Annotated in this window: 52 protein-coding genes and 1 pseudogene (1 of these 53 cut by a window edge); 32 read left to right on the top strand and 21 right to left on the bottom strand. The window is 62.1% G+C overall.

The annotated features are described in order from the left end of the window. A protein-coding gene (locus ACQ4WO_RS24230) for a phage tail protein (protein ID WP_436483564.1) crosses the window boundary here: on the bottom strand, positions 1-391 show its 5' portion. It extends 218 nt beyond the left edge of the window; 391 of the gene's 609 nt are visible here — the first part of the coding sequence; its start codon is at positions 389-391; its stop codon lies beyond the left edge, outside the window. 15 nt (positions 392-406) lie between these two features. Beyond that, positions 407-1378, bottom strand: a complete 972-nt coding sequence (locus tag ACQ4WO_RS24225; protein WP_436483563.1) for a phage tail protein — start codon at positions 1376-1378, stop codon at positions 407-409. On the opposite strand from ACQ4WO_RS24225, the pseudogene ACQ4WO_RS24220 reads away from it, so the two are divergent. Both ACQ4WO_RS24220 and ACQ4WO_RS24215 read left to right on the top strand, forming a co-directional pair. After that, positions 1332-1997 (top strand): annotated as a pseudogene (locus ACQ4WO_RS24220) (phage portal protein); the annotation flags it as partial. The gene ACQ4WO_RS24225 and the pseudogene ACQ4WO_RS24220 sit on opposite strands and share 47 nt — an antisense overlap. Next, a complete protein-coding gene (locus ACQ4WO_RS24215) occupies positions 1994-2209 on the top strand; it encodes a hypothetical protein (RefSeq protein ID WP_436483562.1) in 216 nt (71 codons plus the stop codon). The pseudogene ACQ4WO_RS24220 and the gene ACQ4WO_RS24215, both read left to right, overlap by 4 nt. 582 nt (positions 2210-2791) lie before the next feature. On the opposite strand, the gene vsr is transcribed toward ACQ4WO_RS24215, so the two are convergent. Together vsr and ACQ4WO_RS24205 are read right to left on the bottom strand one after the other, a co-directional pair. Beyond that, the gene (vsr, locus tag ACQ4WO_RS24210; RefSeq protein WP_436483720.1) at positions 2792-4168 is read right to left on the bottom strand and encodes a DNA mismatch endonuclease Vsr; all 1377 of its coding nucleotides are present in this window, start codon (positions 4166-4168) and stop codon (positions 2792-2794) included. Positions 4169-4191: 23 nt separating this feature from the next. Beyond that, positions 4192-5274, bottom strand: a complete 1083-nt coding sequence (locus ACQ4WO_RS24205; protein WP_436483561.1) for a DNA cytosine methyltransferase — start codon at positions 5272-5274, stop codon at positions 4192-4194. A 701-nt stretch (positions 5275-5975) separates the two neighbouring features. Here ACQ4WO_RS24205 and trmB point away from each other — a divergent pair. Continuing rightward, positions 5976-6656, top strand: a complete 681-nt coding sequence (gene trmB, locus ACQ4WO_RS24200; RefSeq protein ID WP_436483560.1) for a tRNA (guanosine(46)-N7)-methyltransferase TrmB — start codon at positions 5976-5978, stop codon at positions 6654-6656. 154 nt (positions 6657-6810) lie between these two features. After that, positions 6811-7830, top strand: coding sequence for a UDP-glucose 4-epimerase GalE (gene galE, locus ACQ4WO_RS24195; protein WP_436483559.1), 1020 nt, complete (start codon positions 6811-6813; stop codon positions 7828-7830). A gap of 178 nt (positions 7831-8008) precedes the next feature. On the opposite strand, the gene ACQ4WO_RS24190 is transcribed toward galE, so the two are convergent. The 9 genes from ACQ4WO_RS24190 to ACQ4WO_RS24150 form a co-directional block, all read right to left on the bottom strand. After that, positions 8009-9295 (bottom strand): Glu/Leu/Phe/Val family dehydrogenase, encoded by a 1287-nt coding sequence (locus ACQ4WO_RS24190; protein WP_034745922.1) that lies wholly within the window; start codon positions 9293-9295, stop codon positions 8009-8011. A gap of 203 nt (positions 9296-9498) precedes the next feature. Next, positions 9499-10479: a LysR family transcriptional regulator gene (locus tag ACQ4WO_RS24185; protein ID WP_436483558.1), complete on the bottom strand. Its 981-nt coding sequence runs from the start codon at positions 10477-10479 to the stop codon at positions 9499-9501. 44 nt (positions 10480-10523) lie between these two features. Continuing rightward, a complete protein-coding gene (locus ACQ4WO_RS24180; RefSeq protein ID WP_436483557.1) occupies positions 10524-11006 on the bottom strand; it encodes a hypothetical protein in 483 nt (160 codons plus the stop codon). Next, positions 11006-12829, bottom strand: a complete 1824-nt coding sequence (gene recQ, locus ACQ4WO_RS24175) for a DNA helicase RecQ (protein ID WP_436483556.1) — start codon at positions 12827-12829, stop codon at positions 11006-11008. The genes ACQ4WO_RS24180 and recQ overlap by 1 nt, the downstream gene beginning before the upstream one ends. Positions 12830-12835: 6 nt before the next feature. Continuing rightward, on the bottom strand, positions 12836-13681 hold the full coding sequence (locus ACQ4WO_RS24170; protein WP_128141745.1) for an undecaprenyl-diphosphate phosphatase: 846 nt from the start codon (positions 13679-13681) through the stop codon (positions 12836-12838). A 168-nt stretch (positions 13682-13849) separates the two neighbouring features. After that, on the bottom strand, positions 13850-14998 hold the full coding sequence (locus tag ACQ4WO_RS24165) for an MFS transporter (RefSeq protein ID WP_436483555.1): 1149 nt from the start codon (positions 14996-14998) through the stop codon (positions 13850-13852). A gap of 32 nt (positions 14999-15030) precedes the next feature. After that, a complete protein-coding gene (locus tag ACQ4WO_RS24160) occupies positions 15031-15801 on the bottom strand; it encodes a DeoR/GlpR family DNA-binding transcription regulator (protein WP_436483554.1) in 771 nt (256 codons plus the stop codon). A gap of 90 nt (positions 15802-15891) precedes the next feature. Next, positions 15892-16164 (bottom strand): YkgJ family cysteine cluster protein, encoded by a 273-nt coding sequence (locus tag ACQ4WO_RS24155; RefSeq protein WP_436483553.1) that lies wholly within the window; start codon positions 16162-16164, stop codon positions 15892-15894. A gap of 70 nt (positions 16165-16234) precedes the next feature. After that, on the bottom strand, positions 16235-17104 hold the full coding sequence (locus ACQ4WO_RS24150) for a head GIN domain-containing protein (RefSeq protein WP_436483552.1): 870 nt from the start codon (positions 17102-17104) through the stop codon (positions 16235-16237). Positions 17105-17399: 295 nt separating this feature from the next. Here ACQ4WO_RS24150 and ACQ4WO_RS24145 point away from each other — a divergent pair, with 295 nt between their 5' ends. From ACQ4WO_RS24145 to ACQ4WO_RS24130, 4 genes are all read left to right on the top strand, one after another. Then, on the top strand, positions 17400-18050 hold the full coding sequence (locus ACQ4WO_RS24145) for a TetR/AcrR family transcriptional regulator (RefSeq protein WP_034745948.1): 651 nt from the start codon (positions 17400-17402) through the stop codon (positions 18048-18050). 169 nt (positions 18051-18219) lie between these two features. Then, positions 18220-18870, top strand: a complete 651-nt coding sequence (locus ACQ4WO_RS24140) for a protein-L-isoaspartate O-methyltransferase family protein (protein ID WP_139090593.1) — start codon at positions 18220-18222, stop codon at positions 18868-18870. Between the two features lie 13 nt (positions 18871-18883). After that, a complete protein-coding gene (locus ACQ4WO_RS24135) occupies positions 18884-19207 on the top strand; it encodes a rhodanese-like domain-containing protein (RefSeq protein WP_034788759.1) in 324 nt (107 codons plus the stop codon). A gap of 141 nt (positions 19208-19348) precedes the next feature. Next, positions 19349-20689, top strand: coding sequence for a TolC family outer membrane protein (locus ACQ4WO_RS24130; RefSeq protein ID WP_436483551.1), 1341 nt, complete (start codon positions 19349-19351; stop codon positions 20687-20689). 71 nt (positions 20690-20760) lie between these two features. Here ACQ4WO_RS24130 and ACQ4WO_RS24125 read toward each other — a convergent pair whose 3' ends face one another. Further along, positions 20761-21228 (bottom strand): DMT family transporter, encoded by a 468-nt coding sequence (locus ACQ4WO_RS24125; protein WP_436483550.1) that lies wholly within the window; start codon positions 21226-21228, stop codon positions 20761-20763. A 92-nt stretch (positions 21229-21320) separates the two neighbouring features. Between ACQ4WO_RS24125 and ACQ4WO_RS24120 the strand changes: the two genes are divergently transcribed. After that, entirely contained in the window at positions 21321-22226 is a 906-nt protein-coding gene (locus ACQ4WO_RS24120) for a LysR substrate-binding domain-containing protein (RefSeq protein ID WP_436483549.1), read from the top strand. 4 nt (positions 22227-22230) lie between these two features. Here ACQ4WO_RS24120 and gloA read toward each other — a convergent pair whose 3' ends face one another. The 4 genes from gloA to ACQ4WO_RS24100 form a co-directional block, all read right to left on the bottom strand. Further along, complete coding sequence (gene gloA / locus ACQ4WO_RS24115) at positions 22231-22638, bottom strand: lactoylglutathione lyase (RefSeq protein ID WP_071653386.1); 408 nt, start codon at positions 22636-22638, stop codon at positions 22231-22233. Between the two features lie 111 nt (positions 22639-22749). Further along, entirely contained in the window at positions 22750-23172 is a 423-nt protein-coding gene (locus tag ACQ4WO_RS24110) for an OsmC family protein (RefSeq protein ID WP_436483548.1), read from the bottom strand. Between the two features lie 105 nt (positions 23173-23277). After that, the gene (locus ACQ4WO_RS24105; RefSeq protein WP_436483547.1) at positions 23278-24588 is read right to left on the bottom strand and encodes a PQQ-dependent sugar dehydrogenase; all 1311 of its coding nucleotides are present in this window, start codon (positions 24586-24588) and stop codon (positions 23278-23280) included. Between the two features lie 39 nt (positions 24589-24627). After that, positions 24628-24894 (bottom strand): hypothetical protein, encoded by a 267-nt coding sequence (locus tag ACQ4WO_RS24100; RefSeq protein WP_035822593.1) that lies wholly within the window; start codon positions 24892-24894, stop codon positions 24628-24630. A gap of 261 nt (positions 24895-25155) precedes the next feature. Here ACQ4WO_RS24100 and ACQ4WO_RS24095 point away from each other — a divergent pair, with 261 nt between their 5' ends. The 7 genes from ACQ4WO_RS24095 to can all read left to right on the top strand — a co-directional run bounded on the left by ACQ4WO_RS24095 (position 25156) and on the right by can (position 34120). Next, positions 25156-26127, top strand: coding sequence for an NAD kinase (locus ACQ4WO_RS24095; protein WP_223278865.1), 972 nt, complete (start codon positions 25156-25158; stop codon positions 26125-26127). A 47-nt stretch (positions 26128-26174) separates the two neighbouring features. Then, positions 26175-27842: a DNA repair protein RecN gene (gene recN, locus ACQ4WO_RS24090; RefSeq protein WP_436483546.1), complete on the top strand. Its 1668-nt coding sequence runs from the start codon at positions 26175-26177 to the stop codon at positions 27840-27842. Between the two features lie 149 nt (positions 27843-27991). Then, on the top strand, positions 27992-29101 hold the full coding sequence (hemH, locus tag ACQ4WO_RS24085; protein ID WP_436483545.1) for a ferrochelatase: 1110 nt from the start codon (positions 27992-27994) through the stop codon (positions 29099-29101). Positions 29102-29445: 344 nt separating this feature from the next. Further along, the gene (gene grpE, locus ACQ4WO_RS24080) at positions 29446-29982 is read left to right on the top strand and encodes a nucleotide exchange factor GrpE (protein WP_034745977.1); all 537 of its coding nucleotides are present in this window, start codon (positions 29446-29448) and stop codon (positions 29980-29982) included. A gap of 91 nt (positions 29983-30073) precedes the next feature. Beyond that, entirely contained in the window at positions 30074-32017 is a 1944-nt protein-coding gene (dnaK, locus tag ACQ4WO_RS24075; RefSeq protein ID WP_034745982.1) for a molecular chaperone DnaK, read from the top strand. Between the two features lie 161 nt (positions 32018-32178). After that, positions 32179-33312, top strand: coding sequence for a molecular chaperone DnaJ (gene dnaJ / locus ACQ4WO_RS24070; RefSeq protein ID WP_034745985.1), 1134 nt, complete (start codon positions 32179-32181; stop codon positions 33310-33312). A 136-nt stretch (positions 33313-33448) separates the two neighbouring features. Further along, complete coding sequence (can, locus tag ACQ4WO_RS24065) at positions 33449-34120, top strand: carbonate dehydratase (protein ID WP_034788731.1); 672 nt, start codon at positions 33449-33451, stop codon at positions 34118-34120. A gap of 18 nt (positions 34121-34138) precedes the next feature. On the opposite strand, the gene ACQ4WO_RS24060 is transcribed toward can, so the two are convergent. Next, positions 34139-34624: a tetratricopeptide repeat protein gene (locus ACQ4WO_RS24060; RefSeq protein WP_436483544.1), complete on the bottom strand. Its 486-nt coding sequence runs from the start codon at positions 34622-34624 to the stop codon at positions 34139-34141. A gap of 210 nt (positions 34625-34834) precedes the next feature. Here ACQ4WO_RS24060 and ACQ4WO_RS24055 point away from each other — a divergent pair, with 210 nt between their 5' ends. Genes ACQ4WO_RS24055 through ACQ4WO_RS24040 form a run of 4 tightly spaced genes read left to right on the top strand, consistent with a single transcriptional unit; the run spans position 34835 to position 38481 of the window. Further along, positions 34835-35719, top strand: coding sequence for a TauD/TfdA dioxygenase family protein (locus tag ACQ4WO_RS24055; protein ID WP_436483543.1), 885 nt, complete (start codon positions 34835-34837; stop codon positions 35717-35719). 32 nt (positions 35720-35751) lie between these two features. Next, positions 35752-36765, top strand: a complete 1014-nt coding sequence (locus tag ACQ4WO_RS24050) for an ABC transporter substrate-binding protein (protein ID WP_436483542.1) — start codon at positions 35752-35754, stop codon at positions 36763-36765. 1 nt (position 36766) lies between these two features. Beyond that, entirely contained in the window at positions 36767-37612 is an 846-nt protein-coding gene (locus ACQ4WO_RS24045; RefSeq protein ID WP_436483541.1) for an ABC transporter ATP-binding protein, read from the top strand. After that, complete coding sequence (locus tag ACQ4WO_RS24040; RefSeq protein ID WP_331777238.1) at positions 37609-38481, top strand: ABC transporter permease; 873 nt, start codon at positions 37609-37611, stop codon at positions 38479-38481. Before ACQ4WO_RS24045 ends, ACQ4WO_RS24040 begins: the two co-directional genes overlap by 4 nt. On the opposite strand, the gene ACQ4WO_RS24035 is transcribed toward ACQ4WO_RS24040, so the two are convergent. Beyond that, a complete protein-coding gene (locus ACQ4WO_RS24035) occupies positions 38482-39375 on the bottom strand; it encodes an HTH-type transcriptional regulator ArgP (RefSeq protein ID WP_436483540.1) in 894 nt (297 codons plus the stop codon). It lies immediately after the preceding gene. Positions 39376-39512: 137 nt separating this feature from the next. On the opposite strand from ACQ4WO_RS24035, the gene ACQ4WO_RS24030 reads away from it, so the two are divergent. The 5 genes from ACQ4WO_RS24030 (at position 39513) to ACQ4WO_RS24010 (ending at position 45993) form a co-directional block, all read left to right on the top strand. After that, a complete protein-coding gene (locus tag ACQ4WO_RS24030) occupies positions 39513-41948 on the top strand; it encodes a penicillin-binding protein 1A (RefSeq protein ID WP_436483539.1) in 2436 nt (811 codons plus the stop codon). A gap of 4 nt (positions 41949-41952) precedes the next feature. Next, on the top strand, positions 41953-42576 hold the full coding sequence (locus tag ACQ4WO_RS24025; RefSeq protein WP_034746006.1) for a trimeric intracellular cation channel family protein: 624 nt from the start codon (positions 41953-41955) through the stop codon (positions 42574-42576). A gap of 96 nt (positions 42577-42672) precedes the next feature. After that, complete coding sequence (locus tag ACQ4WO_RS24020; RefSeq protein ID WP_436483538.1) at positions 42673-44550, top strand: beta-propeller domain-containing protein; 1878 nt, start codon at positions 42673-42675, stop codon at positions 44548-44550. A gap of 64 nt (positions 44551-44614) precedes the next feature. Further along, positions 44615-45166: a sigma-70 family RNA polymerase sigma factor gene (locus tag ACQ4WO_RS24015; RefSeq protein WP_436483537.1), complete on the top strand. Its 552-nt coding sequence runs from the start codon at positions 44615-44617 to the stop codon at positions 45164-45166. Further along, positions 45163-45993 carry a hypothetical protein gene (locus tag ACQ4WO_RS24010; protein ID WP_436483536.1) on the top strand — a complete coding sequence of 277 codons (831 nt, stop codon included), beginning with the start codon at positions 45163-45165 and terminating at the stop codon, positions 45991-45993. The genes ACQ4WO_RS24015 and ACQ4WO_RS24010 overlap by 4 nt, the downstream gene beginning before the upstream one ends. A gap of 114 nt (positions 45994-46107) precedes the next feature. Here ACQ4WO_RS24010 and ACQ4WO_RS24005 read toward each other — a convergent pair whose 3' ends face one another. Next, positions 46108-47253 (bottom strand): MFS transporter, encoded by a 1146-nt coding sequence (locus tag ACQ4WO_RS24005; RefSeq protein WP_436483535.1) that lies wholly within the window; start codon positions 47251-47253, stop codon positions 46108-46110. Positions 47254-47535: 282 nt separating this feature from the next. On the opposite strand from ACQ4WO_RS24005, the gene ACQ4WO_RS24000 reads away from it, so the two are divergent. The 7 genes from ACQ4WO_RS24000 to ACQ4WO_RS23970 all read left to right on the top strand — a co-directional run bounded on the left by ACQ4WO_RS24000 (position 47536) and on the right by ACQ4WO_RS23970 (position 55811). Beyond that, positions 47536-48303, top strand: a complete 768-nt coding sequence (locus ACQ4WO_RS24000; RefSeq protein ID WP_436483534.1) for a gamma-glutamyl-gamma-aminobutyrate hydrolase family protein — start codon at positions 47536-47538, stop codon at positions 48301-48303. 80 nt (positions 48304-48383) lie between these two features. Then, on the top strand, positions 48384-49754 hold the full coding sequence (locus ACQ4WO_RS23995) for a glutamine synthetase family protein (protein ID WP_092711872.1): 1371 nt from the start codon (positions 48384-48386) through the stop codon (positions 49752-49754). Between the two features lie 10 nt (positions 49755-49764). After that, positions 49765-51225, top strand: coding sequence for an aspartate aminotransferase family protein (locus ACQ4WO_RS23990; protein ID WP_436483533.1), 1461 nt, complete (start codon positions 49765-49767; stop codon positions 51223-51225). A 134-nt stretch (positions 51226-51359) separates the two neighbouring features. Beyond that, complete coding sequence (locus ACQ4WO_RS23985; RefSeq protein WP_436483532.1) at positions 51360-52508, top strand: ABC transporter ATP-binding protein; 1149 nt, start codon at positions 51360-51362, stop codon at positions 52506-52508. Between the two features lie 7 nt (positions 52509-52515). Then, positions 52516-53445 (top strand): ABC transporter permease subunit, encoded by a 930-nt coding sequence (locus tag ACQ4WO_RS23980; protein WP_070301043.1) that lies wholly within the window; start codon positions 52516-52518, stop codon positions 53443-53445. Beyond that, a complete protein-coding gene (locus ACQ4WO_RS23975; protein ID WP_436483531.1) occupies positions 53442-54293 on the top strand; it encodes an ABC transporter permease in 852 nt (283 codons plus the stop codon). The genes ACQ4WO_RS23980 and ACQ4WO_RS23975 overlap by 4 nt, the downstream gene beginning before the upstream one ends. A 30-nt stretch (positions 54294-54323) precedes the next feature. After that, positions 54324-55811, top strand: coding sequence for an aldehyde dehydrogenase (locus tag ACQ4WO_RS23970; RefSeq protein WP_436483530.1), 1488 nt, complete (start codon positions 54324-54326; stop codon positions 55809-55811). Positions 55812-55963 lie beyond the last annotated feature (152 nt).

Genomic DNA, 55963 nt, shown 5'->3' with positions numbered 1-55963 from the left:
CCATGGCCAGCACGCCGCCGTCGTCTCGCTTGAGCGCAATCGAGAACTCGACGCGGCGCGCGCCGCCGCTGCCGTCGAGGATGGTGCGGCCTTCCGTCATGCTGGTGATGCGGTAGGAGCCGAGAATGCGGCCCGTGCCCTGGATCAGTATCCACGATTTGCCCGTGTCGGCCATCATGCGCAGCGCATCGAGCGAGTATAGGGAGCCGGTCAGTTCCGGCGCCACCCAGCCCGACAGGGTAATGGTGTCGTCGCCGGGCCCCACATACTGGTGTGCGTCGCGCAGGCCCACGCGCGCCGTGCTGGCGTGCTTCCATTCTGTTTGCCGCTGCAGCTCGTGATAGGCCAGCGTCGGCAGGCTGAACACGAACATTCCTAAAATCATCATCATGGTGTGCTTCTTTCTTTAATCGTGGTCGCGCAGGGAAGAGCGGATGCGTGCCGCCTTTTCGCGGTCGCGTTGTTCCATGGCCGCATACACGGCGCGGGCGATTGCCTGCGGATCGGAACCGGCTTGCGCCTGGATGGTGATTTCGATCTTGTCGCCTTGAATGCTCAATCCGGCACCAAACCCTCCGTGGGCCAACGGCGCGCGCGTGTCGAAGGCACTTGCCGGCAAGGCCGTGGCCGTGCCGATGGCGATGCCGGCGCCCAATTGCGTCAGGCGCTGCGCCAGGCCGGAAACCTTGGCAATGGGCGCGCCTTCGCTGCGGTCCAGGCCCACGGCCAAGCCTTGCATGGTGTAGTCACCGAGCTGGGCAAACACGCGGCTCGGGCTGTGGATGCCCAGCTTTTCCTTGAACCAGGCAATGGTGCTGGAACCGGCATTGCTGATGGCGTCCTTGACGGCCCCCATGGAACCGGTGATGCCGTTGACCAGGCCGCGCAGGATGTTGGCGCCGAACTCGGTGAACTGCGCCGGCAGCTTGATGCCGAACCAGCTCATGACGCCCGCGAAGGCCTGGTAAAACACGCCGACCGGCGACCAGTTGATAATCAGGGCGCTGATGCTGGCCATGCCGCCGCCGAACGTGGCTTGCATCCGCGACCACAGATCGGCAATGAACCCGGCCAGCGGCGCCAGCCCCGCGACGATGCTGCGGCAAATGTTGGCGGCAAAGTCGGTGAACTTGGCCGGCAGCGCAATGCCGAACCAGCCCAGCACGCCCGCGAAGGCACGATAGAACAGGGCGAGCGGTGTCCAGTTGGCGATCAGGGCGCTGACGCCGCCAATGCCACCGGCAAACGCCGTCTTGACGTGCGACCAGATGCCCGTGAAGAAACCCTTGATCGGCTCCCAGTATTTGTAGATCAGGAAGGCGCTGGCGTACCAGCATGCCCTGGCCAAGTACATGCGGCGCGGTGTCGATTTGGACACGTATTTCTTCGTGAATGGCTACCAGGCCGTGCACCAGTTCGACAAGGGCCGCGTGTTTCACCTGATGGAGCCGGACGTGAACCAGGAGCTGTACGGCGTGCCGCAATACCTGAGCGCCTTGCAATCGGCCTGGCTTAACGAGGCGGCCACCCTGTTCCGCCGCAAGTACTACAAGAACGGCTCGCATGCCGGCTTTGTGTTCTACATGACGGATGCCGCGGCAAACACGCAGGACGTGGACAATCTGCGCCAGGCCATGCGCGACAGCAAGGGACCGGGCAACTTCCGCAACCTGTTTATGTATGCGCCGAACGGCAAGAAAGACGGCATCCAGATTCTGCCGGTGTCGGACGTGGCCGCCAAGGACGAGTTTTTCAACATCAAGAGCGTGACGCGCGATGACCAGCTGGCCGCGCATCGCGTGCCGCCGCAGCTGATGGGCATTCTACCGAACAATGCCGGCGGCTTTGGCGCCGTCGAGCCTGCCGCGCGCGTCTTCGCGCGCAACGAGCTGGTGCCCCTGCAGGCGCAGTTCATGGCGATCAACGAGTGGGCGGGCGTGGAGGTGGTGAAGTTCGCGCCGTATGACCTGGGCCTGGGCAAGGAGACAGCGCAATGAGCGACCATATCGACAACACCGACAAGATCATCTTCGCGGAGGTGGCGCGGGGCTTGGCTGCTGTGCGGCGCCGGCCTGGCTTGGCGCCGCACGGCTGCTGCCACTACTGCGACGAGGCGCTGGCGCCCGCGCTGCTGTTCTGCGATGTGGACTGCCGCGACGACTACGACAAGGAGCAGGCGGCCAAGGTCCGCGCCGGCCGCACAGAATGACCGCCACGCCGCGCTAGCCGGCGGGGCGAGGCCGCGCCAGCCCTGCCGCCCCGGAGCGCCCCAGCCACCGGACAAGCCGCCCATGAGGCGGCTTTTTCACGTCCCGACGACTGACGTTGTACCAGAAGCAAGAAAAAAGCCCATTTCGGCCCGGCGCGCGCAGTTGTCCCCCCTCCACACCTGCCCGCTATATAGGGCTCTTTTGACTCAAATTTGCGCCATGGCCGAAGGCGCATGAGGACTGGCCCGGCGGGGCGAAGAGGGCGCGCGCGTTTTGACGCATTTTGACGCACTTTGAGCGGTTTTTTTCGTGGCCTACTATTTACCGTGGGAATGGTGTGTTTCGCGCTGTGGCGGGCGTTAATCGCGGTTGAAATGTACTTCCGTGGTTGGTTTGGTGTAATGTTCGTGATGATCGGGGGAGCGGATTTCGTCCTGAATTTACCGCAGGACGAAATCGCGTATTGATGGTTTTTTACTGAGGGAAGAACTTCGCTTTAGATGGAGCACAACGCGCGGGTAATCCAGCTTGAACAACGTATCAAATTCCATCAGCGCCTACGCTGATTCAATGCTGGACGACTAATTACCGCTCTTTAAATAATCATCGACTTCGATATCCAGTGCGTGGATTTCGTCATGATGTACATTACAAAGGGTGATGAGATTTTCCGCTGTGTTAGCACCGCCGCTCACGTGGTGCACTCGATGATGCAGTTCCAAAATCTTGCGTGGGTCAGAGGGCGAAACGTCACTGTGCTTCCAAAAACACTTCTGGCAAGCCATCCCGTCTCGCTGAAGTACGACAACACGAACTGCGTCCGGGATTCGGCGATCGTGGGCAGGCAACTGCCGATCCTCCTCCAAGACATAGACGCCAATAGGAAGATCTTGGCGACCTTGCGATCGCGTCACCAAGGGCCATCCTAGCTGTGTCCTCAACTCCCTTGCACGCCGCGCCCATTCGGTTTTGTCACCTGAAACGTACCTAAGTTCCTCACCAGTAACCTGTTTGCCAATATTTTGCCGCAGGAAGGCAAGAATCTTGTCCTGAACGGATGCATTTGACTTCCGAATAGTTTTTGATAGGTTCCAGCGGTAAGCAGCCTCAAGATCTTGAGTGTCCCGCATCAGTAAATACTCCTCTGGCTTCATTGACGACAATGGCCTGCCGTCAATTTCTATCAAAGTATCTTCTTCCTCTGCTTCGGCCAGCTCTTTTGCGGTAAGGCCACTTAAGATCGACCAGCCGAGTTCAACGCGCAATTCTCTTACCCTGCGTGCCCACTCACTGATCCCTGACACGACCATTAGCTCGTCGCCGTGGATGATCTTTTGAGGGTACGACTTCAGATAAAAAATGATGCGATCACGTGCTGCCGGAATGTCTTGATTAATCAACGAACTGCCAAGATCACGGAGTAAATGAAACGCGGGAACCAGAGCCAAGACCTTGTGCCTTAGGTCATCATTTTGCAGATCGACCCCGAAGTTCTTAAGGGCCTCTGCTAACTGAGTTCTAATCAGCTCTGGGGTATTTTTGACTGGTCTGCGCGCCATTTGGATCCGATCTTCTAGGGTTTTAATTAATTCGTTTACACATCGCTCGGCGTCGTCCTTTAACTCATGTTCCCAAAAACGAACCACTGTCCATCCAAGTTCGACAAGTCCGGCATTTACATTTTGATCGCGCAGAGAGTTCTTAGTAAGCTTCTCAGACCAAAAAACGGAGTTGGTCTTCGGTTTCTGACCGTGGATAGGGCAAGCATGCCAGAAACAGCCATCGATGAAAACGGCAATTTTTGCTGAAACGAATACTAAATCGGGCTTGCCGAGTAGTCTTCTTCCGAGACGATATCGTAGGCCCCGCGCCCACAGAGCTTTACGAAAGTTGACTTCCAGACTTGTATCTTTGTTTTTTACTCTGGACATGCAACGACTTCGTTGCTGTGGCGTCATCACGTCTGTCACACGATATCCAGTCAGGCGGCCTTTTTAATTTTCGTCGTGTCCAACATTTCCCTGACCATTTTAGAAATGGCACCAGCAAACGGAGGGCAAACAGCGTTACCAATTTGGCGTGCGACTTCGGTCTTACTTCCGGCAAACTCGAAATCGTCAGGGAATCCCATGAGACGTGCAGCTTCCCGATGGGTAATTGGGCGGTGTTTTACAGGATGGAGGTATCGACCTTTTTCAGGTTTGAAGAACTCGGTCCTGATAGTGACCGATGGCTTGTCCCACCAAAGGCGACCGAACAAATCCGTTCCTCCTGAAGTCTTGCGAACCCAACAGTCAGGTGTCAACTCAGGCGCATTCTTAAAGAGGTCAAATCGGTTACCACCTGGGGGAACAACCTTGTACCGAGCCAAACTTTTTGCCGTTGGATTTCGCCCAAAGTGAAGGTTTAAATGCCCTTCGATATCACGAATTTCAACGCCGACAGGATCAGGAAGATCGCCAATAGCATCCTTCACCGTAACCCAGTCGGGCAGGCCATCTTTGGCGCCTGGCGCAGAGCGCGTTTGCTGAGGGGGAAAAGCCGGACGAGCAACCCCAGCTTTCGCGTGCCACCCAACAATGACTGCGCGGCGCCGCACTTGTGGAGCACCAAAGTCGGCGGCATTCAATATTGCTGCCTCAATCTCGAAGCCCATTTTTTCAGCGCGACGAGCAATATCCTCGAACTCTGACGACTTGAGCAATTCTTTGACGTTCTCCATCACGAATACCTTGGCCCCGCTGGCCTTAACAATATCCATGTACGGTTCCCACAACGCACGGCGAACATCGCCTTCGCGGTTTTTGTTCAACAGACTGAAACCTTGGCACGGGGGGCCGCCGATCACAACGTCTGCCTGAGGAATGGTTGGCTTGCTTTCTAACCAGACTTCAATGTTTCCCGAGACCGATTTGCCACCGAATGCATCCTCATGGGTCTTAATCGCGGCAGAGTCATTGTCAACTGCAAGAACGCACTTGAAGCCGCCACCAAAGCGTTTGTCAACGAAGCCTAGCGTCATGCCGCCAGCTCCGCAAAATAGGTCAATTACTCGATATGTCATTGGTTGTTTCTCTTGCAAGTTGCATCAGTGAATCTGGGGAGCGAAGCCATAATTATGGCTTGCATTGCATGCCACACCCAGCTTTTTTTGCGAGTTCCGCATCAAACAACTGTATAAAACAACAGTTGTTTGATGCGGGGCAAAAAGTCGAACGCGAGGGGATCCTCACTATCGAACTGGGCTACGGCTCGACCGGATGTGGGTACGCAGTGATTCCGTCTTTGTTTTGGTAATGCGTTATTGGCTGAAGATGGCATACGCAAGAAGTTTTGCGCCGATGAGTAGGTGTCATTTTGACATTGTTCGTGATGCCGCATAAAACGAGTTTACTACATCGCTGCGTTCACTGCCCCGCATCTCCGCGCGCTTTGGGCTTGCGTTTGAAGATCCTTTATTAGTTAAATTAGCAATTCAGTCCTTGGATCGGTACTATTTGGATGAATAGTTTGCTCCACAAACGTAAAATGCACCGCATGGCTGCTGGCTTGTGCGGCTGCTATAATGTCACTTTTGCGGAGCAGAAACGGGCCGCAAGCCCGCATGGTTGTTGAGTTGCTTGTCGAGCTTCCCAAGCTTACGACGAGGGTTCGATTCCCTTCACCCGCTCCATTTTTCGCTGGCGCCTGGCTTTGTGTGGCGCGGCTACTTATTTCTTCACTTCCATGTCTTCTGATACCCCAGCAAACGGCCCGGCGCGGCCGATGATGTACGATCCGACCGAACACCGCATCCGTAGTTTCGTGACCCGCGCGGGACGGCTGTCTGTCGCGCAGGCGCGCGCGCTTGAGATCTTGGGGCCGCAGTTCCTGTTGCCTTTCGCCAAGGAGTCCATGGATTTCGAGCAGGTGTTTGGCCGCAAGGCGCCGGTCATCCTGGAAATCGGTTTTGGCATGGGTGCGACGACGTCGCATATCGCCAAGGCCATGCCGGAGAAGGATTTCATCGGTGTGGAAGTGCACACACCTGGCGTCGGCAGCCTGTTGAAGCTGATCGGCGAAGAGTCGCTGACGAATCTGCGCCTGCTGCAGCACGATGCCGTGGAAGTGCTCACGCACATGATTCCAGCCAATTCGCTGGCCGGCATCCACGTGTTTTTCCCCGATCCATGGCATAAGGCGCGCCACAACAAGCGCCGCCTGATCCAGTCGCCGTTCGTCAAGCAATTGACCGATCGCCTGGCGCCGGGTGGCTATCTGCATTGCGCTACCGATTGGGAAGATTACGCGGTGCAAATGCTGGAAGTGCTGGGCGCCGAGCCGCAGTTGCAAAATAGCGCTGAGGGCTATGCGCCGCAACCGGCGTATCGTCCGCTGACCAAATTTGAAAATCGCGGCTTGAAGCTGGGCCATGGCGTGTGGGACTTGGTGTTCATCAAGAAGTAAGCGCCTGGTCACGGCTTGCTTGCCGATACTGATTGCACGAGGATGAGCCTGCTGCGGTGACGCAGCGGGCTTTTTATTGTTCGCGTTTTCGTGTGCAGGCTAGTCAAGGCGCAAAAATTCCGTTAGCCTTATCTTTTTTGCACTGATTGATATTATGACCAAGAAAATACTCGTGACTGGCGCATCCGGCTTTATCGGTTCGCATACCTGCGTCGAATTGCTGGCCGCTGGCTTTGATGTGGTCGCAGTGGACAATCTGTGCAACAGCGCGCGCGAAGCGATGGCGCGGGTCGAGCGTATTGCCGGCAAAAGCGTGCCCTTCTATGAAGCGGACGTGCGCGACCGTGCCGCCATGGCCGCCGTCTTGCGTGAGCACGCCATCGATGCCGTGATCCATTTCGCAGGCTTGAAAGCCGTGGGCGAATCCGTGGCACAGCCACTGATGTATATGGATAACAATGTGTCGGGCACCGTGGCGCTGCTGGAAGTGCTGGCGGCGGCGAACGTGAAGCGATTTGTGTTCAGCTCGTCGGCCACCGTGTATGGCGATCCGGAAGCTTTGCCGATTGTGGAATCGTCACGACTGTCCGTGACCAACCCGTACGGTCGCTCGAAGCTGATGGTGGAGCAGATCCTGGGCGATCTCGTGCATGCTGATGCTCAATGGCAAGTCGGCGTGCTGCGCTACTTTAATCCCGTCGGCGCACATGCCAGCGGCTTGATCGGTGAAGATCCTGCCGGCATCCCGAACAATCTGATGCCCTTCATCGCCCAAGTGGCCGTCGGCCGCCGCGAGCGTCTGGCCGTCTTCGGCAATGACTACGATACGCCGGATGGCACGGGCGTGCGCGATTACATCCATGTGGTCGATTTGGCGCAGGGCCACGTGGCCGCGTTAAACCGCCTGTTCTCCACCGAGGGCGGCTTTACCGTCAATCTGGGCACGGGCCACGGCTACAGCGTGCTCGAGACCGTACGCGCCTTCGAGGCCGCCAGCGGCCGCAAGGTCCCCTACGATATCGTGCCACGCCGCCCCGGCGACATCGCCAGCTGCTACGCCTCGGCCGACAAGGCAAAGCAATTGCTGGGCTGGCAAGCGCAGAAAAACATCGACGACATGTGCCGCGACCACTGGCGCTGGCAGCACCAGAACCCGCAAGGCTACGCAGCTTGAAGCAAAGCTGGCGCCCATAAAAAATCCCGCTCACACGTCAGTGTGGCGGGATTTTTTTTAGAACGCCAGCAACCCAATGGCGCCTGAAAAATGTCTGGGGCTAGGCGCAAAGCCGAAGACCGTACGCTAGTACGGCGAGGCGAAGCAACAACGCCCCAGGCATTTTCTCAGGCAGCCATTAAGGATACAGACCGCGCACTTCGCGAGCTTGCAGCACGCGCGTGCATGCCAGGATGAAGGTCGCGGTACGCATCGACACTTTCTTCTCTTGCGACACTTGCCATACCGAGTCGAACGCTTCGCGCATGATGCGGGTCAGGCGACTGTTGATTTCTTCTTCCGTCCAGAAGAAGCTCGAAAAGTTCTGCGCCCACTCGAAGTAGCTGACGGTCACGCCGCCGGCGTTGGCCAGCACGTCCGGCACGATCAGCACGCCGCGGTCGGTCAGGATGTCGTCCGCTGCCGGCAGGGTCGGGCCGTTGGCGCCTTCCAGGATGATCTTGGCGCGGATGACTTGTGCGCGTTCAGCCGTGATCTGCTGTTCCAGCGCGGCCGGGATCAGGATGTCGCAATCGATGCCCCAGAAATCTTCGCGTGGCACGAATGCCTCTGCGCCCGGGAAGCCTTCGACGCTGCCGACTTCGGCTACGTGTGCCAGCAATTGCGGGATGTTCAAGCCGCCGGAATGCACGACGGTCGTCTTGTGGTCTTGTACCGCGACCACTTTCGAGCCGGCTTCAGCGAACATGCGTGCGGCGACGCCGCCCACGTTGCCGAAACCTTGCACGATGACTTTTGCACCTTCGAGCGACATGCCGACCTTGGCGGCCGCATCGCAACCGACGACGAATACGCCGCGGCCCGTCGCATCGCGGCGACCCAGGCTGCCGCCCAGCGAGATTGGCTTGCCCGTTACCACGCCGGTCGACATATTGCCGCCGATCATGGCGTAGCTGTCCATCATCCACGCCATGACTTGTTCATTCGTGTTGACATCCGGCGCCGGGATATCCTTGTTCGGTCCGATGATCATGCTGATCTCGCTCGTGTAGCGGCGGGTCAGGCGTTGCAGTTCGTTGCGCGACAGGGTCTTTGGATCGACACGGATACCGCCCTTGGCGCCGCCGTATGGCACGTTGACCGCTGCATTCTTGACCGTCATCCAGGCCGACAGGGCCATCACTTCCGACAGGGTCACGTCCTGGTGGAAGCGCACGCCGCCTTTGCCCGGGCCACGCGACAGATTGTGCTGCACGCGGTAGCCTTCGTAGTGGGCAATGGTGCCGTCATCGCGCTCGATAGGCACGTCGACCGTCAGGATGCGCTTTGGACGCTTCAGCGTTTCCACCCAGCGCGACAGGTTGCCCAGGTACGGCGTAACGCGGTCGATCTGCTCGAGGTAGACGCCCCATGGGCCCAGGTCTTCAGGATTGAGGTAGGAAGGAAGTGCGTGCTTGCTGGTCATGCTTGATAAGCTCCTGGACAAAACGGTGGTGTAACGCCGAAAAATCCGCAGAGAATCGCGATGATTTTTTCTGGCGTTCAAAAATGCTGTGGTAGGCGCATCTTGCGGCTGCGCGCAGCGGAACCGCATCGTAGGCGATAGCCTCATGCCCCGGCCAATGCTTTGTGCGCATCCGGTTATGCATTTATTGCATAGTTAGGAGATCAGGAGGGAATTGTGGTGACAGCTGCGCGCCGGCGTTTTTTCCCGCTGCGCGCCTTGCCATCCTGCGCCTGCACCAGGTACTGCCACAGGCTTTCGACGATCTGTTTGCCGGGACGCAGGCTCGATGGGCGTTCGCGGTACAAGCGGATTTCCAGCTCGATTTCCCAGCCTGGCGCGCCGCCGTCGGCGCGTGCCAGGTGCTTGTATTTGACGTCGCGCATGACGGCCGATTCGGGCAGGAAGGCGATGCCGCGGCCTTCCAGGGCCATCATTTTGAGGCCTTCGGCCATGTCCGTTTCGTAGCAGGTTTCCAGGAACAGGGGCGCTTTGGCATCGGCCAGCAGCAATTCCACCATGCGTCCCAGGTAGGCGTTGCTGGTGTAGGAAAGGAAGGGCAGCGGCTCCTTGGCGCTGCCGGGCAGGACGAAGTCCGGCACCTTGTCCTGGCCGCAGCGCGCATACGCGCGCAGGGTTTCGCGGCCCATCACCAGCATGTCGTAGCGGCCCGGGTCCAGCTGCACCGGCTGGCGCGGATGGTGATAGCACAGCAGCAGGTCGCAGCCGCCGTCGACCAGTTGCAGCACGGCATCGTGCACGTTCAGGGCCATCAGGCGGCTGTTGATCGGCGCAAAACCTTCTTCCAGCGCCGTCAGCCATTTCGGCATGAAGGTCAGCGACAGGGTATGCGGCACGGCGAAATCGACGCTCGTTTGCGTGGCCGCGCGCTTGCCGCGCAACAGGGCGCGCACGCCATTGATTTGTCCCAGCATTTCCAGCGCCTGTTCGTAGAACACGGCGCCGGCCGGCGTCAATCGCGTGGGGTACGAAGTGCGGTCGACCAGGTCGATGCCGAGCCAGTTTTCCAGCGACTGGATGCGCCGCGAAAAGGCGGGCTGGGTCACGTGGCGCAGGGCCGCGGAACGGCTGAAATTATGTGTTTCAGCGAGCGAGATGAAGTCTTCCAGCCATTTGGTTTCCATCGCGGGACCGTTCTCTTGTCAGGGGCACAGGCAAAGTAAAGTGGTCAGGGCGTCTCGGGCGATGCCGCGGGCTGGTACAGCGCGGCGGGCAGGCCAAAGAAAGACGGCGGGCCCAGGGTCGTGCCATCGAGCGAGCCGCCCGCGTCCAGGGCCTTGTTGATGGCCTCCAGCAGGGAGCTGCGGTCGGCCAGATTTTGTATCAGCGCGCGCGGGCCGTTGTGGAAGGTGTGCTGGGCGATATCTGCGGCGACGACAAAGATCGGCTCGCGGCGCAAGGGGAACTCCACCCATTCGCCGTCTTCGTCCTGGGCGCAGAAAGTATCGGGCAGGGTCATGTTTTCGGCGCCGGGAAGGTGCGACGCCAGCACCAGGCCGAAGGCTTCCGGCACCACGTCGGCCAGGCGGCGCAAGGTGAGCCCGTCCTGCACCAGGGCGCGTACTTGTGCTTCCACCGCATCGTCGGCGTCGGGCTGGGCGCCCAGAATTTTTACGGCCTGATAGATCAGGTCCGGCGAGAGTGCTTCCATTAAATCATCTCCAGAATCATGGCGACGATTTCGTCGCCGTACGAGGCCAGTTTTTTCTCGCCCACGCCGCTCACGCCGCGCATCTGCTCGAGCGAAGTGGGCTTGGCTTTGGCGATTTCGCGCAAGGTGGCGTCGACGAAAATCACGTAGGCGGGCACGTTGTGCGTGCGCGCCGTCTCCACGCGCCACCAGCGCAGCTTGTCGAAGATCGCCTGTTCGCCGGCGGACAAATCCGTCTCCACATAGCCCTTCGCCACGCTGGTGCTGCGCTTGCTGGTTTTCACCGGTTTCTGGTACTGGCGCAGCTGCACTTTCTGGCCGCCCTTGAGCACGGGGCGCGAAGCGTCCGTCAGTTTCAGCGAGCTGTATTGTTCATGGTCGACCGAGACGAGACCCAGCGCGATGGCCTGGCGAAGAATCGATTTCCATTCCGCTTCGCCCAGGTCCGAGCCGATGCCAAACACGGACAGCGAATCGTGGTGCCAGGTCTTGATGCGTTCCGATTCCACGCCGCGCAGCACGTCGATCACGTGGCCGCCGGCGAAGCGCTGGTCGACGCGGTAGATGGCCGACAGCAATTTTTGCACGGGCACCGTGCCGTCGAAGGACACGGGCGGCACCAAACACGTGTCGCAATTGCCGCACGGCGAAGCCGGTTCGCCGAAGTATTCGAGCAGGCGCATGCGGCGGCAGCTGAGCGTTTCGCACAGGCCCAGCATGGCGTCGAGTTTGACGCCCAGCACGCGTTTGAAGGTGTCGTCCGCTTCGGACTCGTCGATCATGCGCCGCTGCAGCACCACGTCCTGCAAGCCGTACGCCATCCAGGCGTTGGCGGCCATGCCGTCGCGGCCCGCGCGCCCCGTTTCCTGGTAATAGCCCTCGATACTTTTCGGCAGATCCAGGTGGGCCACGAAGCGCACATCGGGCTTGTCGATACCCATGCCGAAGGCGATGGTGGCGACCATGACGATGTTTTCTTCGCGCAGGAAGCGCGCCTGGTTGGCGCTGCGCTTGGCGTACTCCATGCCAGCGTGATAGGGCAGGGCGCGGATGCCGCTCTGGTTCAGAAATTCCGCCGTCTCTTCGACCTTTTTGCGCGACAAACAGTACACGATGCCGCAGTCGCCCGCGTGTTCCGTGTTGATGAAGTCGAGCAGCTGCTTGCGGCCATTCGCCTTTTCCACGATCTGGTAGCGGATGTTCGGGCGGTCGAACGACGAGACGAACTGGCGCGCGTCTTCCAGCTGCAAACGCAGGGCGATTTCGGCGCGCGTCTGCGGGTCGGCCGTGGCCGTGAGCGCGATGCGCGGCACGTCCGGGAACTGCTCGTGCAGCACCGACAGCTTGATGTATTCGGGACGGAAGTCGTGGCCCCACTGGGCCACGCAATGCGCCTCGTCGATGGCGAACAGGGAGATCTTCGAGGCCTGGAATAGGTCCAGACAGCGCTGCGTCATCAGGCGCTCGGGCGCCACGTAGACGACGTCGATGCCGCCCGTGCGCACCAGGCGTTCGATACGGCTCGCTTCTTCGTAGGTTTGCGTGGAATTGAGGAAGGCGGCGCGCACGCCGACTTCGGCCAAAGCGTCCACCTGGTCCTGCATCAACGCGATCAGCGGCGAGACGACGACGCCGACGCCATCGCGCAGCAGCGCGGGAATCTGATAGCACAGCGACTTGCCGCCGCCCGTGGGCATCAGTACCAGCGCGTCGCCGCCATGGCTGACGTGGTCGACGATGTCGGCTTGCTGGCCGCGGAAGGCCGGGTAGCCGAAAACGGTTTGCAGCAGGTGCAGCGCGCGCTGGTTAAGATCTTGATTCATAGTGCCTTATTCTGCCCAAACAACCCAGCCGTAGTGGGCGCTGGCCAACACCAGCAAGCCGAACACAATGCGGTACCAGGCAAAAAACGTGAAGTCGTGCGAGCTGATATAGCGCAGCAGCCAGCGCACGCACAGGAAGGCGGAGATGAAGGCGGACACGGTGCCCAGGCCGAACAGGGGCACGTCGGTGGCCGACAGGATGTCGCGCGCCTTGTACAGCGAGTAGAAGGTGGCCGCCAGCAGGGTGGGGATGGCCAGGAAGAACGAGAATTCGGTGGCCGTCTTGCGCGACAGGCCCAGCAGCATGCCGCCGATGATGGTCGAGCCGGAGCGGCTGGTGCCGGGAATCAGCGCGAACGCCTGCGCGCAGCCCACTTTCAGGGCGTCGAACGGCGTCATCTCATCGACCGAGTTGACGCGCACGGTGACGGGATTGGTGCGCGCGCGGCGTTCTACCAGCAAAATCACGATGCCGCCGATGATGAAGGCCATGGCCACGGGTACTGGCTTGAACAGCGCATGCTTGATCATCTTGCCAATCGCCAGACCGATGACGGCCAGCGGCAGGAAGGCGATGGCCACGTTCAGCACGAACTTGCGCGACTTCGCTTCGCTGCCAAAGGTGGTCAGCACGCTGCCGATGCGCTGGCGGTATTCCCAGCACACGGCCAGGATGGCGCCGGCCTGGATGGCGATCTCGAAGACCCCCATGACTTCTTTCGATACATCCTGTGTAAAGTCGAGCAGGCTGCCGGCCAGGATCAGATGACCCGTGGACGAAATCGGCAAGAATTCGGTAAAACCTTCGACCAGCCCCATGATGATGGCTTTTAACGCAAGAATGAGATCCATAGATGTATAAAAGGGTATAAGTACGGATATAAGTGGCAGGATGGTGTGAGTGTGCGGCGCCCGCAATGTGTGCGGGGTCGAAGCTTACCATGCCGCAGGCCCGGCTAGCCGATTTGGGCGCTGGCGGACAGCGGTTTTTTGCCGCTGCCAGCCAGGCAAGGGGAGGACTCAGGGAGCCTGTTTTGCCGACGCCACCAGGCGCGCGCTGGCCGCCACCAGCAGCAGGGCGGCGCCCAGCATGGCGAAGGCGATATTCAGGCTGGTGGCGTGCGCCACGAAGCCGATCACGGCCGGCCCGGCCAGGATGCCCGCATAGCCGATGGTTGTGATGGCTGCCACCGCCAGACTGGCCGGCATCGCATGTTGCTGGCCAGCTGCCGTAAACAAGATGGGCACGATGTTCGCCGCGCCCAGGCCGATCAGCACGAAGCCAAGCATGGCCAGACTGGCATGCGGCGCCAGCACGGCCAGGAAGAAGCCTGCCGCCGCGCACAAGCCGCCAAAAGTAAGCACCCGCTTTCCGCCAAAGCGGCTGACCACCTTATCGCCCGTGAAGCGGCCCACCGTCATGGCGATGGCGAAGGCGGCGTAGCCGAGGCCACCCTTGGCTTCTTCCACGCCGCGCGTGGTGGTGAGGAACAGGGCGCTCCAGTCGAGGATCGCGCCTTCGGCCAGGAAGACGATAAAACACAGCAAGCCGATGAAAATGACGGCGCCGTGCGGCATGACGAACAGCGGCGTCTTTTCGCCGGAGGCGGACGCCGTCGGCAGCAGATGGCCTTGCGCCGCGCCCAGCACGCCGCACAGCAGCAGCATCACCACGACGCAGGACCAGGCCGGCGTCAGGCCCAGCCACAGCAGCAGGGCCATGCAGGCCGCGCCGGCGAAGCCGCCCACGCTGAACAGCGCATGAAAGCCCGACATCATGGCGCCGCCGTTGGCTTTTTCGATGATCACGGCCTGGATATTGATGGCCACGTCAAACGTGCCCATGGCCGCGCCGAACACCAGCAGCACCAGGCCCAGTTGCAGCGGCGTGGCCGCCAGCGCCAGGCCGGGCAGCACGGCGGTCAGCAGCAGGCCGGCGCAGACGATGACCTTGCGGCAGCCGAAGCGTGCCGTGAGCATGCCCGTAAACGGCATCGCGCACAGCGAACCGGCGCCCAGGCACAACAGCAGGATGCCGAGTGTGGCCTCATCGAGGCCCAGGCGCGACTTGGCATAGGGGACCAGCGGGGCCCAGGCGGCCATGCCGAGGCCGGCGGCAAAGAAAACCAGGCGCGTGGCGCGTTGTTGCAGGGTGCCGGTGAGATGCATGGGGGAGCTTTTCAAGAGTCGGGTGGATAAAATCAGGCGCGGGCGCGCAAGATCTGCACGCCCAGCCGTTCAAAGGCGGCCACGTGGGCCGCATCGGCATCGACTTCCAGTACCAGGTGCTGCAGCAAGCCCGTGGCCAGCACGCCGAATGGCGCGGCCGTGCCCAGCTTGTCGCTGGTGACGGCGACCACTACCGCCTTGCTGGCACCGGCGATGCTGCGCTTGAACTCGGCCTCGTCGTAGTTGAACGCCGTCACGCCCGCGTCCGCATCGGCGCCGCAGGCACCGAGGAAACACAGGTCGGGATGCATGCGCTCGACCGTGCGTAAGGCTTGCGGACCCAGGCTGGCGCCGGCGCGGCGGTCGAGCCGGCCACCAGCCATGATCAGCTCGATTTCCGGGCGTTCCATCAACGCCATGGCGATCGATGGCGCGTTGGTGATGACAGTGAGCGCCAACTGTGGCAAGGCGCTGGCGATGGCCAGGTTGGTCGAACCTGCGTCGAGAAACAGCACCTGCCCCGTACGCACGAGCGACACGGCGGCCTGCGCCAGGCGCGCCTTGCGCTCAGGCGCCTCCTGCTTTCGCTGCGTCAAGGTGCCGCCGTCGGGCGCCAGCGGCAGGGCGCCGCCATACACGCGCTGGCACAGGCCGGCTGCCGCCATCTCGCGCAGGTCACGCCGTATCGTATCTTCGGAAACGTCGAGCTGGCGCGCCAGGTCCAGCGCCAGCACCCTGCCATCGGCGTGCAATTGTTGCTGGATCAGCGCGTGGCGTTGTTTGAGGAGCAGGGTGGCGGACATGGTGAATTTATAAACGTGCAGGAATGCGCATGAATATACGCAAACGTGCAGACGTGGTCAACCGTTATCTGTCAGCCGCCGTCGCGCCGTTCAGGGCGCCGTGAGCCGCTCCAGCTCGGCGAGCCAGCTAATGGCATGTTCGCGGCTGCTGCCGCACATATCCTCGGATGGCTGCAAGCCGCCGCAAAACGCGGGCCGTTCCGGCTGGCCGAAGATCTTGCAGCGGTTGTCGTCAGCCAATTGCACGCAGCGCACGCCCGCAGGTTTTCCATCCGGCATGCCAGGAATCGGGCTGGTGATGGACGGGGCGGTGCAGCAGGCGCCGCACGAGGGACGGCATGCCAGGGTGGCAGAGGATGACATGGGATTTCAGGCGAACGGGTGAGGAGCCGACAGTATAGCAAGCCGGCTCCCATGCGTTGCCAGGACGCGTTCAGCGCACGATGCTGACGCGCTTGCCCGACAGGGTGCGGCGGGCCGGATCGCCATGCACGGTGATACGGCCGGAACCGCTGGCGCGGGCGTTGACTTCATTCTGGACGCTGACATCGACGTCGCCGGAACCGTTGCTCGCCAGATAGGCAACGTCGCTGCGCAGGGCGGCCAGGTTGATATCGCCCGAACCATTTACGTTGGCGTCGAGGCGCTGCACGGCGCCACTGGCGCTGATGCTGCCCGAGCCGTTGACGGCCACGTTGACGCGTTCGCCGCGTACATTGCCCAGCTGGATGCTGCCCGAACCATTCTGCACCGCGTCCGTGTTACCGCTGGCGAGGGCCGCCGCGTTGATGCTGCCGGAACCATTGTTGGCCACGTCGAAGCGCCCCACGATGCCCGACAGTTCGCTCTTCATCGAACCGCGTTGTTCCAGGCTGAAATCGTCGCCATTGAAACCGCTGGCCACCAGGCGGCCCGAACCGGAAATGGTGATCTTCTTCAATTGCGGCGTCGTGTAGATGACGTGGATGCCATTGCTGCTACGAATGTTCGTATCGCTCCAGATGCGCAGGGTATTGCCGCTCACTTCGCTATGGATGCGCGGCTGCAGATTGCTGTCCGCCTCGATCACCAGCGATGCAGCTGGCCCGACGCGCACGTCGATCTTGATATCGATGCGCTTCATGCTGTCGATGTCGAGCGTGCTGATGTTGCTGACCTGGCGCACGTCGCGGCTCACTTGTTCGTTGCCCTGGATGGCATTGCCGCCCGTGTCGACATGGCGCACTTCGCCATCGTTGGGGTTGATGACGATGGCGCAACCGCCGAGGGCAAGGGCACAGCACAGGGCCAGCAAGGTACGCATGGTATTTCCTTTATGATTGTTTTAATTTGGGACAGAAAAAAAGCCGGCTGCCGCGCCGCGGCTGCCGTGCTGTCGATGGCAAGATAGCAAATCGGACACGCTTGCTGGATGGAAATGCGATGAACTGCGCAAAATGGAGGCTGAAACGCATTCTGCTTCACCCGGCGCCGCAGGCCCGACGTCGGCACCGAGCGTACAATGCCTGTGTTCGGTGCAGGGCGGTGCCTCGCGCTTGACCTTGGCGGTAGACAGGACTACTATTAATGACTCAAAAGTAAGTTACTTGGAAAGACACATGCAAGCCCCGATTGATACCAAGCCCCGCTGGGAGCGGCGCAAGGATGCCCGCCCGCAGGAGTTGCTCGCCGCCGCCCTCGACCTGTTTGTCGAACGGGGCTTCGCATCGACGCGCCTGGAGGATGTGGCCAAGCGGGCTGGCGTGTCGAAAGGCACCCTGTACCTGTACTTTGAGAATAAACAAGAGCTGTTCAAGGCCGTGGTACGCGACAATATCGTGCAGTCGATCGGCGAGGCGGAAGACAGCATGGCCGCCTCGGACAGCAGCAGCGCCGAGTTATTGCGCAGCATGATGATGCAATGGTGGGAAGAGTTCGGCGCTACCAAGCTGGCCGGTTTGACCAAGCTGATGCTGGCCGAAGCGAACAATTTTCCGGAATTGGCGCAGTTTTACAACGAAGAGGTGGTCACGCGCGGGAATGCGCTGATTGCCACCCTGGTCGAACGGGGCATGCAGCGCGGTGAATTCCGCCAGGTCGATCCCGTGCTGGTCAGCACCATCCTCAGCGCGCCCGTTACCATGCTCATGATGTGGACGCATTCCTTCCTGCCGTGCGAGGTCAAGAATATCGATCCGATCGCCTATATGGATGCGTTTATCGACATGAGCTTGCGCAGCCTGCAGGTGGAGGCGCCCGGGAAAAGCTGACGCGCCATGTCCTCTGCTACCGTTCAGTTGCCCCTTTTCCAAGGTTCGCCCCCTCAAATCTGCAGATCGTCGCAAATTCCCTCCATTCCCCGCCTTTATGGTTAACATGTGCTTTCAGCCAGTTCAACGATAAAATGGCGGATTATTACTTCACTTACCGAGTCCAAAGATGAATATCGAACAAGCCCGCTTCAATATGATCGAACAGCAAATCCGTCCATGGGACGTACTGGATATCGACGTGCTGGAGCTGTTGAACGTGGTCAAGCGTGAAGATTTCGTGCCGGCCGCCTATAAAAACCTGGCCTTCGTCGATACCGAAATTCCACTGGGCGGCGGCGAATGCATGTTCACGCCGAAGCTGGAAGCGCGCATTTTGCAAGACGTCGCCGTCAAGAAGCATGAAAATGTGCTGGAAATCGGCACCGGTAGCGGCTACATGGCCGCGTTGCTGGCACACAAGGCGCGTCATGTGACGAGCGTGGAAATTGTTCCCCAATTGAAAACCCTGGCCGAGCAGAACCTGGCCGCCAACGGCGTGACGAACGTCACCGTGGAACTGGGCGATGGCGCCCAGGGCTGGAGCAAAGGCGCGCCGTACGACGTGATCGTCGTCTCGGGTGCCCTGTCGGTGCTGCCGGAAGCGCTGTTGCAACAAGTAAAAGTGGGTGGCCGCATCCTGGCCATCATCGGCGAAGCGCCGATCATGTCGGCGCATCTGATCACGCGCAGCTCGGACAAGGCCTACGACACGCGCAAGCTGTTTGAAACCAATGTCACGCCGCTGCAAGCCGTTGCACCGTCGCATTTCCAGTTCTGAGGCGACCGATTCGATGGAGCATTTGAGTGCACCCCAGCTGGCCGCCTGGCTGGCTGACCCTTCCCGCCCGCGTCCGTTTCTGCTGGACGTGCGGGAACAGTGGGAGTTCGACCTGTGCCACCTCGACGGCGCCACCCTGATGCAGATGAACTCGATTCCTGCCCGCATCGATGACCTCGATGAAGACGCCGAAATCGTCTGCATCTGCCATCACGGCATGCGCAGCATGCAAGTGGCGGCCTTCCTGGAGCGCAATGGTTTTGGCAAGATCAGTAATTTGACGGGCGGCGTGCATGCCTGGGCGCTGCAAGTCGACAGCGCGATGCCTAAATACTAAGTTATTTTGCAGTAGATGCACCCAGGCATGTTTTCCTGCATGCCTGCGGAGGCCTGTACCCCGCTCATCCTGCGGGAGCAAGGCAAGCGGTAGCAGATTTTTGATTCCATCAACTTTTGACGACTCCAACGGAGAAATGCAATGCGGAAACCCCTTATCGCCGTGCTGATGACCAGCGCCTTTGTCTCAATGACATGCTCGCTGCAAGTGCAGGCGGCCGATCTCATCCAGGTGTACCAGCAGGCGCTGGCCAATGACGCGCAGTATGCGAGCGCGCGTGCGGCCCTGTCGGCCGGGATGGAGCGGGTTCCGCAGGGGCTGGCAGGCTTGCTGCCGCAAGTGTCCGCGTCGGGCACGAATACACGTGGCAATCAGGAGCAGATCGCCCAGAACAATGGGGGCAACAAGATCACCTCGCCGTCCGTGAACGTGCGCACGAACAGCTACAACCTGACCCTGGCGCAACCGCTGTTCCGTTGGGACCGTTGGGAAACCTATCAGCAAAGCAAGCTGGCGCAAGCGATTGCTGAAGCGCAATTTGCGCAAGTCCAGCAAGACTTGATCACGCGCGTAGCGCAGGCGTATTTCGACGTGCTGAGCGCGCAGGACAACCTGGGCGCCACGCAGGCGCAAAAAGTGGCCACGACGGAGCAGCTGGCATCGGCCAAGCGCAACTTCGAAGTCGGCACGCAAACGATTACTGACACGCACGAAGCGCAAGCGGCGTACGATCTGGTGGTGGCGCAGGAATTTGCCGCCATCAATGACCTGGCCAACAAGCGCAGCGCCTTGCAAACGATCATCGGCGAAGCGCCAACGTCGCTGGCGCCGATGCGCACGGGCGTGGTCATCAGCGCACCGGAACCGGCTGCCATCGAGCCCTGGGTGAGCTCGGCGGAAGAACAGAACTACGGTGTCGTCACGGCCCAGTTCAACGTGGAATCGGCCAAGCGCGACATCGGCCGCAATCGCGCCGGCCACTACCCGACCCTGGACCTGATCGCCAATACGGGCCATAGCTACACCTCCGGTGGCGGCAACGGCAGCGGCAATAACAACAATGCCATCGGCGTGCAGTGGAGCATCCCGATCTTCAGCGGCTTTGCCGTCACCAGCAAGGTGCGCGAATCGATCGCGTTGGAAAACAAAGCCCGCAACGACCTGGAAACGGCACGCCGCACCGCATCGCAAGGCGCGCGCCAGGCTTTCCTCGGCGTCAACAGCGGCCTGGCGCAAGTGAAGGCGCTGGAAGCGGCGGAAGTGTCGAGCAAATCGGCACTGGAATCGAACCAGCTCGGCTATCAAGTGGGCGTGCGCATCAATATCGACGTCTTGAATGCGCAAAAACAACTGTTCTCAACGCAAAAAGACCTGTCGAAAGCCCGCTACGACACCATCATGAACGGCTTGCGCCTGAAGGCGGCGGCCGGCACCCTGAAGGAAACGGATTTGATGCCTGTGAACGCCTTGCTCGACAAGTAATCTTTTTCTCCAGATTCAGATGAAAACCAGCACCGGCGACGGCGCTGGTTTTTTTTCGTCTTGACGTGCTTTTATACAGTGCGGCTGTTGGCTATTTGCGTGAGGATCACCCCCGCCACCACCAGCCCCGCACCGGTCCAGTGCAGCGGAGAAATGTGCTTGACGGCAAAACCCAGCAAACCGTAGCGGTCGATGGCCAGCGCGGCCAGCATCTGTCCGCCGATGACGGCCGCCATGAAGGGGCCGGAACCCATACGCGGCGCCAGCATCAGCGCGGCCGTAATGTAAAACACCCCGGCCGCGCCGCCTAGCCAGGACCAGCCCGGTCCCCGCATGGCGAGAGTGACATCGGGCGCGGGCACCCGCCAGACCAGCATCACGAGCGAGGCGAGCACGGCACTGACGGCCAGCGAGGCGAGCGTGGCCCACAGCGGGTGGCCCAGGTTGCGGCCCAGCGCTGCATTCGCGCCCGCCTGAAACGGGACGACGGCGCCGGCCAGCATGGCCAGCGGGGCAAATACGGTAATCCATCCATGCATGTGTGACTCCATCACGTTGAGTTGATGGGGTCATCGTATTATGCTGTCATCATTAAATCCAATTCGTAATTTGTCAGCCAACTATGCATGAAATGAATAATCTGCGCGCCGTCGATTTGAACTTGCTGGTGATCTTGGAAGCGCTGCTCAGTGAGCGCCACCTGTCGCGCGCGGCCGAGCGCTTGCACATGAGCCAGCCCGCCGTCAGCCATGCGCTGGCCCGCTTGCGCCATCTGCTCGGCGATCCGCTGCTGTTGCGCGGCAAAGGTGGCTTCCAGCCGACGGCGCGTGCTTTGGAGCTGGCGCGGCCGCTGGCCGAAGCCTTGCAAAGCGTGCGTTCCGTGCTCGGCGGCGCCGTCTTCGAGGCGGCCACGGCGCAGCGCGTGTTTCGCCTGGCCATGTCGGATTACGGCGCGGCGCTGGTCTTGCCGCGTTTGCTGCGCCGCTTGCGCGTGGACGCGCCCGGCATTGACCTGGCCATCAGCTATGCCAGCCGATCAGCTGTGATCGCTGGCGTGCAGGATGGCGAGATCGATCTGGCGCTGGGCGTGTTCCCGCAATTGCCCGAGCAGTTACGCCGTGAAACCTTATTCGAGGAAACGTTTGTGTGTGCGCTCGATCCGGCAACCATGGCCTCTAGTGAAATGCTGAGCCTGGAAACCTATCTGGCGCGCCCGCATGTGCTGGTGGCGTCCAGCGAGGGTGGCATGGCGGCCGAAGTCGATGCGGCCCTGGCCCACTTGGGCCAGACGCGCCGCATCGCCGTGCGTGTACCGTACTGGACGGTCGCACCGGATGTTGTGAGGGGGACGGACTTGATCCTGACGGTGGCGCAGCGCGCTTTGCAGGGAAGTGCGGCGCAGGGGCTGGCGTTGTACGCTGCGCCATTTGCCATTGCGCCGTTTGCGTTTGAAACGATACGGCACCGCCGTACGGACGGCGATGCGGGCATCGCCTGGCTGCGCGCGGCCGTTGCACAGGCCGCCGAGCCAGGCTGAGCTATTACAGGCCGCCGCCCTGGCCGTCGAACTTGCGTTCGATCAATTCGATCTTGTAGCCGTCCGGGTCGGTGATGAAGGCGATGACCGTGTTGCCGCCTTTCACGGGGCCCGGTTCGCGCGTGACGTTGCCGCCATTCGCGCGTGCCGCGTCGCAGGCGGCGACGATGTCGTCGGCCGAGATGGCGATGTGGCCATACGCCGTACCCAGCTCGTAGCTGGTGGTGCCATAGTTATACGTCAGTTCCAGTTCCGCATGGTCGGGATTCGAGCCATAGCCGACGAAGGCCAGGGTGTACTGGTACTCCGGATTGTCGCTGGTGCGCAGCAGCGTCATGCCCAGGACCTTGGTGTAAAAATCGATGGAGCGCTGCAGGTCGCCGACCCGTAACATGGTGTGCAAAATACGCATCGTAAATCCTTGAGGGTGTAGGGGAATGGCAGGATTTTATGCGTTTTACGGCTTTCTTGCCGAGACCGCCCATGCCGCCCGCTGGTACCGGGGCGGCGGACGGTGGCGTGCTTACTCCAGATGGGCGTCCAAGGTGATTTCCGTGGCCAGCAACTTCGATACTGGGCAACCGAGCTTGGCGCGCAGGGCCGCGTCCTGGAACGCTTCGTCGTTGGCCCCGGGAATGGTCGCCACCAATGTCAGGTGCACGGCCGTAACGGCATAGCTGCCATCGATTTTTTCCAGGCTGACGTCGGCCGTGGTTTTCAGGGCCGTGGCGCGCAGGCCCGCCTCGTCCAGCTGCCCGGACAGGGCCATGGTGAAGCAAGCCGCATGGGCCGCGCCGATCAGTTCTTCCGGATTGCTGCCGGGACCGTCTTCGAAGCGCGTATTGAAACCATAGGCCACATTGTCGAGCGCGCCGCTTTGGGTGGAAATAAACCCTTTGCCATCTTTAAGGCCGCCACTCCAGACGGCTGATCCTGTTTTTTTCATGATGTACTCCTTGCGTGGTTCGAGCGCCCATCATGCGCGTGCCACCCTTGCCCTTCCGTTCGTTGCGCCACACAGGGGGCGTATGCGCGCGCCGGGCATCGCCGCTCACGGCGCCGGCGTCACGCGCCAGATGACATTGCCCACGTCGTCCGCCACCAGCACCGCCCCCGCCTTGTCGACGGCCACGCCGACGGGGCGTCCCTGCGCCTTGCCATTGCTGTCGAGGAAACCGGCGATGACATCCTGTGGCGGCCCGCTGGGCACGCCATTCGCGAAGGGCACGAAGATGACTTTATAGCCGCTGAAGGGTTTGCGGTTCCATGAGCCGTGCTGGCCGACGAAGGCGCCGCCCCGGTAGCGTTCGGGCAGCAAGGTGCCGTCATAAAACACCAGCCCCATCGAGGCCGTATGTGCGCCCAGCGCGTAGTCGGGCGCGATGGCGGTGGCCACCAGCTCGGGACGTGGCGGCTTGGCCCGCGCATCGACGTGCTGGCCGAAATAACTGTAGGGCCAGCCATAGAAGGCGCCGTCCTTGACGGACGTCATGTAGTCGGGCACCAGGTCGTTGCCCAGCTCGTCGCGTTCATTGACGGCCGTCCACAGTGCCCCGCTGTGCGGCTGCCAGGCCAGGCCGACGGGGTTGCGCAAACCCGTCGCGTACACGCGTGCCTTGCCCGTCGCGCGCGTGACTTGCCAGATGGCGGCGCGGCCGTCTTCTGCCGACAGACCATTCTCGCCCACGTTGCTGTTCGAGCCGACGGAAACATAGAGAAATTTGCCGTCGGCACTGGCGATGACGTTCTTGGTCCAGTGGTGATTGATGGGGCCGCCCGGCAAATCCAGCACCTTCACGCCAGGCGCCGTGATGCTCGTCTGGCCTTCCTTGTAGGGAAAACGCATCAAGGCGTCGGCATTGGCGACATACAACTCGTTACCGACCAGTGCCATGCCAAATGGCGAATTCAATCCTTGCAGGAACACGCTGCGCGTCTGCGCCACGCCGTTTGCATCGACGCCGCGCAGCAAGGTGATGCGGTTGGCGCTGGGCGTGGCGGCGCCCGCCTTTTTCATCTGCATCTGCATGATGGCGCCCTTGATGCCTTTGTTATCCTCGGGCTTCGGCGGGGCATTCGTTTCCGCCACCAGCACGTCGCCATTTGGCAGCACGTACAGCCAGCGCGGATGGTCGAGGTCGCGCGCATAGGCATGGATGGCCAGGCCGGGCGCGACCACGGGGCGCTGCGCCGCCGTCCAGCGCCGCACGGGCGCCACGTTGACGGTGGGAATCAGCTGCTTGTCCGGCGCGGGCAGCACGGGCTGCGGGCCGAAGCCGACGGGCATGGCGGGCGCCTGGGCGTGGGCGGTAGTGGCGCCGCAGGCAGCGGCCAGCAGGAATGAACAGATGTAACGGTGCATGGCGTACTCCGGAAAAGTAACGGTGCCTGACAGTTCGATTCAGCGCGCTTTCTTTGGTTCCAGCTGCGGGTCGGGACGCGCTTGCTGTGGCGCGGCCGGCTTGACCTTTTCCACGCCGGGCTGGGCGCGCCGGTCCGTATCGACAAGGCCCTGTTCCAGGTCGCTGGCCGCCTGTTGCATGATCTTGCGCGGGCGCACGTTTTGCGCATCGGGCGATTCATCGCGCTCGTGCGGCAGACGGTCGACGCCGTCATTCTTGACCTTTTCATCGGTATTGATCTTGCGTTCGCTATGCTGGGTAACCATATGGCCTCCTGACAGTAAAAGTAACGTGAAATCAGTGTCCTGCCGCGGCAGGCCATCTGCAAGCGGATTTGTCCATGCAGGGAGCGCTGGCGCACGCATGGATGATTCTTTTTCTGCGCTACACTGCGTGCAACACCAAGAACGCCCCTTGCGGGCACACGGCAGCCGCACTATACTGTGGATATATACAGTATCATGCGATGCCGACGTGCGACGCGACAGCCTGGGGCGGCTTGCCACGAATTCACTACCGAGACTCTTATGCCCGTCGATACACACGCCGAACAGCGCGCCGAACAGCCAGCCGCGACCTTGCCAGCCCCGGGCGAACGCTTCAACCTGGGCGCCAAGACCATCGCCCTGGTCGTGCGCCAGAATACGGATGGCATTGCCGAACCCGTAAAAAGCATCGTCGATTTCCTGCAAGTGCTGGGCCACACGGTGGTCTTCGAGGCGGAGACGGCCGCGCACCTGAACCTGGCGTTTCCCGGCGTGCACGCCATGTCGCCGGCCGAGATTGGCGCCGCCGCCGATTGCGCCATCGTCATGGGCGGCGACGGCACCATGCTGGGCATTGCGCGACAGCTGGCTCCATTTGACGTACCGTTGATCGGCATCAATCAAGGACGATTGGGTTTCATGACCGACATCCCGCTCGAGCGCATGCTGCCCGTGCTGGCGCAAATTCTCGGCGGCCGCTTCAAGGCCGAGCGCCGCACCTTGCTTGAAGGCAGCGTGCTGCGCGATGGTGAGTCGATCCACGTGGGCATGGCCGTCAACGATGTCGTCGTCTCGCGCGGCGCCGGCGCCGGCATGGCCGAATTGCGCGTCGAGGTCGATGGCCACTTCATGTACAACCAGCGTTCCGATGGCTTGATCATATCCACGCCCACAGGCTCGACTGCGTACTCGCTGTCGGCCGGCGGCCCGCTGCTGCACCCGACCCTGGGCGGCATCGTGCTCGTGCCGATCGCCCCGCATGCGCTGTCGAACCGCCCCATCGTCTTGCCCGACTCGAGCCAGATCGTCGTGGAAATCGTGCGCGGGCGCGATATCAGCGTCAATTTCGACATGCAGACCTTTGCCAGCCTGGTGCAGCAAGACCGCATCCTCATCCGCCGTTCGCCGCACACGATTACCTTCCTGCATCCGGAAGGGTGGAGCTACTACAACACCCTGCGTGAAAAATTGCACTGGAATGAGTACCCGTCGGGCGAGGGCAAGCTCAGCTAACTTTTTCTCCACCTCAACCCGCGGTGCGCCGCCCAACCACAGAAGCCATGCTCCATACACTGTCCATTCGCGATTTTGTCATTGTCGATACCATTGAACTGGAATTTTCCGCCGGCTTCAGCGTGCTGACGGGCGAGACGGGCGCCGGCAAGTCTATCCTCATCGATGCGCTGACCCTGGCGCTGGGCGGGCGAGGCGACGCCAGCGTGGTGCGCGAAGGCTCGGCCAAGGCCGACATCACGGCCGATTTCTCCGTCAGCGACGTGGCGCAAGCCTGGCTGGTGGCGCATGAATTCGCCAACGACGATGGCGGTGCCCTGCTGCGCCGCGTGATCGACAATGCGGGCCGCTCGAAAGCGTACATCAACGGCATCCCCGCCACGGCCGCGCAGCTGCGCGAGCTCGGTGACATGCTGGTCGACATCCACGGCCAGCACGCGCACCAGTCCTTGCTGAAAAGCGAAGCGCAGCGCGCCTTGCTCGACGGCCAGGCGACGGCGCGCGAAGCGGGCGCGGAACAGGATGCGCGGCAAGTGGCCGCCCTGCACAAACGCTGGCGCGCTCTCGTGCGCCAGCGCGAGGAATTTGAAACGAATGCCGCCAACGTGCTGTACGAGCGCGAACGCCTGGAATGGCAAGTGGGCGAACTGGAAAAACTGGCCGCCAAGCCCGGCGAGTGGACGGAGATCACGAACGAGCACAGCCGTCTGTCGCACGCGGCCAGCCTGCTGGAAGGGGCGCAGGAAGCCTTGTCCCTCATTTCCGAGTCGGAAGACCATCCTATCGTGTCGCAACTGTCGGCCCTGAACCAAAAGCTGGGTAAGCTGGTCTCCGTCGATGCGGAATTGCAGCCGATTGTCGACCTGATCGAATCGTCGCGCATCCAGTTGCAGGAATCCGTTTACGCGCTGAACAATTACCTGGACCGGGTGGAACTGGACCCGGAGCGCCTGCACCAGCTCGACGCGCGCATGGAAGCCATGCACAGCACGGCCCGCAAATTCCGCGTCACGCCCGAAGAGTTACCAGAGGAACACGCGAAGCTGTCGGAAAAGCTGCAGCACCTGGCCGACGCTTCCGACATCGAAGGCTTGCTGCGCCAGGAAGCGAAGATCGAGGCCGAGTACCGCGCCGTGGCCGAGCGCCTGTCCGCCACGCGCCGCGCTGCGGCCCTGGAACTGGGGCAAGCCGTCACGCGCGCCATGCAGGAACTGAGCATGACGGGCGGCAGTTTTGAAATCGCCCTGCACCCGTGCGAACCGGCCGCCCACGGACTCGAGCAAGTCGAGTTCCTCGTCGCCGGCCATGCGGGCACGGCGCCACGTTCCCTGGCCAAGGTGGCGTCCGGCGGCGAACTGGCGCGCATCGCGCTGGCCATTTCCGTCATCACCTCGCACGCCACCACCACGCCGACCCTGATCTTCGACGAGGTCGACAGCGGCATCGGCGGCGCCGTCGCGGAAGTCGTCGGGCGTCTATTGAAACGTCTGGGGCAGGGACGCCAGGTGCTGTGCGTGACCCACTTGCCGCAGGTGGCCAGCCAGGCGAATCAGCATTTCCAGGTGGCGAAAAGCACCCTGGACAATGGCAAGACGGCCTCGCGCATTGACATGCTCGACGCCAAGGCCAGGGTGGAAGAAGTGGCGCGCATGCTGGGCGGCCTGGAAATCACGGCCACCACGCGCAAGCATGCGCGTGAACTGCTCGCGATTTGAACGCGGCTTAAATCCGGGGGCAGACCCCCGGATGCGTTAGCGCTGAGCTTGACGTTAGCGGCATTGAGGGTCTGACTCCAGCACTTCGCTATTAACTCAATGCAACTATAATAACTGGCTAATCCATCCAACGCCTTCGAAGAGCCTTCATGTCATTTCAAACAGAACCGCCGTACACGCATGGCAGCATCGACCGCAGCGCCGTGGTGCTGGTCAACCTGGGCACGCCCGATGCGCCGACCTCGTCGGCCGTGCGACGTTACCTGAAGCAATTTTTGTCCGATCCGCGCGTGGTGGAGATTCCCCGCATCGTCTGGTGGTTCATCCTGAACCTGATTATTTTGCCTTTCCGCTCCGGCCAGTCGGCCAAGAAATACGCGTCGATCTGGACACGTGAGGGCTCACCCCTGAAAGTGCATACGCAAAAGCAAGCCAAGTTGCTGGCCGGCGCCCTGGCTGAGCGCGGTCATGACGGCGTCACGGTGGCCATGGCCATGCGCTACGGTTCGCCTTCTTTGCCGGAAGTGCTGGCCAAGCTGAAAAGCGAAGGCTGCGAGCGCATCGCCATCCTGCCGGCCTATCCCCAATATTCGGGTACGACGACGGGATCCATCTACGACGCCGTGTTTGCCCATTACGCCACCGTGCGCAATGTGCCGGAATTGCGTTTTATTAAGCAATATCACGAGCACGACACGTATATCGACGCCTTGCGCGATTCGGTGCTGAATCATTGGGAAGCGCATGGCCGTCCGGAAAAACTGGTGATGAGTTTTCACGGCGTGCCCAAGCGTACCTTGCTGCTGGGCGACCCCTACCACTGCCAATGCCTGAAAACGGCGCGCCTGCTGGCGGAAAAGTTAAAATTAAGCAAAGAGCAATACGTGGTGACCTTCCAGTCGCGCTTCGGAAAGGCCGAATGGCTGCAGCCGTACACGGCACCCACCCTGGTGGCGCTGGCCCAGCAGGGCGTCAAGCGCGTCGACTTGCTGTGCCCGGGTTTTACCAGCGATTGCCTGGAAACCCTGGAAGAGATCGCCATGGAAGCGAAGCATGATTTTGAAACGGCCGGCGGCCAGCAGTTTCACTACATCGCTTGCCTGAACGAAACGCCGGCCTGGATCGCGGGCATGGCGGAAATTGCGGAACAGCACATGATTGGCTGGCCGACGATGAAGACGGCGGCGCAGCGCGAGGCGGACAAGAAAGCGGGCGAGCAGGCGCGCGCGGCAGCGCTGGCCTTGGGCGCGACGAATTAAGGATTGTAAATTTTTGACAACAAAAAGCCGCGCTTGCGCGGCTTTGTCATGTCTGGCGCGGCCAAGCAGCTTTCCAAATAGCAACACCGCCAGTGGCGATGGCGGCGGCGGGGCTGGTAGAATGCCCGCTTTGCCGTGGGAAGCCTGGAAAATCAAGGGATGCGCGCACGGATCGCTGGCCGAAATGGATAGCGTTTTGTAATACGCTGTAACATGGACCGATGTAATTCTGGTTTTGCCATGCATACCCCTTGAAACAATAGGATATAGCCCCATCTGCCCGTTAGTGTTGTAAAGATAGTTAGACTAACTCATTTAAGTCATTGATTGTAGGAGCTTTTCAGATGCAAGATCAGGAAAACCAAGCTGTACCTAATCCGCAAGCGGACGCCGCGGCGACTGCCCCATCGACTCCCGCAGAGCCTACTTTGGAAGAGCAGCTGGCGAGTACCGAAGCGCGTCTTGCAGAGATGCACGATGCCTTCATGCGCGCCAAGGCTGATGGCGAAAATATCCGTCGCCGCGCGCAGGAAGATGTTGCTAAAGCGCATAAATTCGCAGTCGAGAGCTTTGCCGAAGCCATGGTGCCGGTCAAAGACAGTCTGGAAACGGCGCTGACGGTAGAAGCACCGACCATCGAATCGCTGAAAGAAGGCGTCGAGATGACCTTGAAGCAACTGAACGCCGCGTTCGAGCGCAACCGTCTGGTGGAAGTATTGCCAGTGCAGGGCGAAAAACTCGATCCGATGAAACACCAGGCTGTTGCCGTGGTGCCAGCGGACCAGGAAGCCAATACCATCGTGTCAGTCCTGCAAAAGGGCTATATGATTGCGGACCGCCTGCTGCGTCCAGCCATTGTAACGACCGCGCAAGCAAAATAATCAGAGGGCGGCATCAAGCAAGCCTTGAAACCATGCCGCTTTGCCACATATAAGAACCATCTGAAATCTAGCAAATAAAAGGAAATAAATCATGGGTAGAATTATCGGTATCGATCTGGGAACCACGAATTCCTGCGTTTCCATCATGGAAAACGGTCAACCAAAGGTAATCGAAAACGCTGAAGGCGCACGCACGACGCCGTCGATTATTGCTTATCAAGAAGATGGCGAAATTCTCGTCGGCGCGCCAGCGAAACGCCAGGCCGTGACCAATCCGAAAAACACGCTGTACGCAGTCAAGCGTCTTATCGGTCGCAAGTTCGACGAAAAAGAAGTTCAAAAAGACATCGCGCTGATGCCATACCAGATCATGAAAGCCGACAACGGCGATGCATGGATCGGCGTACGCGACAAAAAACTGGCTCCGCCGCAAATTTCGGCTGAAGTCCTGCGCAAGATGAAAAAAACGGCAGAAGACTACCTCGGTGAAGAAGTCACCGAAGCCGTCATCACCGTACCTGCGTACTTCAACGACTCGCAGCGTCAAGCCACCAAGGATGCCGGCCGTATCGCTGGCCTGGACGTCAAGCGCATCATCAACGAGCCAACCGCGGCAGCGCTGGCGTTCGGCCTGGACAAGACCGAAAAAGGCGACCGTAAAATCGCCGTGTACGACTTGGGTGGCGGTACGTTCGACGTGTCGATCATCGAAATCGCAGATGTTGATGGCGAGAAACAATTTGAAGTGCTGTCGACCAACGGCGACACCTTCCTGGGCGGCGAAGACTTCGATCAGCGCGTCATCGATTACATCATCGACGAGTTCAAGAAGATCAACGGCATCGACCTGAAAAAAGATCCGATCGCCCTGCAGCGCATCAAGGCTTCGGCCGAGCGCGCGAAGATCGAATTGTCGTCGTCGCAGCAAACCGAAATCAACGAGCCGTACATCGCCATGGCGAACGGCGCGCCGGTCCACTTGAACCTGAAGATGACCCGCGCCAAGCTGGAGTCGCTGGTGGAAGAGCTGATCACGGCCACGATGGAACCATGCCGCATCGCTATCAAGGATGCAGGCGTGAAAGTGTCGGACATCGATGACATCATCCTGGTCGGCGGTATGACCCGTATGCCGAAGGTGCAGGAAAAAGTGAAGGAATTCTTCGGTAAGGATCCACGCAAGGACGTGAACCCGGACGAAGCCGTCGCCGTGGGCGCAGCGATTCAAGGTTCGGTCCTGTCGGGCGAACGCAAGGATTTGCTGTTGCTGGACGTTACTCCTCTGTCCCTGGGTATCGAAACCCTGGGCGGCGTGATGACCAAGATGATCCACAAAAACACGACGATTCCGACCAAGTTCAGTCAAGTGTTCTCGACGGCCGACGACAACCAGCCTGCGGTGACCATCAAGGTCTTCCAGGGTGAGCGCGAAATCGCCGCCGGCAACAAGGGCCTGGGCGAATTCAATCTGGAAGGTATCCCGCCAGCATCGCGCGGCACGCCACAGATCGAAGTGACCTTCGACATCGACGCCAACGGCATCTTGCATGTCGGCGCGAAAGACAAGGCCACCGGCAAGGAAAACAAGATCACGATCAAGGCCAATTCCGGCTTAACCGAGGCTGAAATCCAGAAGATGGTCAAGGATGCCGAGCTGAACGCGGAAGAAGACAAAAAGGTCAAAGAATTGGCCGAGTCGCGCAACCAGGCCGATGCTCTGGTACACTCGACCCGGAAATCCTTGACCGAATACGGCGACAAGCTGGATGCGGGCGAGAAAGAGAAGATCGAAGCGGCGATCACCGACCTGGAAGCAAGCATCAAGGCGGGCGACAAGGCTGAGATCGACGCCAAGGTGGAAGCACTGTCGAGCGCATCGCAGAAACTGGGCGAAAAAATGTATGCCGACATGCAAGCGCAGCAAGCTGCCGGCGGCGCGGAAGGTGCACAGCAAGCTGCTGGCGCATCGGACGCAGGCGCCAAGCAAGACGACGTTGTTGACGCTGACTTCAAAGAAGTCAAAGACAGCAAGTAATTGTCTTGCGCTCCCATGAACTGGGGGCAGCCGGGCTGAACGCTACATCGCGGGATTAGCCGCGAAGACCGGCCGAGCCGAGTCGTTGCCCAGTGCAGCACTCGACTCGGCTTTTTCGTGTAATTTTTACATCAGTAGATAGACTGCAAGGTGCCGACAACATGGCAAAGCGTGATTTTTACGAGACACTCGGTGTCGCAAAAAATGCTTCGGAAGAAGAGATCAAAAAGTCTTACCGTAAACTGGCGATGAAATACCATCCGGACCGCAATCCGGATAGCAAGGAATCGGAAGAAAAGTTTAAGGAAGTCAAAGAAGCATACGAGATGCTGACCAATCCGGAAAAGCGCGATGCGTATGACCGTTATGGTCACGCTGGCGTGGACCCGAACATGGGCGGCGGTGGCGGCTTCGGCGGCGGTGCTGGCGGCTTTGCCGACAGTTTCGGCGATATCTTCGGCGACATCTTTGGCGGTGGCGGTGGACGCAGCCGCAATGCGGGGCCACAGGTGTACCGTGGCGCCGACTTGCGCTACAACCTGGAAATTACACTGGAGCAAGCTGCTCACGGCTTCGACACGACCATCCGCGTGCCGAGCTGGGACAAGTGCGACACTTGCCATGGCAGCGGCGCCAAGCCGGGCACGTCGCCGACCACCTGCGGTACCTGCGGTGGCCACGGCCAAGTGCGCATGCAGCAAGGTTTCTTCAGCATCCAGCAAACCTGCCCGAAATGCCATGGCAGCGGCAAGGTCATCACCGACCCGTGCACGCCATGCGGCGGCGCCGGTCGCATCAAGCGCAACAAGACCCTGGAAGTGAAAATTCCAGTCGGTATCGACAACGGCATGCGTATCCGTTCGTCCGGCAACGGCGAACCGGGCACGAATGGCGGTCCGTCGGGCGACCTGTATGTGGAAATCCACATCAAGCCGCACGCCGTGTTCCAGCGCGAAGGCGACGACCTGCATTGCGAAATGCCGATCTCGTTCACCAAGGCAGCTTTGGGCGGCGAAATCGAAGTGCCTACCTTGAACGGCAAAGTGTCGTTCACGATCCCGGAAGGCACCCAATCGGGCAAGACCTTCCGCCTGAAAGGCAAGGGCATCAAGGGCGTGCGCTCCGGTTACGCGGGCGACCTGTTCTGCCACGTGGCCATCGAAACGCCCGTGAAACTGACGGAAAAACAGAAAGACCTGCTGCGCGACTTTGAAAAGTCGACGACCGAAGGCGGTGCCAAGCACAGTCCGCAAAGCAAGACCTGGAAAGACAAGGTCAAGGATTTTTTTGAATAAGCACACGTAACATCATGCGCCGGGATGCTTCAACATCCCGGCGTTTTTTTCATCACGACTGAACAATGTGCGCGCATAGCCGGCCTATGGGCGCGATCTGCCGCCAATGCAGTCGTACGTACACAATGGGAGCGATATGACCGAACAGAAAAATGGCCCGGCCCTGGCGGAACTGCTGCAGCGTAACCGCCGCTGGGCCGACTCGATGGTGGCGAAAGACCCGAACTTCTTCAAGAACTTGGAAGCGCAAACGTCGCCCGAATACTTGTGGATCGGCTGCTCCGACAGCCGCGTGCCAGCTAACGAATTGCTGGGCATGGCGCCTGGCGACGTGTTTGTGCACCGTAATATCGCCAATGTGGTCGTGCATTCCGACCTCAATTGCCTGTCCGTCCTGCAATTTGCCGTGGACGTGCTGAAAGTCAAACATATCATCATCGTCGGCCATTACGGCTGCAAGGGCGTGCATGCGGCCATGACGGGCACGCGCATCGGCCTGGTCGACAACTGGCTGCGCCACGTGCAGGACGTGGGCCAGAAGCACGAGCGCTATCTGGGCGACGTGCTGACGAGCCGCCAGCGCGGCGACCGTCTGTGCGAACTGAACGTCGTGGAACAAGTCTTGAACGTGTGCCAGACCACCGTCGTGCAAGATGCGTGGGAGCGGGGCCAGGAACTCAGCGTGCACGGCTGGGTCTATGGCTTGAAGGATGGCTTGCTGAACGACCTAGAAGTGACCGTCACGGCCGGCCACGAACTGGCACCGCGCATGGCGACGCGCCTGGCCCGCTACGAAGCCATCGCGTAATCGATGCTGGCGCCGTGCTTACGGTGCCGCATTGTCCAGGCGGCCCAGGTAATCGGCCGCCTCCCGCACGCCCTCCTGCGCCGCCTGGCGCAGCCAGGTTTTGGCCTGGGGAATGTCTTGCGGCGTGCCCCGGCCTTCGGCCAGCGCCACGCCATAGTGGTAGCGCGCCAGCCGCGCATAGGCGGCATCGTCGTTCGTATGCGCACCGCGCCGCATCAGCGCCGTCGCCTGTTGCAAGTCCTTGGTCACGCCGATGCCCGTCTCATACAGCTGGGCCAGCCAAATCATCGAATATACATCGTTCCAGCGCCGGATGCAGTCTTCAAAAATGGCGACGGCGGCCGCATGGTCGCCCGTCTTGTCGGCCGCATAGCCGTACAAACACTTGATGCGCTTGTCGCTGTGCACATAGGCTTTGTAGCTGAGATCGCTTTCACCCTCGCTATCCTGCGCGTGGACGAAAGCAGGGAACAGCAAGGCGAGCAGCAGGGCGTAGGTGGGCATGGCTTTCCTGGTCTATTGTAAAGATTAGTGAGTAAGCAAGTTGCATGCTCACCCCATTCCCGGGCAAAGCCCCTGCTGCTGCGCCATTGCGTGACAGTGCCTGTTGCAGCGTGGCGCAACGCGCCGCGCATATCCATATAGTAAATGCTTCGTTTGCAAGCAAGGCTGGCCGGCATACAGTGGACTTCCCCAGACTCTTGGCGAACTCCCATGTCAGCCGTCCTGAAACCCGTGCAATCCACCAGCCACTTCCGTATCGAGACTTTCGATGCGCCGCTCGGTGCGCAAGTGCTGGGGCTGGACCTGGCGCAGCCGCTGTCGTTTGGCGACTTCCAGCGCCTGCACCACGCCCACCTCGACCATCACGTGCTGGTGTTTCGCGACCAGCGCATCACGCCGCAGCAGCAAGTCGATTTCAGCCGCCGCTTCGGCCCGCTGCAAATCCACGTGCTGCGCCAGTTCCAGCTGCCATCGCAGCCGGAAGTGCTGATCATCTCGAATATCGTCGAAAACGGCCGGCCCATCGGCCTCGGCGACGCCGGTCATTTCTGGCACTCGGACTTGTCGTACAAGGAAGTGCCCAGCCTCGGCTCCATGCTGCACGCGCAAGAGTTGCCGGACGAGGGCGGCGATACGGTGTTCGCGAATATGCACCTGGCCTGGGAAAGCTTGCCGGCCGCGCTGCGCCACGCCGTGCGCGGCGCCCGTGCCGAACACAGCTACCTGAGCCAGTACGAGGAATTGCGCCGCCGCAACCCATGGCGGCCCGCGCTGACGCAGGCGCAGATCGATGAAGTCCAACCCGTCACCCATCCCGTCGTGCGCGTGCATCCGGAAACGGGACGCCGCGCCCTGTTTGTCAGCGAGCACTTCACCACGCGCATCGTCGGCTTGCCCGACGATGAAAGCCGCGCCCTGCTCGAGGAACTGTTTGCCCACAGCGTGCGCCCGGAGCACCTGTACGTGCACCGCTGGCAACCGCACGACCTGGTGTTCTGGGACAACCGTTCCCTGATGCATCTGGCGACGGGCTGCCCACCCGACCAGCGCCGCAAGCTCTACCGCACGACGATCGAAGGCGATGCGCCGTACTGATTTTTTTGAACGTAGTTGACCAAGGAGTGTCCATGTTGCCGATCTTTACCTTTCCCCGCCGCCTGCTCGCCACCATCGCCGTGCTGTGCATGGCCATGCCCATGGCCCGGGCCGAAGGGCAGATCCGCATCGCGGGCCAGCATGGCATCACGTTTCTTTTGCTCAATATTGCGCAGGAACAGAAACTGATTGAAAAACATGGCAAGCAGCAGGGCGTCGATGTGAAAGTCGAGTGGATTACCCTGTCCGGCGGCCCGGCCATCAACGATGCTTTGTTGTCGGGCAATATCGATATCGCAGGCGCTGGGCTGGGGCCGCTGCTGACCATATGGGACCGGACCAAAGGCCGGCAGAATGTGCGAGGCGTGGCTTCGCTGGGAAATTTCCCCTATTACCTGGTCAGCAACAATCCCAAGGTAAAAACTCTGGCGGACTTGACGGACAAGGATCGCATCGCCTTGCCTGCCGTTTCCGTCTCCGTGCAGGCGCGCATCTTGCAAATGGCCGTGGCGAAGCAGTGGGGCGACAAGGAATTTGCCCGCCTCGACAAGATCACGCAAACCTTGCCGCACCCGGACGCGGCCGCCGCCATCATCGCCGGCGGCACGGAACTCAGCGGCCACTTCGGCAATTCGCCGTTCCAGGAACAGGAACTGGCGCAAAACCCGAACGCCCACATCATCCTGAACTCGTATGACGTACAGGGCGGGCCCAGCTCGTCGACCTTGCTGTATGCGACGGAAAAGTATCGCAAGGATAATCCGAAAACCTACCGCGCCTTCATCGCCGCCCTGGCGGAAGCGGCGCAGTATGCGAGCGGCAATCCGCAAGGCGCGGCCGACATCTATATCAAGGTCAACAAGAGCAAGGTGGACCGCAATCTGCTGCTGAAAATCTTTGCCAACCCGCAAGTGCAATTCAAGATCGCGCCGCAAAACACCTATGGCTTGGCGCAATTCCTGCACCGCGTGAGCGCGATCCGCAACTTACCTGACAGTTGGCGCGATTATTTCTTTGACGATCCCGCCCTCACGCAAGGAGGCTGACATGAACGCACCCGCTTTTCACCTGGTACGTCCTCCCGTTGCGCTGCAGCCATTGCTCAGCGTCAAACATGTCAGCCTGGAATACCGCACGGAGCAGCGCACCGTGCGCGCCACGCATGACGTCAGTTTCGACGTGTTCCGCGGCGACCGTTTCGTGCTGCTGGGACCATCGGGCTGCGGCAAGTCGTCACTGCTGAAAGCCGTGGCCGGCTTCATCGCGCCGCGCGCGGGCAGCATCGCCATGCAGGGCCAGCCCATTCATAAACCGGGGCCGGACCGTGTCGTCGTGTTCCAGGAGTTCGATCAGTTGCCGCCGTGGAAAACCGTGCTGGAAAACGTCATGTTCCCCTTGCTTGCCAGCAAGCGCCTGGACAAGCAGGCGGCCCGCGAGCGCGCCCATCACTGGATCGCCAAGGTGGGCCTGGCCGGTTTTGAGGATGCTCATCCGCATACCTTGTCGGGCGGCATGAAGCAGCGGGTCGCCATCGCCCGCGCCCTGGCCATGCAGCCGGAAGTGCTGCTGATGGACGAGCCGTTTGCCGCCCTCGATGCCTTGACCCGGCGCAAGATGCAGGAAGAGTTGAGCCGCCTGTGGGAAGAGCTGCGCTTTACCCTCGTGTTCGTTACGCATTCGATCGAGGAAGCGCTGGTCGTGGGGAACCGCATCCTGCTGCTGTCGCCCCATCCGGGCCGGGTGCGTGCCGAATTGAACAGTCACCAGTTCGGCTTGCACAGCGCGGGCAGTGTGGAATTCCAGGCCGCCAGCAGCCGCATCCATGGTTTGCTGTTCGATGAGGAAGTAGCTCCCGTTCCGCAAGCAGTTACCGCGCAGCGGGAGGCCGTATGAGTGCGTTGCTGGAACCACCGATCCGCCAGGAATTCGTCTACGCGGCGCCGCCACCAGCCGGCGTCACGGTCGAGCAGCCGCTGTCGCGCTGGCAGCGTGTGAGTCAGCACGCGCTGTGGCGCAAGGCTCTCATTTTGCTCAGCCTGGCCCTGCTGTGGGAAGGCGCGGCGCGCTGGACGCAGAACGATTTATTGCTGCCCAGTTTTTTGCAAACGGCGCAGGCGTTTATCGGCGGCATCGCCAGCGGTGAATTGCTCACGCGCACAGCCGCGTCCCTCGTCGTCTTGTTGCAAGGCTATGCGGTGGGCGTGCTGGCCGCCTTCGTGCTGACCTTGCTGGCCGTGTCCAGCCGTATCGGGCGCGATCTGCTGGAAACCCTGACGGCCATGTTGAATCCCTTGCCGGCGATCGCCCTGCTGCCGCTGGCCCTGCTGTGGTTCGGCCTGGGGCGCGCCAGCCTGATCTTCGTCATCGTCCATTCCGTGATGTGGCCGCTGGCCCTGAACACGTATGCGGGTTTCCAGGGCGTGCCCGAGACCCTGCGCATGGCGGGCCGCAATTATGGGCTGAACGGCTTGCGCCTGGTGCTGCACATTCTCGTGCCGGGCGCCTTGCCTTCCATCGTCTCGGGCCTGAAGATAGGCTGGGCGTTTGCCTGGCGCACCCTGATCGCGGCCGAACTGGTGTTCGGCACCACGTCGGGGCAGGGCGGCCTGGGCTGGTACATCTTCCAGAACCGCAACGAGCTGTACACCGACAAGGTCTTCGCGGGCCTGGCCGCCGTGATCGTCATCGGCTTGCTGGTGGAAAACATCGGCTTTCGCAGCCTGGAGCGCGTCACCTTGAAACGCTGGGGCATGCAACGATAGCTATTTCAGCATGCTGCGCGCCGCCGCGATGATTTGCCGCGACAGCTGCTCCATGCGCGGCGACTGCACCTTCCACGTGTGCCAGTACAGGGCCACGTCGGCGGGGGTCTTGGGCGTGAGCATTTCCACCAGGTCGCCATCCGTATTCGCCTTCAGCAGCAACTCGGGCACCATGCCGTAGCCGAGGCCGTAGCGGATGGCGTTGAAGTGCGAGGTGGCGCCCGGCACGTAATGGCAGGGGTAGGCCCCTTCGGGCAGCCCCAGCGCTTCTTGCAGGAACGACGATTGCAAGGTGTCCTTGCGCGTGTAGGCGACGACGGGCGCCGTGCGCGCCGCCTTGCGCGTCAGCCCGTGCGCGAACCACTGCTGGCGGAACGCGGGCGTGGCCACCAGCCAGTAGCGCATGACGCCCAGCGGCTCGGCCGTGCAGCCGCGCATGGGTTTCGGCTCCGTGCTGATGCAGCCGATCGCCATGCCTGTTTCCAGCAAGGTGTACGTGTGGTCCTGGTCTTCCACGGTCAGGTCCAGCAGCACGCGCTCGCGTATCAGCACCTCCGACAGGGCCGGGAAGAACCAGGTGCCCATCGAGTCCGCGTTCAGCGCCAGCACCAGGGTCAGCGGGGCATCCTGCTGCACCGCCAGTTCCGCCTGCAAATCCGCTTCCAGCAGCTTGGCCCGTTTCAGATACTGCATCAGGCGCTGGCCCATGCGTGTGGCGCGCGCGGGGCGGCTACGCACGATCAGCGCATTGCCCAACTGGCTTTCCAGCGCCCGCACCCGCTGGGAAATGGCGGGGGAGGTCAGGTGCAGCCGCAGCGCCGCCTGTTCGAAACTGCCCGTTTCGACGACGGCGCGGAATGCTTCCGTATGTTTGGGATTGAGATCCATGGCCACTGCTTTACATAAGAAAAATTTATCAATACTAAATAATACTTACTTTTCATAAGGATGAGTGTGTTGCAGTGCACAATGCCTCTTTGATGGAGTGCCGCGCGCCAGCGTGCGGCCTCCTGGCAGCAAGGAATACCACCATGGAAGCACAAGCGAACGACAGCAGCACCCGCAAACCCCAGTCGAAGCTGGCGCGCAATCTGAAATTCGGCCTGGGATTGACCCTGGGCCTGGGCATGGCCGCCGCGCTGGCGGGCGGCTGGTGGCTGCGCCAGGCGTGGCAGGATTTGCCGGCCGTCGAGCACCTGGCCCAGTACAAGCCCGCACTGCCGCTGCGTATTTTCTCGAGCGAAGGCGAGCTGCTGGCCGAATACGGCGAAGAGCGCCGCGAATTCCTGCCCCTGAAAGATATTCCGCTGCGCATGCGCCAGGCCTTGCTGGCCATCGAGGATGCGCGTTTCTACGAGCATGGCGCCGTCGACTTCTATGGCTTGACGCGCGCCACCCTGGCCAACGTCGTCACGGGCCACCATGCGCAGGGCGCCAGCACCATCACCATGCAGGTGGCGCGCGACTTCTTCCTGTCGCGCGAAAAGACCGTGCAGCGCAAGCTGACGGAGATGCTGCTCGCCTACAAGCTGGAACAGCACTACGGCAAGGACAAGCTGCTGGAACTGTATATGAACCAGATTTACCTGGGCGAGCGTTCCTACGGTTTTTCCGCCGCCTCGAACATTTACTTTGACAAGCCGCTGGCCGACGTCAGCATCGCCGAAGCGGCCATGCTGGCCGGCTTGCCGAAAGCCCCGTCGGCCTACAACCCCGTCGCCAATCCCCAGCGCGCCACGGTGCGCCAGCACTACATCCTGCAGCGCATGCGCGAACTCGGCTACATCACGCCAGCCGAATACGACGCTGCCGTAGCGGAAAAACTGGCCCTGAACAAGGATCGCAACAGCTCCGTGCACGCGGCCGCGTATGCGGTCGAGGAAGCGCGCCAGCTGATCCTGCAAAGCTATCCCGAAGGCGCCTACAGCATGGGCCTGGACGTGACGACCACTATCCGCATGGCGCCGCAGCGGGCGGCCGACAAGTCGCTGCGCGATGGGCTGTTGAATGCGCAGGCGCGGCGCGGCTACCGCGGCCCGGAAGCACGCCTGGCCGCTTCCGAAGACAGTGTGGCGCGCCAGCTGGCCGCCTACCCGGACAGCGGTGAACTGCGCGCCGCCCTCGTGCGCAAGGTCGATACCGTCGGCAAGCGCCAGGTGACGGCGCAGCTGCGCAATGGCGACGAGATCGTGCTGACGGCATCGGAAGCGCGCCTGGGCGGCAAGCTGGCCTGGGACGGCAAGCGCGCCATCGCCGAGGGCAGCGTGATCCGCGTGGTGCGCGACGCGGCCAAGAAGGGCTGGCTGGTGAGCCAGCTGCCCGAGATGGAGGGCGCGCTCATTTCCGTCGAGGCGCACAGCGGCGAGATCGTCGCCATGGCGGGCGGCTTCGATTTTTACCGCAACCACTACAACCACGCCATGCAGGCCTACCGCCAGCCCGGTTCCAGCTTCAAGCCCTTCGTGTATTCGGCGGCGCTGGAAAAGGGATATTTCCCCGGCACGGCCGTCGATGACACGCAGCGCTTGCTGCTGCCGCAGGAAACGGGCGCACGGCCTTGGCGCCCGCGCAATTACGGCAACAACTACGAAGGCTTCATCAGCGTGCGGCGCGGCCTTGTGCGTTCGAAAAACCTCGTGGCCGTGAGCCTGATGCAGGCGGCTGGCCCCGGCTACGTGCAGCACTACGCCACGCGCTTCGGCTTCGAGGGCGCGCGCAATCCCGTGTCCCTGCCGCTGGCGCTGGGTGCGGGCGCCGTCACGCCGCTGCAACTGGCGCAGTCGTATGCCGTGTTCGCCAACGGCGGCATGCAGATGCCGCCGAAACTGATCAAGGAAGTGCGCAGCCGCAGCGGAGAAGTGCTGTTCAGCGATGCGGCGCGACGCGCCAAGGGCGAGCCGGCACCGGGCACGCAAGTCATCTCCACGCGCAACGCCTACGTCATGGACAGCATGCTGCGCGACGTCGTCAAGAGCGGCACGGGACGCGGCGCGCTGGCGCTCGGACGCGGCGACGCGGCCGGCAAGACGGGCACGTCGAACAACGCCTACGACGCCTGGTTCGCCGGCTACTCGTCCGGCCTCGTCTCCGTCGTCTGGCTCGGCTACGACCAGCCGAAAAGCCTTGGCAACGCCACGGGGGGCACCTTGGCGCTGCCCGTCTGGCGCGACTACATGCAGGTGGCCGTGCAGGGCCGCCGCGAACAGGTATTGGCCGAACCAGCAGGCCTGGCCCTGCTCGACGGCGATTACGTGTATGCCGAATACCTGGCCGGCGACTGCCTGAAGGATAACTTTGCCTTTATCCACAGCAGCGTCGGCTGCGGCAGCGGCGGTGCAGATACGCGCATGGCGCACGGTGAGGCTGGCGCCGGCGATGGCGGCTCGAGCACGGGCACGAACGAAGCGCGCACCCTGAGCGAAGCGCGCGAACGCGAACAAATTCTCAAATCATTTTCGGAAGAGTAAGAGCATGCTGCTATATACGATTTACCTGGTGGCGATCGTCGCCGAAGCGATGTCCGGCGCCATCATGGGCATGCGGCGCGGCATGGACTTGTTCGGCATCTGCATGATCGGCACCGTCACGGCGCTCGGCGGCGGCACCGTGCGCGACGTGCTGCTGGGGCACTATCCGCTGGGCTGGATCGCGCATCCCGAGTACCTGCTGTTTACTATCGGCGCGGCCATCGTGACAGCCTTCGTCGCCCGCTATCTGCACCATCTGCGCGCCATCTTCCTGCTGGTCGACGGACTGGGTCTGGTGGCGTTTTGCGTGATCGGCTGCGACATCGCCATGTCGGCCAAGATGCATCCGGCCATCGTCGTGCTGGCGGGGATGATCACGGGCGTCTTCGGCGGCCTGCTGCGCGATATCCTGTGCAACCAGATTCCCCTCGTGCTGCAGCGCGAAGTGTATGCCACCGTGGCGCTGTTCACGGGCAGCCTGTACGTGGGCCTGCTGTACTTCAAGGTCGATAGCTCCGTGGCGCAGCTGGCGTCCATCGGCGCCGGCTTCCTGTTCCGCTTCCTGGCCCTGCACTTCGAGTGGCGCCTGCCGAATTTCAACGGCGACCGCATACGGGGTTTTGAGTAAGGTAACAGCCGCGTGAATATTTTCACGCACCTTTAACCCCTTTTTCTGCGCTGCCGCGTTTCATGTTGGACACCCCAGCCAACCGGAGAAGAAGCGATGTCCAGCGCCCTCAAAATTACATTGATACTGTCCCTGCTGCTGTCGGCAGGCAGTCACGCCGCCGGCACGGCGCCGCGCAAGACCCTGGCGCCGTTCGCCAGCGAGCAGGCCTTGAGCAGCTACCTGCAGCAGTTGCAGGCGCGCCAGGCGGCCTTGCTGCGGGAGCAGCAGAAACTGCAGCGCGCCACGGCGCAGTCCATGTCGGCGCCGCCCGCCCCTCCCGCGCCGATGGCGGCCAAGGCGGCGCCCGCGCCAGCAGCGGAAGCGGCGGAATCCGTCACCAACGTGCAGACGGCGGGCGTGGACGAAGGCGGCATCGTCAAACTGCATGGCAAGCACCTGGTAATGCTCCGGCGCGGCAAGCTGTTTACCGTGCAGGTGGGTGGCAATGCCTTGCAGCCCGTGTCCTCGCTCGACGCGTTCGCGCCAGGCAGCGATCCTTCCGGCAGTTGGTATGACGAAATGCTGATCGATGGCGATACGGTTGTGGTGATCGGCTACAGCTACAGCCGTGGCGGCACGGAGATCGGCCTGTTCGACGTCAATGCGGAAGGCAAGCTGGCCTACCGTTCCACGTATCACTTGCGCTCCAACGATTATTATTCCTCGCGCAATTACGCGAGCCGACTGGTCGGCAGCAAACTCGTGTTTTACTCGCCCCTGTCGCTGAACCTGCGCCGGGGCGACCCGTTCGGCGGCTTTCCCGCGCTGCGCCGCTGGCGTCCTGACGCCGTGCCATCCGATTTCAAGCGCATTGCCCCGGCCACGCGCATCTACCGTACCGATGAAGAACCCGAAACGGGCTTCGGCCTGACCCTGCATACGGTTACCGTGTGCGATCTGGCGCAGCGCGACATGCGCTGCGAAGCGACGGCCGTGATGGGGCCGCAGGGCCGCGTGTTTTATGTGTCGGGCGAATCCGTCTTCGTATGGACGACGCGGAGCGGCAGCGACTCGGGCGTGTTCCGCATTCCTCTCGACGGCAGCGCGCCCAGCGCCCTGAAGGTGGCCGGTGCGCCCGTCGACCAGTTCTCGTTCCTGGAAAGCGCTGACGGCCACCTGAACGTGCTGCTGCGCGCCGAGGGCCAGGGCGACGCCATGTGGGATGGTGCAAGAGGGCGGGGCGACATGGCCTTGCTGCGCGTGCCCTTGGCGTCGTTTTCCGATGGCCGCGACAGCGCGCCCGCCAGCAGCTACAAGGCGCTGCCCGGTGGCGGCGGCTACGGCTTGCAGAACCGCTACGTGGGGTCCTATTTGTTGTACGGCAATCCGGGCAATCCGGGACGCCGCAAGGCGGACCAGGCCTGGCCGCGCCAGCCCCTGTACGCCGTGCGCTGGGCCGATGCGGGCAGCGTGCAAGCCTTGTCCCTGCCGCATGGCGTGGAGCGCATCGAGGCGCTGGGCAATGACGCCGTGGTGATCGGCGCGCAGGGCAGGGATCTGCACTTCAGCACAATCGGCCTGGGGGCGCAGGCGGCGATTGCCACGCGCTACATCCGCGCCGACGCGGCGCAGGGCGAGTCGCGCAGCCACGGCTTTTTCTACAAGCCGCAAGCGACCAGCGAGGGCATGATCGGCTTGCCGATCCTGGGCGCGGACGAGCGGCCTGGCCTCAACAAGTCGGCTGCATCCGTCCTGTATCTGCGCAACAGCGGTTTGACATTGACGGAACTGGGCGCGCTGGCGGCGCGGCCGGGCCAGGCGCCGGACGACGGCTGCCGCGCGTCCTGCGTGGACTGGTATGGCAATGCGCGGCCCCTGTTCCTGCAGGGCCGGGTCTTCGCCCTGCTCGGCTATGAACTGGTGGAAGGGGCGCTCAGGGATGGACAGATACGCGAAGTGCGCCGCATCAGCTATGCCCCCACTGCACGTTGATGGCGTAGTGAAATTGCCGCTGCCGCGTAGTTCGGCTACACTGGTCCGCATGCCCGACACCCTGATGACCGCGACGGATGAAGACCTGATGCTGCGCTACGGCGCCGGCGATCTGCCGTCGTTTCGCGAACTGTACCGGCGCCATAGCCATGGCCTGTACCGCTTCGTGGCCTGGCGTTCGCCGCGCCGCGCGTGGGTGGACGAGATCGTGCAGGACTCTTGGGCCAGCCTGCATGCTGCGCGTGCCGGCTATCAGCCGCAAGCGGCATTCCGCACCTATCTGTACCAGATCGCGCGCAACCGCCTGATCGACCTCCTGCGCCAGCGGGAAGGACAGGAATACGATGACGCGGGCGAACGGGAGGACGAGGGCGCATCGCCGCCGCAATCGCTGGAGCAGAAACAGCGGCACGCACGGCTGCATGCGGCCATCGCCGCGCTGCCGGTGGAGCAGAAGGAAGCGCTGGTGCTGCAGCAGTTCAGCGGCATGAGCATCCTCGAGATCGCCGTGGTGACGGGGGCGGAAGCGGAAACCGTCAAGAGCCGGCTGCGCTACGCCATGCAGAAATTGCGCGCGGGCTTGGACAGCGCCGCTGGCGCGGGAGGACAGGCATGAATACGCACGATCAAGATAACGACGCACCGAATGACGAGGAATTGAACGCGCTGCTGGCCAGCCTGCCGCAGCCCGCGCCTTCCAGCGCCCTCGATGCGGCCATTCTGGCGGATGCCGAAAAAGCCTTGCAAAAACCGGCAGCCGCGAACGACAGCGCCGACGGTGTGCTGCGCACCTTGCCGGCCAAGAAATCGCCGGACTACCTGCAGCGCTGGCGCGTTCCGCTGGGACTGGCCGCAGCCGTGCTGCTGACGGTGAATCTGATCGGCGTGGACTGGTTCGACTCGAAGCCGGCGCAATTTCCCGTGGTGGGGGAACCGGTCACGCAGGAGGTGATGTCCGCGCCTGCCACCGCACCTGTTGCCGCACCGGCCGCTGCGCCCGCGCCACCGCCGCCGACAGCGCCACCGCCGCCGACAGCGCCAGCGCCGCGCGCCATGGCCAAAATGGCAGCCAAGCCAGCGCAGCCGGCGCCAGCCTCGTTTCCCGCGCCGCAGGCGGTAGCAGTGGCCCCACCGGCGCCGCCAGCACCGCCGCCCCCACCGGCGCCTGCCACGGCGATGAGCCAGGCGATGGAGCAGCAAGCGGCCATGCAGGCCGAGTCCAGTATGCAGCGTCAGGCGCCCGTGCCCGTCGCGGCCCGCGCCGCGCCGATGCCGCCGCCCGCAAAGCTCGACGCTGGCGTGTGGCTGGTGAAGATCGACGCTCTGCTCAAGGCGGACGAGGACGCACTGGCGCGCGAGGAGTGGACGGCGTTCCGGCAGGCCTATCCCGACTATCCGGTGGCCGAGGAACTGCGGCAGCGGCTGGAAAAGCAGAAACAATAGCAAGTTGATGTGCTGCCTGAACCCGCAGGCAAAGAGCCGGGGTCAGACCCGGCGGGTCTGACCCCGGAATCGAAGAATGGCAGCGGCGCCAGGAAAAGCCAAAACAGTAGCGCGTCAGACGATCCCCTTCCTGCGTTCCCACACGGCGCTGCCCACGAAAATGGCGGCGCACACCCACATCACGGCCGGCAGGGCGTTCACGCCCACCGATTGCATCAGGACGCCCGTCAGCAGGGGGCCGCCGCCGCTGGTCACGCCCCAGGTGGCGTTGACGATGGCGCTGGCGCTGGTCAGCGACAGGCCCGTAAACCGTTCGCCGCAGGCGACCAGCGCCAGCATGTAGATGCCGCCCGCCGCCGCGCCCAGCAACAGCAGCAAGGTCCACCACAGCCACGGCGTGCCGACAGCGAACGGCAGCAGCGGCAGCAGCAAGCAGACGGCCACGCCGCAGCCCGCGTGGACTTTGGCGCGGCCGTAGCGGTCGGCCATCCACCCCAGCGCGAATTGCAGGCCCGTGTCGCCCACCAGCACCACTGTGGCCGACAGCAGGGCCAGGTCCGTGCCGATGCCGTGCTCCATCGCGTACAGGGGCAGCAAGCTCAATGCCAGGGTGTCGAACAGGGCGAAGAAGGCGGCGCCGAGCACGATCATCGGCATGCGCGGCAGGATCAGGGGCCACTTCACGCCATGTTCTTCCGGCTCCCTTTCCGGGCCGCTGTTCGAGATCAGCATCAATCCAGGCACGGCCAGCAAAAACAGCAGACCGCAGGCGGCGAAGCTCCACGAAATTTTGTCGTTGAAGAGCGCCACGAGGGCAGGGCCGATCAGCTGGAAAAACGTAAAACTGGTGGTGTACATGGCCACCACCCGTCCCCGCGAATTGTCGGGCGCCAGCCGGTTGACCCACGCTTCGCCGATGGTAAACAGCACACCCATGGCGCCGCCGAACAGGAAGCGCAGCACGCTCCACGCCAGCAGATGGTCGGTGCACTGCATGGCGATCGTCGCCAGCGATGCCATCCACACGGCGCCCAGCATGGTGGCGCGCGCGCCGAAACGCCCCACCCAGCGCGAAACGAATGGCGATGCGGCCAGGATGCCGAGGGCGCTGACGGCCGTGATCATGCCGATGATGTCCGTGCCCACGCCGCGCTGATGCAGGGTCAATGCGGTAAGCGGCATGGTGGCGCCCAGGCCCAGGCCGACCACGCCGATGCTGACCACGAGGGCGAAGAAGTCGCGCCACGGCATGGTCTTCATGGCTGCCCCCGCAGGGTGAAAAAGGTGCTTGAAAAGGCTGAAAAACGGTGTGGATGCATGGGAAAGTAAGGGACTTTGCCTGCGGCGCTGGTGTTTGGCGCCGGACGGGCATATGATGATTTTATCAAGAGCAATATTGCAAAGCCGTAGTGTAGGCGATGTGCGCCGACGCTGGCCATGCCCATCGGTGTGGCCGCCCCTGCCGGCTCTGCTGTACAGTGAAGCGAGCGGCAGCGCTGTCATGGCGCTGTCATTGGATCGTCACGCCAGCGAGGAAGCTCTATGCGCCGTCCCGTCGTTCTCGTTCCCGCCTGCCAGCGTCAGCTTGGAAGCCATGCCTGGCATATGGCGCAGGACAAATACCTGCACGCCGTGCTGCGTGGCGCCGGCTGCATGCCGCTGCTGCTGCCCGCCCTGGGCGCGGACGCGGACCTGGAAGCGGCGCTGCGCATCGCCGACGGCGTCATGCTGACCGGTTCCGCCTCGAACGTCGACGCCCGCCTGTATGGCGAAGACATCCTCCATCCCGATCTGCCGCAAGACCCCGCGCGCGACGCTACCACTTTGCCCCTGATCCGCGCCGCGCTGGCGCGCCAGCTGCCCCTGCTCGCCATTTGCCGCGGCTTCCAGGAAGTCAACGTGGCCCTGGGCGGCAGCCTGCACCAGGCCGTGCACGCGGTACCGGGCATGCAGGACCACCGTGAAAACGTGCTCGATCCCCTGGCGCGTCAATACGGGCTCGCGCACCGCATCAAGCTGATGCCCGACGGCCTGCTGTCACGCCTCTTGGGCGGCGAGAGCGAAATGATGGTCAATTCCCTGCATGGCCAGGGCATCGCGCGGTTGGCCGATGGCTTGCTGGTGGAAGCGCTGGCCGACGACGGCCTGGTGGAAGCGTATAGCGTGGCCAGCGCCGCCGGTTTCACGCTGGCCGTGCAATGGCACCCGGAGTGGCAGGTGGAAGACAACCCGCAGTCCATGCGCCTGTTTGGCGCCTTCGGCCAGGCATGCCGCGATTACCAGGAACAGCAGCACCGAAATAAAGAATGACAAGGAAGGATGAAAAAAGAATGACCGGCGCGCCGCACGAGTAGCACGCGGCGTTTGATCAAGACCAGCGAGAGGGAAACATGGCAATACGCGAAAATTTCACTTATACGGACATGGATTTGTGGCTCAATGAAAAGCGCGTCACGGAAATCGAATGCCTGGTCCCCGATTTGACGGGCGTGGCGCGGGGGAAGATCCTGCCGCGCGGGAAATTCACCCAGGAGCGCGGCATGCGCATCCCGGAAGCGGTACTGGGCATGACGGTGACTGGCAATTATCCGGTCGACGATGGCGGCTATGACCGCGCCATTTCCAGCACCGACCGCGACATGATTTTGAAGGCTGATCCCACCACGATTACCATGGTGCCGTGGGCAACCGATCCCACCGCGCAAGTCATCCACGACTGTTATTTTTCCGACGGCGCGCTGGTCGATTTCGCCCCGCGCTCCGTGCTGCGGCGCGTGCTGAAACTGTATGCGGACAAGGGCTGGAAACCCGTGGTGGCGCCGGAGCTGGAGTTCTACCTGACGGCGAAAAACATGGACCCCGACCTGCCCTTGAAACCGCCCATCGGGCGCAGCGGCCGGGCCGAGACGAGCCGCCAGGTGTACAGCATCGATGCCGTCAACGAGTTCGACCCCCTGTTCGAGGATATCTACGATTACTGCGAACTGATGAACCTTGACGTCGATACGCTGATCCACGAAATTGGCGCGGGGCAGATGGAAATCAACTTCCTGCACGGCGATCCATTGGGCCTGGCCGACAAGGTGTTTTTCTTCAAGCGCACCCTGCGCGAAGCGGCCTTGAAACACGATATGTATGCCACCTTCATGGCCAAGCCCATGGCGGGCGAGCCGGGGTCCGCCATGCACGTGCACCAGAGCGTGACGGATGCGAAGACGGGTCTGAACATTTTCAGCAACGAGGACGGTTCGGCCGCGCCTATCTTCAAGCATTACATCGCGGGCTTGCAGCGCTACATGCCGTCGGCCATGGCCATCGTCGCGCCCTATGTGAATTCCTACCGCCGCATCGTGCGCCACACGGCCGCGCCGATCAACATCCAGTGGGGACTGGACAACCGCACGGTGGGCTTCCGCGTGCCCGAGTCGGGCGTGCAGGACCGGCGCGTGGAAAACCGCATCATCGGCGCCGACGCGAATCCCTACCTGGCCCTGGCCGTCACCCTGGCCTGCGGCTACCTGGGCATGACGGAGCAGCTGGAAGCGACGCCGATGATGGTGGGCAGCGCCTACGACATGAAGTTCGAACTGCCGCAAGGCTTGCCCGAGGCCTTGCAGCTGCTGCGCGCGGAAGACAAGCTGCGCACGGTGCTGGGCGAGCGCTTCATCGACGTGTACGCGGCCATCAAGGACCTGGAACACCAGGAGTTCATGACGGTCATCAGCCCCTGGGAGCGCGAACACCTGTTACTGCACGTATAAAGGATCATCTATGAGCACATCCAACAATCCGCTGGCGCCAAGCGCCGCCCTGGTTGCGTCCGTGGCGCAGAAAAACGCGGCGCCGCAGGTGTACGACACGGCCGCCATCCAGCAGATGGACTCGGCCCACTACCTGCATCCATTTACCGATTTCCAGGATCTGGCAGCCAAGGGTGCGCGCGTGATGGTGCGCGGCGACGGCGTCTACTTGTGGGATAGCCAGGGCAAGAAGATCGTCGACGGCATGTCGGGCCTGTGGTGCGTGAACGTGGGCTACGGCCGCACGTCGATCTCGCAAGCCGTGTACAAACAGATGGAAACGCTGCCGTTCTATAACAGCTTCTTTGGCACGACGAACGTGCCGGCCGCGCAGCTGGCCGCCAAGCTGGCGCAGATATCGCCGCCGCAGTTCCAGCACGTGTTCTTCACCAGTTCCGGTTCCGAAGGCAATGACACGAATTTGCGCATGGTGCGCCGCTACTGGGACATCCTCGGCTACAAGGAGCGGCACACCATCATCAGCCGCCACAACGCCTATCACGGCAGCACGGTGGCGGGAGCGTCGCTGGGCGGCATGGACGGCATGCATGCGCAGGGCGGCATGCCGATACCGGGCATCGTGCATATCGGCCAGCCCAATTACCTGGAGTCGGGCCACGGCTTGACGCCGGAAGCCTTCGGCCTGAAGGCGGCCGGCTGGCTGGAAGACAAAATCCTGGAAATCGGCGCCGACAAGGTGGCTGCCTTCATCGGCGAACCGGTGCAGGGCGCGGGCGGCGTCATCATCCCGCCATCGACCTACTGGCCCGAAATCCAGCGCATCTGCGACAAGTACGGCATCTTGCTCATCGCCGATGAAGTCATTTGCGGCTTCGGCCGCCTGGGGCGCTGGTTCGGTTCCGAACTGTTCGGCATCAAGCCCGATCTGATCACGTTCGCCAAGGGCGTCACCTCGGGCTATGTGCCGCTGGGCGGCGTGCTGGTGGGAGACCGTGTCGCCAAGGTGCTGATCGAGCAGGGTGGCGAATTCACCCACGGCTTTACGTATTCGGGCCACCCCGTCGCCTGCGCGGCGGCGCTGGAAAACATTCGCATCATCGAGGAAGAGCGGCTGGTGGCCAAGGTGGCCGAGGATACGGGACCGTACCTGCAGCAGTGCTTCGCCAGCCTGGGCGAACATCCGCTGGTCGGCTATGCGGACAGCTGCGGTCTGGTCGCGGGCCTGAACCTGGTGCGCAAGAAGGGCGCCACCGTGCACGAGAACGAGTTGTTCGACGAGGGCCAGGGCGTGGGCATGATCTGCCGCGGCCACATGTTCGACAACGGCGTCATCATGCGTGCCGTGGGCGAACGCATGATCGTCGCCCCGCCATTGGTCATGACGCGCGCGCAGATCGATGAAATGGTGGGCTTGATATGGCTGTGCCTGGACAAGACGTATGCGGATGTGAAAGCGAAGGGCTGGGTGTAGGTTTTTGCCCCATTTTGCCGCCATCTGCGCATTTTTTGGACCGCAATGGCGGCAGTTCCGCTAAACTTCCATCCTGGCCGCTCTTTGTAGCGGCCAGTTTTTCATTTTGATAGCCACTTACCCAAAGCCTCCACATGACGATAGCAACACCAGCCGCGTCGGCCAGCGACGCCCCAGCGCCTTTTTTGCTGATTGATCAACTGGTCAAGGAATTCGATGGCGTGCGCGCCGTCAATGATATTTCCGTGACGATCAACAAGGGCGAGATTTTCGCCTTGCTGGGCAGTTCAGGTTGCGGCAAGTCGACCCTGCTGCGCATGCTGGCCGGTTTCGAGACGCCGACGTCGGGGCGCATCGCCCTGGCGGGCAACAGCATCGTCGACGTGCCGCCGCACCAGCGTCCCATCAACATGATGTTCCAGTCGTACGCGCTGTTCCCGCATTTGTCCGTGTGGGACAACATCGCCTTCGGCCTGCGCCGCGACGGTTTGCCGAAAGCGGAAGTGGCGGCGCGCGTCGAGCAGATGCTGGCGCTGGTGCAGCTGGGCCAATACGCGAAGCGCAAGCCGCACCAGCTGTCGGGCGGGCAGCAGCAGCGCGTGGCGCTGGCGCGCAGCCTGGCCAAGCGGCCGCAATTGCTGCTGCTCGACGAGCCGCTGGGCGCACTGGACAAGAAACTGCGCGAACGCACGCAGATGGAACTGGTCAATATCATCGAACAGGTGGGCGTCACCTGCGTGATGGTCACGCACGACCAGGACGAGGCCATGAGCATGGCCACGCGCATCGCCGTCATGAGCGAAGGGCGCATCCTGCAGGTGGGCGCGCCCGGTGAAATCTACGAGACGCCGAACTGCCGTTTCGTGGCCGATTTCATCGGCAGCGTCAACCTGTTCGACGGCCGCATCACGCAGGACGAACCCGATCACGTGGTGATCGCCACGCCCGATGGCGAGCACTATGTTTCGCACGGCATCACGGGCAACCTGGGCATGGATGTCTCGGTGGCCGTGCGCCCCGAGAAAATCGGCATCCAGATCGCGCCCCCCGCCTTGGAAGAGCGCGCGTCGCCGGCGGAGCACGGCTACAACTGCGCCCAGGGCGTGATCGTCGCCATGGCGTATTTTGGCAATGAAACCAGCTACCACGTGCGGCTCGACAGCGGCACGGTGGTGAAAGTGTCGCGCACCAACGCGGCCCGCCACGACGCCGCGCGCCTCGAGCGCGAACAGCGCGTATGGGTGTGGTGGGATGGTGCCGACATCGTCGTGCTGACCAGCTGAGGCCATCATGACGTCCCTCCTGCAATCGCTGCGTAGCCTGGTCACCCTGCGTTGGGTCACCGGGCGCAACGCCGTCATCGCCGTGCCGTCGCTGTTCCTGGCGGCCGCTTTTTTGGTGCCCTTCCTGATCGTGCTGCGTATCAGCCTGTCCGACATGGACACGGCCGGCAGCCCGTTCGGCGGCTTGCTGTCGTACGTTGACGGCATCGTCGTGCTGAAGGTGAAAATCGCCAACTACCTGTTCATCGCCGCCGATGAACTGTATCTGCTCACCTACCTCAGTTCCATCAAGTACGCGGCGATTACCACGGCCATTTGCCTCTTCATCGGCTACCCGTTCGCCTACTTCATGGCGCGCGCCAAACCGTCGATCCGGCCCGTGCTGATGATGCTGGTGATGCTGCCGTTCTGGACCTCGTTCCTGCTGCGCGTGTATGCGTGGAAGGGCATCCTGGCCAACCACGGCTTGCTCAACGATCTCTTGATCGCGCTGGGCGTCGTGAGCGAACCGCTGCACATGATGAACACCTCGTTCTCGCTGGTCGTCGGCATGGTGTACGCCTACCTGCCGTTCATGATCCTGCCCCTGTACGCGAACCTGGTGAAAATGGACATGCGCTACCTGGAAGCGGCGGCCGACTTGGGCGCCACGCCCTTGCAGGCGTTCTGGCGCATCACCGTGCCCCTGTCGAAGTCGGGCATTATCGCCGGCGCCATGCTGGTGTTCATTCCGTCCGTGGGCGAATACGTGATTCCCGAGCTGCTGGGCGGCCCGGAAACCCTGATGATCGGCCGCGTGCTGTGGGATGAATATTTCACCAATAACGACTGGGCCATGGCGTCGTCCGTGACGGTGCTGGTGGTCTTGCTGATCCTCGTGCCGATGGCCATTTTTAACAAATACAAGACGGAGCAGGACGCGGAGGAGCGCACATGAACGGACGTACTTTCCTGCAGCGCTGGTTCGGCCGCGGCTGGCTCTCGCTCGGCTACCTGTTCCTCTACCTGCCCATCATCGTGCTGATCGTCTTTTCGTTCAACAGCTCGCGCCAGGACATGGTGTGGAGCGGTTTTTCGCTGCGCTGGTACAGCGAGTTGATGAGCGATACGGAGATCATCTCGGGCTTCGGTTTGTCCCTGAAGATCGCCTTCATGTCGGCTACCTCGTCCGTCATCCTCGGCACGTTTGCCGCCTTTGCCTTGACCAGCTACCAGCGCTTCCGTGGCCGCACCTTGTTCTCGTCCATGGTCAGCGCGCCGCTGGTGATGCCGGAAGTGATCATCGGCCTGTCCCTGCTGCTGATGCTCGTGTCCATGCAAAAGGTCTTCGGTTTTCCCGAGCGGGGCGTGCTGACCATCTGGCTCGGCCACACCTTGCTGGGCATGGCGTATGCGGCCGTGGTGGTGCAATCGCGCCTGCAGGAGATGAGTAAATCGCTGGCCGAAGCGGCCATGGACCTGGGCTGCCGCGCGCACCAGGTGTTCTTCCTCGTGACCCTGCCGAACATCACGCAGGCGCTGGCGTCCGCCTGGCTGCTGACGTTTACCCTGTCGCTCGACGACGTGGTGCTGTCGGCTTTCCTGTCCGGCCCCGGTTCGACGACGATGCCGCTGGTGATCTTCTCTCGCGCGCGCCTGGGGCTCGATCCGCGCGTGAACGCCATCGCTGCGCTGACGATACTCGTCGTGACGCTTGCCGTGATCGCATACGCCGTGATGCTGGCGCGCGCCGACCGCAGACGCCGCAAGCAACTGTCTGCGGCCTATTTTGCGGATCAGGAGTAAGCTGGCGTTTTTATCTTGCAGGAGACGACCATGACGGAAAACACCAGCTGGCATGCGCGGGCCGCAGCGCTCACGATCGATGGACGCGCCTTCATCAATGGCGAACGAGTGGGGGCCACGTCCGGCCAGACTTTCGACAATCTGTCGCCCATCGATGGGCGCTTGCTGGGTCAGGTGGCCCGCTGCGATGGCGCGGATGTGGATGCGGCCGTGCAGGCCGCCCGCACCGCCTTTGACGACCGCCGCTGGGCAGGAAAATCGCCCGCGCAGCGCAAGCGCGTGCTGATCAAATTCGCCGACCTGGTGCAGAAATACGGTCCCGAGCTGGCCCTGCTGGAAACCCTGGACATGGGCAAACCGATCAAGTACAGCCAGAGCGTGGACGTGGGCGCCACGGCCAACTGCCTGCGCTGGTATGGCGAGGCGATCGACAAGGTCTACGATGAAATCGCACCGACTCCCGCCAACAGCCTGGCCCTGATCACGCGCGAACCGGTGGGCGTTGTCGCCGCCATCGTGCCGTGGAACTACCCGATGATTATGGCCGCCTGGAAGATCGCGCCCGCCCTCGCGGCCGGCAACAGCGTGATCCTCAAACCCTCCGAAAAATCCCCCTTGACGGCCCTGCGCCTGGCCGACATCGCGCTGGAAGCGGGCGTGCCGGCGGGCGTCTTCAACGTGCTGCCAGGTTACGGCCACGAGGCCGGCGCCGCGCTGGCGCTGCACATGGACGTTGATTGCATCGGCTTTACGGGTTCCACGCGCACGGGCAAATTGATCGTGCAGATGGCAGGCCAGTCGAACCTGAAACGGGCGTGGACGGAATTGGGCGGCAAGTCCGCCAACATCGTGTGCGCCGATTGCCCGGATCTGGACAAGGCCGTGGCGGCCGCTGTCGGTTCCATCTTCTTCAACCAGGGCGAAAGCTGCAACGCGCCTTCGCGCCTGTTCGTGGAAGAGTCGATCAAGGAGGAATTTATCGCCAAGGCGCTGGCCATGCTGCCCCGCTTCCAGCCCGGCGATCCGCTCGACGAAGCCACCGTCATGGGCGCGATTGTCGACGCCACGCAGATGAAAACGGTGATGGGCTATATCGCGGCCGGGAAGAGCGAAGGCGCGCAGCTGCTGGGCGGCGGCGAGGCCGTGCGCGCGGAGACGGGCGGCTACTATGTGCAGCCGACCATCTTTGGCGTCGATGCCGGCATGACGATCGCGCGCGAAGAGATCTTCGGCCCCGTCCTGTCCGTGCTCAGTTTTACGGATATCGCCGAAGCGGTGAAGCAGGCCAATGCCACGCCATACGGCTTGCAGGCGGCCGTATGGACGTCGGATATCACCAAGGCCATCCAGACGGCGCGCGCCCTGCGTGCGGGCACCGTGCACGTCAACCAGTACGACGGCGACGACATCACCGTGCCGTTCGGCGGCTACAAGCAGTCGGGCAATGGGCGCGACAAGTCACTGCACGCGCTGGACAAGTACACGGAATTGAAGACGACTTGGATACAGGTGGGGTAGGGGTTTGCGCCTGTGTTGTTGTCGGATTACGGCCTGCGGGCTAATCCGACCTTGTATTATTCCCTTCATGCCGTTCGTGATATTGCGAACGGTATCGACCGCTGTCAAAATCTTGGTAGGCATATCAAGACCGGGTAACTGGATGCCGTATC

The sequence above is a fragment of the Janthinobacterium aestuarii genome (genome assembly GCF_051380835.1).
Classification (GTDB): domain Bacteria; phylum Pseudomonadota; class Gammaproteobacteria; order Burkholderiales; family Burkholderiaceae_D; genus Janthinobacterium; species Janthinobacterium aestuarii.
The sequence above is the reverse complement of the archived record's forward strand: the minus strand, read 5'-3'. Positions and strand labels throughout refer to the sequence as shown.

Coding starts and splice junctions, on each gene's coding strand:
- dnaK (WP_034745982.1), top strand. CDS start 30,074: ATGGGTAGAATTATCGGTATCGATCTGGGAACCACGAATTCCTGCGTT.
- ACQ4WO_RS23995 (WP_092711872.1), top strand. CDS start 48,384: ATGGCAATACGCGAAAATTTCACTTATACGGACATGGATTTGTGGCTC.
- ACQ4WO_RS24040 (WP_331777238.1), top strand. CDS start 37,609: ATGAGTGCGTTGCTGGAACCACCGATCCGCCAGGAATTCGTCTACGCG.
- ACQ4WO_RS24050 (WP_436483542.1), top strand. CDS start 35,752: ATGTTGCCGATCTTTACCTTTCCCCGCCGCCTGCTCGCCACCATCGCC.
- ACQ4WO_RS24000 (WP_436483534.1), top strand. CDS start 47,536: ATGCGCCGTCCCGTCGTTCTCGTTCCCGCCTGCCAGCGTCAGCTTGGA.
- ACQ4WO_RS23975 (WP_436483531.1), top strand. CDS start 53,442: ATGAACGGACGTACTTTCCTGCAGCGCTGGTTCGGCCGCGGCTGGCTC.
- ACQ4WO_RS24025 (WP_034746006.1), top strand. CDS start 41,953: ATGCTGCTATATACGATTTACCTGGTGGCGATCGTCGCCGAAGCGATG.
- ACQ4WO_RS24135 (WP_034788759.1), top strand. CDS start 18,884: ATGGAGCATTTGAGTGCACCCCAGCTGGCCGCCTGGCTGGCTGACCCT.
- ACQ4WO_RS24055 (WP_436483543.1), top strand. CDS start 34,835: ATGTCAGCCGTCCTGAAACCCGTGCAATCCACCAGCCACTTCCGTATC.
- ACQ4WO_RS24010 (WP_436483536.1), top strand. CDS start 45,163: ATGAATACGCACGATCAAGATAACGACGCACCGAATGACGAGGAATTG.
- dnaJ (WP_034745985.1), top strand. CDS start 32,179: ATGGCAAAGCGTGATTTTTACGAGACACTCGGTGTCGCAAAAAATGCT.
- ACQ4WO_RS24060 (WP_436483544.1), bottom strand. CDS start 34,624: ATGCCCACCTACGCCCTGCTGCTCGCCTTGCTGTTCCCTGCTTTCGTC.
- ACQ4WO_RS24150 (WP_436483552.1), bottom strand. CDS start 17,104: ATGCGTACCTTGCTGGCCCTGTGCTGTGCCCTTGCCCTCGGCGGTTGC.
- ACQ4WO_RS24190 (WP_034745922.1), bottom strand. CDS start 9,295: ATGACCAGCAAGCACGCACTTCCTTCCTACCTCAATCCTGAAGACCTG.
- ACQ4WO_RS24125 (WP_436483550.1), bottom strand. CDS start 21,228: ATGCATGGATGGATTACCGTATTTGCCCCGCTGGCCATGCTGGCCGGC.
- grpE (WP_034745977.1), top strand. CDS start 29,446: ATGCAAGATCAGGAAAACCAAGCTGTACCTAATCCGCAAGCGGACGCC.
- ACQ4WO_RS23980 (WP_070301043.1), top strand. CDS start 52,516: ATGACGTCCCTCCTGCAATCGCTGCGTAGCCTGGTCACCCTGCGTTGG.
- ACQ4WO_RS24145 (WP_034745948.1), top strand. CDS start 17,400: ATGCAAGCCCCGATTGATACCAAGCCCCGCTGGGAGCGGCGCAAGGAT.
- gloA (WP_071653386.1), bottom strand. CDS start 22,638: ATGCGTATTTTGCACACCATGTTACGGGTCGGCGACCTGCAGCGCTCC.
- ACQ4WO_RS23985 (WP_436483532.1), top strand. CDS start 51,360: ATGACGATAGCAACACCAGCCGCGTCGGCCAGCGACGCCCCAGCGCCT.
- ACQ4WO_RS24215 (WP_436483562.1), top strand. CDS start 1,994: ATGAGCGACCATATCGACAACACCGACAAGATCATCTTCGCGGAGGTG.
- ACQ4WO_RS24045 (WP_436483541.1), top strand. CDS start 36,767: ATGAACGCACCCGCTTTTCACCTGGTACGTCCTCCCGTTGCGCTGCAG.
- ACQ4WO_RS24140 (WP_139090593.1), top strand. CDS start 18,220: ATGAATATCGAACAAGCCCGCTTCAATATGATCGAACAGCAAATCCGT.
- ACQ4WO_RS24005 (WP_436483535.1), bottom strand. CDS start 47,253: ATGAAGACCATGCCGTGGCGCGACTTCTTCGCCCTCGTGGTCAGCATC.
- ACQ4WO_RS24095 (WP_223278865.1), top strand. CDS start 25,156: ATGCCCGTCGATACACACGCCGAACAGCGCGCCGAACAGCCAGCCGCG.
- ACQ4WO_RS24180 (WP_436483557.1), bottom strand. CDS start 11,006: ATGGAAGCACTCTCGCCGGACCTGATCTATCAGGCCGTAAAAATTCTG.
- ACQ4WO_RS24155 (WP_436483553.1), bottom strand. CDS start 16,164: ATGTCATCCTCTGCCACCCTGGCATGCCGTCCCTCGTGCGGCGCCTGC.
- ACQ4WO_RS24020 (WP_436483538.1), top strand. CDS start 42,673: ATGTCCAGCGCCCTCAAAATTACATTGATACTGTCCCTGCTGCTGTCG.
- ACQ4WO_RS23990 (WP_436483533.1), top strand. CDS start 49,765: ATGAGCACATCCAACAATCCGCTGGCGCCAAGCGCCGCCCTGGTTGCG.
- ACQ4WO_RS24120 (WP_436483549.1), top strand. CDS start 21,321: ATGAATAATCTGCGCGCCGTCGATTTGAACTTGCTGGTGATCTTGGAA.
- ACQ4WO_RS24185 (WP_436483558.1), bottom strand. CDS start 10,479: ATGGAAACCAAATGGCTGGAAGACTTCATCTCGCTCGCTGAAACACAT.
- ACQ4WO_RS24105 (WP_436483547.1), bottom strand. CDS start 24,588: ATGCACCGTTACATCTGTTCATTCCTGCTGGCCGCTGCCTGCGGCGCC.
- recQ (WP_436483556.1), bottom strand. CDS start 12,829: ATGAATCAAGATCTTAACCAGCGCGCGCTGCACCTGCTGCAAACCGTT.
- ACQ4WO_RS23970 (WP_436483530.1), top strand. CDS start 54,324: ATGACGGAAAACACCAGCTGGCATGCGCGGGCCGCAGCGCTCACGATC.
- ACQ4WO_RS24130 (WP_436483551.1), top strand. CDS start 19,349: ATGCGGAAACCCCTTATCGCCGTGCTGATGACCAGCGCCTTTGTCTCA.
- trmB (WP_436483560.1), top strand. CDS start 5,976: ATGATGTACGATCCGACCGAACACCGCATCCGTAGTTTCGTGACCCGC.
- ACQ4WO_RS24170 (WP_128141745.1), bottom strand. CDS start 13,681: ATGGATCTCATTCTTGCGTTAAAAGCCATCATCATGGGGCTGGTCGAA.
- hemH (WP_436483545.1), top strand. CDS start 27,992: ATGTCATTTCAAACAGAACCGCCGTACACGCATGGCAGCATCGACCGC.
- vsr (WP_436483720.1), bottom strand. CDS start 4,168: ATGACGCCACAGCAACGAAGTCGTTGCATGTCCAGAGTAAAAAACAAA.
- ACQ4WO_RS24030 (WP_436483539.1), top strand. CDS start 39,513: ATGGAAGCACAAGCGAACGACAGCAGCACCCGCAAACCCCAGTCGAAG.
- recN (WP_436483546.1), top strand. CDS start 26,175: ATGCTCCATACACTGTCCATTCGCGATTTTGTCATTGTCGATACCATT.
- can (WP_034788731.1), top strand. CDS start 33,449: ATGACCGAACAGAAAAATGGCCCGGCCCTGGCGGAACTGCTGCAGCGT.
- ACQ4WO_RS24165 (WP_436483555.1), bottom strand. CDS start 14,998: ATGCATCTCACCGGCACCCTGCAACAACGCGCCACGCGCCTGGTTTTC.
- ACQ4WO_RS24100 (WP_035822593.1), bottom strand. CDS start 24,894: ATGGTTACCCAGCATAGCGAACGCAAGATCAATACCGATGAAAAGGTC.
- galE (WP_436483559.1), top strand. CDS start 6,811: ATGACCAAGAAAATACTCGTGACTGGCGCATCCGGCTTTATCGGTTCG.
- ACQ4WO_RS24015 (WP_436483537.1), top strand. CDS start 44,615: ATGACCGCGACGGATGAAGACCTGATGCTGCGCTACGGCGCCGGCGAT.
- ACQ4WO_RS24205 (WP_436483561.1), bottom strand. CDS start 5,274: ATGACATATCGAGTAATTGACCTATTTTGCGGAGCTGGCGGCATGACG.
- ACQ4WO_RS24110 (WP_436483548.1), bottom strand. CDS start 23,172: ATGAAAAAAACAGGATCAGCCGTCTGGAGTGGCGGCCTTAAAGATGGC.
- ACQ4WO_RS24160 (WP_436483554.1), bottom strand. CDS start 15,801: ATGTCCGCCACCCTGCTCCTCAAACAACGCCACGCGCTGATCCAGCAA.